This is a genomic window from Pseudomonas lini (assembly GCF_030812475.1).
GTDB classification, from domain to species: domain Bacteria; phylum Pseudomonadota; class Gammaproteobacteria; order Pseudomonadales; family Pseudomonadaceae; genus Aquipseudomonas; species Aquipseudomonas lini_A.
The window spans coordinates 56,566-112,014 of the sequence record NZ_JAUSSR010000017.1 but is presented as its reverse complement, the minus strand read 5'-3'; the positions used below and the strand labels follow the sequence as shown (position 1 = coordinate 112,014).

Genomic DNA, 55,449 nt, shown 5'->3' with positions numbered 1-55,449 from the left:
CCTGACCAACCTGGTGGGCAATGCCGTGGCGACCCTGGTGGTGGCCAAGTGGGTCAAGGAACTGGATGTCGATGTGATGCAAGCCGAACTGGCTTCCGGTGGTCGCGGTATCGCCGACGAGCGTGAAGAAGATGATTTGGGCGTGGCCGAAGGCCCAACTCCGACCAGCGTCAAGTAACGCTCGCTCCACCACTGTTCAGGCTGCAACGATAAACCCGCTCCGGCGGGTTTTTCGTGGGCGCGATTTGAGCGCAACGGTCAGCGCAACTGATACAAAAGGTGATTGCCGCAATGCCAATGGCTGCCTAGTCTGGGGGTATGGCTTACGGAGAAGACCCATGATCGGTCCGCTGGCATCACTCAAGATTCTGGATTTCTCTACATTGTTGCCGGGGCCCTTTGCCTCGTTGTTGCTGGCGGACATGGGCGCCGAGGTGTTGCGTATCGAATCGCCGAGCCGCATGGACCTGTTGCGGGTGCTGCCGCCCCATGACCAGGGTGTCTCGGCCAGCCACGCCTACCTCAATCGCAACAAGCGCAGCCTGGCGCTGGACCTCAAGCAGCCTGAAGCGCTGGAGGTGATCAAGCAGCTGCTGCAGGACTACGACATCGTGCTGGAGCAGTTCCGCCCCGGCGTGATGGAGCGTCTGGGCCTGGGTTATGAAGCCCTCAAGGCGATCAATCCGAAACTGATCTACGTCTCGATCACCGGTTACGGCCAGACCGGTCCGTACAAGGACCGCGCCGGCCATGACATCAATTACCTGGCGCTGGCGGGGCTGGCCAGTTACACCGGTCGCACCGACAGCGGCCCCTTGCCGTTGGGCATGCAAGTGGCGGATGTCGCCGGCGGTTCTTTGCACGGGGTGATTGGCCTGTTGGCTGCGGTGATCGCCCGTCAACACAGTGGGTCAGGGCAATATCTTGATGTGAGCATGACCGATTGCGTGTTCAGTCTGAACGCCTTGGCCGGCGCCGGCTACCTGGCCTGTGGCGCGGAGCCGCACCCGGAAAACCAGATGCTCAACGGCGGCAGCTTCTACGACTATTACCGCACGCGTGATGGCCGCTGGTTATCAGTGGGCAGCCTGGAGCCGGCGTTCATGAAACAAATGTGTACGGCGCTGGGGCTGGAGGAGCTGGCGACCTTGGGCTTGTCGCCGGAACCGGCGCAGCAGAAGAAACTCAAGGAAGCGTTGAAGACTGAATTCGAGAAACACGACTTTGGTGAGTTGTGCGCGCTGTTTGCCGAACTCGATGCCTGTGTCGAACCGGTATTGACGCTGGGCGAAGCGGTTCGCCACCCTCAATTGCGATCGCGGCAGTTGGTCACTGAAGTGCCGCGCAGCGATGGTTCCACCCAGGCGCAAATGGCCTGTCCGTTAAAATTTTCGGACGGGTTGCCCGAGCCGCGACATATCGGCGCGGTGCTGGGTGAGCATACCGACGAGGTGTTGGGGGAGTTGGGGTATAGCGTTGAGCGGATCGAAGAGTTGCGGCGGGCCAGGGTAATTATCTAGAGCCTGTACCGGCCTCTCTTCGCGGGCAAGCCCGCTCCCACAGGGGCAGTGCCGTTTGCAGATTTTGTGTACGACACAGATCCTGTGGGAGCGGGCTTGCCCGCGAAGAGGCCAGTACAGGCACCACAAGTCTCACTACTCGACCCGCATCTCCCCACTGAACACCAGGGTGCTCCGACAGCGCCGGCACAAATACCGCCGGCCTTGCCGCACCAGCCCATGGCGCTGCGCCGAAAAGGGGAAATCGCTGTCGGCGCATGGGCATTTGTAGATGTAGCGGGTCACCCTGCGGCGTTTGACGTCGTAGGTATGACAGCGATTGGGCGGCAGTTCGTACACGCCACGCATGATCAGTTGCCACTCTTCGCCATGGGGCTGGATGCGGTCGCCGAACAACTGATGAGCGATCAGGTGCGCAACTTCGTGAGCCACGGTCTGTTTAAGAAAATCTTCGGTGTTTTCCCTGTACAGCTGCGGATTGAAACGCAGCATGTTCTCGTGCAAGTGCGCGACACCGGCTTTTTGCCCGCGCAGCTTGAGACTCACCACAGGGCGTTTGAAAGGTCGTTTGAAAAAGGATTCAGCTTGTTGGAAACAGTCTTCGACGCGGGTATTGAGTTGCTCGGGCATGCTTGATGGATCTCCAGAGACGTCGAGTATGCCGCAACCCTCAGGACTTGCGAATCGTCCAGGCGCCGAATGGTCACCACCGCTCAATGTCCTGAACACGTTAAAAGGCCGCCTGGTGGCGGCCTGTGTTGGCAGATCTGGTTTTTAGATAGCAGTCTTGTCAGTTGGTATAGACCGGCCCCACGCCGAGTCCCCAGACAATCACGGTGAACGCCATGATGGCTACCAGCACCACCAGACCCACGGCGAGCACCGAACTCGAAAACAGGAATCCTTCGTCCGACGGAATGTTCATGAACGTCGGCAGCCCGACATATAGCAGGTACACCGTGTAGCAGATGGCCGCGGTGCCGACGATCATCCCCAGCCACATGTGCGGGTAAAGCGCCGCCAGGCCGCCAATGAACAGCGGAGTCGCAGTATAAGTCGCAAACGCGACGCAGCGGGCCAGGCTTGGATTGGCATCATAGGTACGGGCCATCCAGTGGATGAACGCGCCCATCACCGCTACGCCGCCAAGCATCGCCAGGTACGACATGATCGTCATCCATAGCGCACTCTCCGTCGTCAACATCACCGGCGTACGATTGCCGATGACCCAGCCGACCTGTGTGGTACCGATAAACGCCGACACCGCCGGGATGGCCGCCAGGATGAGCGTGTGCGTCAGGTACATGTGGCTGATGCTTTCCTCCTGGTCGCCACGAATTTCTTTCCATTCTTGGTCAGGGTGGGTGAATAGCCCCACTACGTGATGGATCATGCCAGTCACTCCTCTTGTTTTACCTTCGCCCCCCAGTGGAGCGCCTACGGGCCAAGGTGGCCGAGTAAGGAAAGGTCTGGATATGTATGCGACCTTATGTCGCAGTATAGAAAGGTCTTATCCGCGCAGGTACGGGGGGCTTAGAGCAAATCGCGCTGTAAAGGGTGGCGCTAATCGCCGTAAGGATTGTGCCGGGTCTTACCTGTGGCGAGTGAGCTTGCTCCCGCTGGTCACGAAGCGGCCCAAAAACCATATGGCACCGATCCCATGGTGAGTGCTTCGCACTCAAGCGGGAGCAAGCTTCCTCGCCACAGGGATAGCCTCAACTCAGAAAAAAGTGCATGCCCCGAGCACTTCGCCCCGGAAGGGTTTTTGCGTAAAATGCCGGGCTTTCGACACACCTCACGGATTTCGCGTCATGGGCACTCTCACGGTCAACCAGAACAAACTGCAAAAGCGCCTTCGCCGCCAGGCCGGTGAGGCTGTCGCCGACTTCAATATGATTGAAGACGGCGACAAGGTCATGGTCTGCCTGTCCGGCGGCAAGGACAGCTACACCATGCTCGACGTGCTGATGCATTTGCAGAAGGTTGCACCGATCCGCTTCGAGATCGTGGCCGTGAACATGGACCAGAAGCAGCCGGGCTTCCCGGAGCACGTACTGCCGGCTTACCTCAAGACGCTGGGTATCGAGTACCACATCGTCGAGAAAGACACTTACTCGGTGGTCAAGGAGTTGATTCCGGAAGGCAAGACCACCTGTTCGCTGTGCTCACGTCTGCGTCGTGGCACGCTCTATACCTTCGCCGACGAAATCGGCGCGACCAAGATGGCGCTCGGTCACCACCGCGACGACATCGTCGAGACCTTCTTCCTGAACATGTTCTTCAATGGATCGCTCAAGGCCATGCCGCCGAAGCTGCGGGCCGACGACGGTCGTAACGTGGTGATCCGCCCGCTGGCCTACTGCAACGAAAAAGACATCCAGGCCTACTCCGACTTCAAGCAATTCCCGATCATCCCGTGCAACCTCTGTGGTTCCCAGGAAAACCTGCAGCGTCAGGTGGTCAAGGACATGCTCCAGGAGTGGGAACGCAAGACCCCGGGCCGCACTGAAAGCATTTTCCGCAGCCTGCAGAACGTGATTCCCTCGCAACTGGCGGACCGCAACCTGTTCGACTTCGCCAGCCTCAAGATCGACGAATCTGCCGCTTCGCGGTTCGTCAACGTGGTTAACCTCTAAGCGCTATTACTGTGGGAGCCAGCCTGCTGGCGATGGCGGAGTGTCAGGCACATCATTGTTGTCTGACACCCCTTCATCGCCAGCAGGCTGGCTCCCACAAGTTTTGTCACAAGTTGGCAGTTCATTTTTCAATCCTCAGGAGAGGGCATGCGCGATTACAAGTGGCTGCACGAATACTGTCTGAACCGCTTCGGTTCAGCAGCTGAACTGGAAGCCCATCTGCCCGTTCCCAAGACCCCGGCACAATTGCGCAAGATCAGTGATGACCGTTACCTGTCGACCATGGCGCTGCGGGTGTTCCGTGCCGGGCTCAAGCACAGCCTGGTGGACGCCAAATGGCCGTCGTTCGAAGAGGTGTTCTTCAGATTCGACCCGGAAAAAGTGGTGCTGATGAGCGCCGAACACCTGGAGCGGTTGATGCAGGATGCGCGGATTATCCGGCACCTGGGCAAGCTCAAGAGCGTGCCGCGCAATGCACAGTTCATCCTTGATGTGGCCCATGAGAAGGGCAGCTTCGGCGCCTTGATCGCAGAGTGGCCGGTGACCGATATCGTCGGCCTGTGGACTTACCTGAAAAAGCACGGGCATCAGTTGGGCGGGTTATCGGCGCCGCGATTCCTGCGCATGGTCGGCAAGGATACCTTTGTGCCGAGCTATGATGTGGTGGCGGCGTTGAACGCGCAGAAGATTGTCGACAAGGTGCCGACCAGTCTGCGGGACCTGGCCACGGTGCAGAACGTGTTCAACCAGTGGCATGAAGAGAGTGGCGGGCGGGCGATGAGCCAGATTTCGATGATGCTGGCTTACACCGTGAATCATTAAACCGAGTCGCGGCCTTCGTCGGAACGCCGCCCGGACCAAGCCCGCTCCCACAGTGACCGATGTTGTTCACAAATCTTGTGTTCAAAACCAATACTTGTGGGAGCCGGCTTGCCGGCGATGGCGTCAGATCAGGCGACCGAGATCTCACCTTCCCCCGCCAACCTGCGATTCAACTGAAAGCGCCACCGCACATACAACAGCGCCGAGCAGAACACCGCCAGGCTCGCCCCCATCTCCAGCAAACCGAACAGCTGCCGGTTCGGATCGAACGCGGCCAATGCGCCCTTGATGAAGTACAGGTTCACCACAAAGCACATCCACGAATGCCCGCGCGGGCTGCCAATGATCATGCCCGGCGCCAGCAACAGCAGCGGCACCAGTTCGATCAGCAGAATGACCCAGGGCCGTGCGCCGTGCAGGTCGGCGACGACCAGGTAGTAGGCGCACAGCAGCCCCAGCAGGCCGAAAAAACACAGCAGGCTGATGACTCGCATCGCTCGTACGCGAGGTTCCAGCCATTGGATGGAGGGCAGAATCTTCGGCTTTTTGGCCACCTCAGCTCTCCAGTTTCTGTGCAGTGCGGGCCAGGCGCAGACCCAAGGCTCGGCACAGCGCTACTTCATGTTCATTCAAGCCGCTTTTGCCGTCGGCTCCGGCGTGGTGACTGGCGCCATAAGGCGTGCCGCCGCCGCGGGTTTCCAGCAGGGCCGATTCGCTGTAAGGCAGGCCGGTGATCAGCATGCCGTGGTGCAGCAGTGGCAACATCATCGACAGCAATGTGGTTTCCTGGCCGCCATGCAGGCTCGCGGTGGAGGTGAACACCCCGGCCGGTTTGCCCACCAGTGCGCCGGTCAGCCACAGGTTGCTCGTGCCGTCGAGAAAGTATTTGAGTGGCGCTGCCATATTGCCGAACCGGGTCGGACTGCCCATGGCCAGGCCCGCGCAGTTTTTCAGGTCGTCGAGGCTGGCGTACAGCGCACCTTCGTCGGGGATGTCCGGCGACACGGCTTCGCATTCGGTCGAAATCGGCGGTACCGTGCGCAACCGGGCTTCAAGACCGGCCTTCTCGACGCCCCGGGCGATCTGCCGGGCCATTTCATTGGTCGAACCGCTGCGGCTGTAATACAGGACCAGGATATAGGGTGCGCTCACGGCAGCAGCTCCAGCACATTCTCCGGCGGACGGCCGATGATGGCTTTTTCGCCGGCTTCGAGAATCGGTCGCTCCATGAGTTTGGGGTGCGCGGCGATGGCGGCGATCAATTGCGCCTCGCTCAGGTTGCTGTCGGCCAGGTTGAGGGTCTTGTACTCGTCCTCGCCGGTGCGCAGCAGTTGCCGGGCGCTGAGGCCAAGCTTGGTCAGCAGGCGCTGGATTTGCCCGGCGTCCAGCGGGGTTTCCAGGTAGCGGACCACGGTAGGGGTCAGACCCCGGGCTTCCAGCAGTTCGAGCGCACCGCGGGATTTCGAGCAGCGCGGGTTGTGATAAAGCGTCAGATCGGTCATGTGCGGGTCGCATCTTGCGTAAGGTGGCGGCTATTCTAACTGGGCAGCGCGTAATCCAGAACCTTGGGAGGCAATGGGTCGCGGCAGTATTCTTTTTTCGACAAGGATCACGACATGACAAGACGACTGGCAGCGGCGTTGGCGATCATCGGGGCGTTAGTGCTAGGGGGCTGTGGCAACGACTATGGCATCGACCAGAACGGTCGGAAGATCGCTGCCGAGCGTCTGGACAAGCAATGGCTGGTGCTCAACTATTGGGCCGAATGGTGCGGGCCATGCCGTACCGAAATCCCCGAATTGAACGTGCTGGCCGAACAGCTCAAGGACAAGCAAATCGGGGTGTTCGGCGTCAATTTCGACAATGTGCAGGGTGAAGAGCTCAGGAGCGCCAGCGAGAAACTGGGGATCAGGTTCACCGTGCTGGCTCAAGACCCGGCCGACCTGTTCGAACTGCCGCGCAGTGAGGCATTGCCGGTGACCTACATCATCGATGACAAGGGCAAGGTGCGGGAGCAGTTGATGGGCGAGCAGACGGCGGCGGGGGTGATGGCGAAGCTGGAGTCGTTGCAGGCTGACAACTGATCGTCCGTGCGCAGCTGAAATCCCCTGTAGGAGCCGGCTTGCTGGCGAAGGCGGCGGAATGGCCAACATACATGTCGCCTGGTACACCGCTATCGCCAGCAAGCCGGCTCCTACAGGGTTGCGGCGCAACAGCCAACATTTATGTTGCCTGACACACTGCCTTCGCCAGCAAGCCGGCTCCTACAGGGGGGCGTCGGATCAACCCTCTTCCAGCCACCAGCGCAACGGCTTGCCTTCTGCCGGCCAGAAACGCATCTGGTCGATCGGCGAAACGTCCCAGCGCTGTACGTTTTCCAGCGCCTGGAGGAACCGCTTCTCCTGCTCCATCAACGCCGGCGCACACATTTTGCGGGTGCTGCCGACCTTGCCGAAGCTCAGCTTGTCGCCGTCCAGGGTGTACGGCGCGAACCAATGGTTGCAGCCGCCGTTGCCGTAGGCCCGACCGTCTTCACCGAGGGTGATGGTCAGGTGGCTGTAATCCATCAACGGACGTTCGCCAATCCACTCCAGTATGTAGCTGCGGTTCTGTTGCAACTTCACCGGTTCCGCGGCGCAGCCCAGCAGGCTGGCGCCAACCATGGCGCTCAGAACAAGGCGTTTCATCACGCAGGCTCCTGGCACGTCGGGCACAGGTGCTTCTCGCCGGCAGTGGTCCAGCCCAACTCGGCAATCCGCGCGGTGGCAGCCGGTTTTTCGGCCTTGTTGCCCAGCTTGGCGTCGACTGCGAATTCGAAGCTCAGCGCTTTGGCGCAGCTGTCGCAGTTGACGTTCCAGGTGTGGATCGCCAGTTCGCCGAACACCGGGCCACTGGCCACCGCGACCCATTGGCCCGGCGGGTTGATCAGGTGGCGTACCGTTTCGACGGTCAGGCGCATGGACAAGTCCTTGCTGCCTTTGAGGGTCACGACCAACACGTCGTTATTGCGAATCGAGCCGCCGTTGCCGGTGACTTGATAACGCCCCGGGACCAGGGCGCGGCATTCGGTGAGGGTGTGTTGCGGGTTCATCAGGCTATAGCGGAAATCGTGTTCGACCATGGGTCCTCCAAATATGCGCGGCATGCTAGCACGGACATCAACGCAGCACTGCGCGGGCGAATGACCTTCGATCTGGTTCAGCCGCCATCAACCTGATTCCGGGTATTGCCGACAGCCCAGGCCGCGATGTTCTGCAGGGTGGTCGCGGCAATGGCGGCCAGGGCTTCGCGGGTCAGGAAGGCCTGGTGTGCGGTAATGATCACGTTGGGAAACGTCAGCAGGCGCGCCAGCACATCGTCCTGCAACGGCAGATCGGAGCGGTCCTCGAAGAACAGCTGCGCCTCCTCTTCATATACGTCCAGTCCCAGATATCCCAATTGCCCGTCTTTCAACGCGTCGATCAGCGCGGGGGTATCCACCAGGCCGCCGCGACCGGTATTGATCAGCATCGCGCCGGTTTGCATCTGTGCCAGTGACTCGCGGTTGATCAAGTGTTTGCTCTGTTCGTTGAGCGGGCAATGCAGGCTGATGATCTGCGATTCGTCCAACAATTGCGGCAAACTCAAGTAGCGGGCGCCGAGGGCCTCGACCTGAGGGTTGGGGAAGGGATCGTACGCCACCAGCCGACAGCCAAAGCCATTCATGATCTTGGCGAAGGTCGCACCGATCTGTCCGGTGCCGACCACGCCGACGGTCTTGTCTACCAGGTCGAAGCCGGTCAGGCCATGCAGGGTGAAATCGCCTTCGCGGGTGCGGTTGTAGGCGCGATGAAGACGGCGGTTGAGCGCCAGGATCAGCGCTACCGCGTGTTCGGCCACCGCATGGGGCGAGTAGGCCGGGACCCGCACGATGGTCAGTCCCAGCCGCTTGGCCACGGCCAGGTCGACATGGTTGTAGCCGGCCGAACGCAGGGCAATCAGTCGAGTGCCGCCGGCGGCCAGGCGTTCGAGCACCGGGGCGCTGAGGTCGTCATTGATGAACGCGCAGACCACCTCATGGTGCGCCGCCAGCGCCGCCGTATCGAGGCTCAATCGCGCCGATTGAAAGTGCAACTCGATGCCGGCGGGCAGGGTGGCGGCGAGAAAGCTGTCGCGGTCGTAGGTCTGACTGCTGAAAAGAATCGTGCGCATGATTTCCTCCTTGTTCCGGTCCCCTGTAGGAGCTGGCTCGCCAGCGAAGTGGCCCTCAAATTCAGCGTTGTTCTTGAGGCCGCCTCCTGTAGGAGCTGGCTTGTCGGATCGCCGCACCGCAGCGAAAGGGTCCTGAAATTCAGCGTTGTTCTTGAGGGCGCCTTCGCTGGCAAGCCAGCTCCTACAGGGGGGGCGCGGTAACGGGTCGGTTCAGGCATTGATACGGGCATGGGCAGCCAGGCGGTTGATCGCCCGGTCGAGCTCTTCCAGGGCGCCGGGTGCTTTCGGGTCTTGTTGCTTGAGCAGGGTTTCGCTGCGCTGGCAGGCGGCGCGCAGTTGCGGCACGCCGCAATAGCGGGTCGCGCCATGCAGACGATGAACGCGCTCGATCAGGGCGTTCTGATCGTTGGTTTCCCGAGCGCTGCGGATGGCTTCGCGGTCGGCTTCCAACGACGCCAACAGCATCGCCAGCATGTCCGCCGCCAGATCAGCCTTGCCGGCGGCCAGGCGTAAACCTTCTTCATGATCGAGCACCTGCAACTCAAGGTCGCCGCCATGGCGGTCGCTGGAACGCTCCGGCCCATGATTGCGCAGCGCCAGGCCGGTCCACTTCAACACCACCTGCGCCAGTTGCCGTTCGCTGATCGGTTTGGTCAGGTAATCGTCCATGCCGCTTTGCAGCAATGCGCGTTTTTCGTTGGCCATGGCGTGGGCGGTGAGGGCCACGATCGGCAACGGCGTGCGATGCCGATCGCCTTCCCACTGGCGAATCGACTCGGTGCTCTGGCGCCCGTCCATGCCGGGCATTTGCACGTCCATCAACACCAGATCGAATGTCTCGCTCTGCACCGCCTTGACCGCGGCGTAACCGCTTTCCACGGCAAGCACCTTGGCACCCATGTCTTCGAGCAGGGTCTGCACCAGCAACAGGTTGGCAGGGTTGTCGTCCACGCACAGTACCTTCGGCGCACGGCTGGACAGCGGTTCGCCCGGCTCGCTACGCAACTGGCGCGGGTTGACCAGATCGGACAGGGCCCGTCGCAGCTTGCGGGTACAGGCCGGTTTGGCCTGGAGCTGGCTGTGGGGGTTGGGGACCGAAAGGTGGAACAGCGTCTGTTCGGTGGTCGGGCACAGCACCAGCACTTTGCAGCCCAGGTGTTCGAGGTCCCAGATGTGCTGGTTGAGGCGCTCCGGCGGCATGTCGTTGCTGGTGATGCCCAGCACCGCCAGGTCAATCGCCTGATCGGTCTGATGGGCGCCGGTCACGCCATTGGTCAGGCTTTCCAGGGTGTTGAACGGGGTGACTTCGAGGCCGCAATCTTCCAGTTGATGCTGTAGCGCCTGACGGGCCAGCTCGTGGTTTTCCAGCACCGCCACCCGGCGTCCAAGCAGGGGTGGGCCGGGCAGGTCTTCGGCGTCGTCGCGGGTTTTGGGCAGGCTCAGGCTGATCCAGAACTCCGAACCTTCGCCCGGTGTGCTGTCGACCCCTATCTCGCCGCCCATCTGTTCGATCAGGCGCTTGGAAATCACCAGCCCGAGACCGGTGCCGCCAGGCTGCCGGGACAGCGAGTTGTCGGCCTGGCTGAACGCCTGGAACAGCGCGCGCACGTCCTGGTTCGACAGGCCGATGCCGGTGTCCTGGATGCTGATACGCAACTGCACGCTGTCCTCATGCTCTTCTTCGAGCATGGCCCGGGCGACAATGGTGCCTTCGCGGGTGAATTTGATCGCGTTGCTGACCAGGTTGGTGAGGATCTGCTTGAGCCGCAGCGGATCGCCCACCAGCGACAGCGGCGTGTCGCGATACACCAGGCTCACCAGCTCCAGCTGTTTGGCGTGGGCGGCCGGGGCGAGGATGGTCAGGGTGTCCTGCAACAGGTCGCGCAGATTGAACGGAATATGATCGAGTACCAGTTTGCCGGCCTCGATCTTGGAAAAGTCGAGGATCTCGTTGATGATCCCCAGCAGGCTGTCGGCCGACTTTTCGATAGTACCCAGATAGTCGAGCTGGCGCGGGGTCAGCTCGCTTTTTTGCAGCAGGTGGGTGAAGCCGAGTATGCCGTTGAGCGGCGTGCGGATTTCATGGCTCATGTTGGCCAGGAATTCGGATTTGATCCGGCTGGCCTCCAGGGCTTCCTTGCGTGCCAGGTCGAGCTCGATGTTCTGGATTTCGATGGTTTCCAGATTCTGGCGCACGTCTTCTGTGGCCTGGTCGATGCTGTGTTGCAATTCTTCCTGGGCATTTTGCAGGGTGCCGGCCATGCGGTTGATGCCGGATGCCAGTTCATCCAGCTCCTGACTGCCCAGGGGCGGCAGGCGGGTTTCCAGGTGCCCGTCCTTGAGTTGCGTCACGGCTTGCTTGATCTGGCTCAGCGGCCGGTTGATGGTGCGGCCCATGCGCAACGCCAGCAGTGCCGCACCGCCCAGGCCCGCGGCGATCAGCAGCAGGCTGGCGAACAGGCTGCGGTAGCCGCGCAGCAGCATGCCGTTGTGGGACAGTTCGAGTTCCACCCAGCCGAGCAGGCGGTCGGCTTCATCGGGGATCAGGTCGCCGGCCATATTACGATGCTTGCCGAAGACCGGCAGCAGGTAGCGAGTCGCATCGTTGCCGCTGCGGTGCAGCATCTGCGAACCATCGCCCAGAGGGGCGGGGTTGAGCATGATCGGGCCAGCATGGGCCAGTAGCGTGCGGTCGGGCGCGAGGAAGGTCACTGCGCGAACGTCCGGCTGCTCCAGTGACTGGGTGGCGATGCGCTCCAGCAGGTCGCTGTTCTGGTGACCCATGGCCGGTGCCACCAGGGGCGCCAGTTGTTCGGCGATCATTTCGCCACGCTGCATGAGTTGGGCTTGCAGGTCGGACTGCTGCATCCAGGTAAAGTAGCCACCCAGTACCAACGCCATCAGGCTGGTCGGTAGCAGAGTCAGCAACAGCACGCGGCCTTTGATTCCCAGTTTCTTGAGCACGCCTCTCTCCTGCATCCCGCTATTCAAATGACCTGCACTACGTGCGGCACGCACCACCTGCGCAGTGTAGCGATTTGATCGCGGGCCATCCTGGTAAAATTTGAAGCAGTCATTCGTCGGCTGCACCCCTGCTTTTGCGTCGCGGGCAAACCTTGGGTTGCCCCTGGCGAGGCAATCTTGAATAATCGCCAACTGAGAATTATTTGCAGATACTCATGAATCCCATCTCTGTTGGCCATCCGCGCATCCTTTCCATCGAAGACGACCTCGTGCTCGGTGCCTATGTCCATGAGCACCTGGGACGTTGCGGGTTTCAGGTGACCTGGTGTCAGAACGGCCAGGAAGGCCTGGCCATTGCCCGCCAGCAAGCCTTCGACGTGGTGCTGATGGACATTCTGTTGCCGGGCATGGACGGGTTGAACGTGCTGACGCAGTTGCGCCGGAGCCATTCGACTCCGGTGGTGCTGATGTCCGCCCTCGGGGCCGAGGCGGATCGCATCAGCGGCTTTCGCCTGGGCGCCGATGATTATTTGCCCAAGCCCTTCAGCATGGCGGAGTTGCGGGTGCGCATCGAAGCGATCCTGCGGCGGGTGGCGCTCGACCGGCGGCCGGCGCCCGCATCGATCGCCCCTTCGGCCGATAGCTTGCGCTTCGATGAGGAGCTGTTTGACGTCTTTTACTGCGCACAGGCTGCCGGCCTGACCCGCAGCGAGTATCGGTTGCTGGAAACGCTGAACCGCAATGGCGATGAGGTGCTGAGCAAGGCCTTCCTTTATCAGCATGTGCTGCAACGCGGTTACGCGGCCCACGACCGCAGCCTCGACATGCACATCAGCCAGATCCGTCGCAAGCTCAAGGTTATCGGCTACACCGAGCGGGAGGTGCGCACGGTGTGGGGCAAGGGCTATGTATTGAGTGCTGTCGATGAAATGGTCTGATCTGCCGGGCCGGCATTCGCTGTTCTGGAAGCTGGCGTGTCTGTTGGTGGCGTTCTGTCTGTTGATGATCTGGTTGAGCTGGTCCTGGGGCCGCTACATGGAAAAGCGAAACCAGTTCATGTCGGATGACGCCCGAGGCACTTTGACGCGCTATGCCGCCGAGGCCGAGCAGGCGTGGCAGCAGGGGCAGCACGCTGGCGTCGACGCATGGCTGCAGGGCATGCAACAACGCGAAGCGAGCTGGGTGGGGGTCATTGGCAGCGATTTGCAGTCGTTGAGCAGCCTGCCACTATCGGACAAGGATCTCCAGCGCCTGACCTTTCTGCGCGGCCTGGACTGGCCCATCCATAAAAAAGGCCGGCCGTGGCTACGGGTGCCGTTTCCCGGCGATTCGTCCGCCGGCAGCCTGGTGATCGAGTTGCCACAGCGATTTGTGCCCGGACGTTACAGGGTGTTCTGGCGGGTGATCACCAACGGCGTCATCCCCGGCCTGTTCACCTTGCTGTTGTGCGTCGGGCTGTATCGGTTGCTGGTGGTGCCGTTGAACAGTTTGCGTGAGCAAGCCAATGCCTGGCGCGCCGATCAACTGAGCGTACGTCTGTCGAGTCAGACCACCAACCGTTCGGATGAACTGGGGGAACTGGGCAGGGCTTTCGATCACATGGCCGAGCGCCTGCAGGGCACGGTTGCCCTGCAACAACAATTGCTGCGTGACCTGTCCCACGAACTGCGCACCCCGCTCAGCCGTCTTCGCGTGGCCAGCGAAGGCGAGCAGGGGCTTGAGCAACTGCGCGAGCGCATCGGCCGGGAAGTCGATGGCATGCAGCGCCTGGTCGAAGACACCTTGCAACTGGCCTGGCTCGACACCGAACGCGCGCCATTGCCCGACGAAGCGATCCAGATCCAGGCGCTGTGGGAAATGCTCACGGAAAACGCCTGCTATGAAAGCTGTTGCCCTGTAGGCCAGCTGCAATGTGCAGTGGATTCATCCTGCTGGGTGCGCGGTAATCTCAACACCTTGGCACAGGCGCTGGAAAATATCCTGCGCAATGCCATCCGTCATTCACCCGAAGGCGGCGTCGTGCGTCTGGACGGACGGCGTGATGGCGATTTCTGGCATTTGTGGCTGGAGGATGAGGGGGGCGGGGTGGCGGAGGGAGATCTGGAGCGGATCTTCTCGCCGTTCATTCGACTTGACGGTTCGCGGCCGGGGAACGGGGGATTCGGCTTAGGGTTGAGCATTGCCAGGAATGCGGTGCAGCGCCAGGGTGGGAGTCTTTGGGCGCAGAACACTGGGGCGGGGTTGCGGCTGAATATGCGGTTAGTGGCTGATGTCGGTGGTGTCAGTGATGACGCCTTCGCGAGCAGGCTCGCTCCCACAGTGGATACGGGGAGGCCACAGATTGTGTGAGCAACAGGAATCCTTGTGGGAGCGAGCCGGCTCCGGGCGGCGTTTCGACGAAGAGGCCCTGCCAACCGCTGTTGTGCTGATTTTTGCCGGAACGTTCGCGAATTTTTTTACGACATTTCCTAAAGAGGTTTGCCGGCACCTTGACGCTTTCTTGACGGGTTAAGCTCTCGCTTTTACTCGGCTTCAAGGATTGGACATGAAAGCACCCGATGTTCCCGCCAGCACAGTCGACGACCGCTTCAGTGAAGTGCTTGTGCTTATTCGCAGTGCCAGGCAGCAGGCCATTCAGGCGGTCAACACCAGATTGATCGAACTGTACTGGCAGGTCGGTGCTTACATCAGTCGCAAGCTGGAACGGGCCGAGTGGGGTGATGCGGTGGTCAGCCAGTTGGCCGAGCATCTGGCTCAGACTCAACCAGGGTTGCGTGGTTTACCCGGTCGAATTTGTTCCGGATGCGCCAGTTCTATGAGACCTACCATGCTGAAGAGAAAGTCGCACCACTGGTGCGACAATTATCCTGGTCACACAACGTGATCATCTTCAGCCAGAGCAAGCGCCCGCAAGAGCGGGAGTTCTATGTGCGTATGGCGGTTCAGGAGAAGTGGTCGAAGCGTGAGCTGGAGCGCCAGTTCAAGGAATACCAGGTCCAGCTACCGGACAAACAGTTGTTGCAGGCCAAGTTGCATGAGTTTTATGCCCTGAATATTGCACAGGGGGAGGGAACTGAATAATCCGCTTATTCCCATAAGCCATAAGCACCGCACTTTGCGTGATATGGCCTGCGAACGTTTGCCGGTATGATAGTCGCCCCCGCAGTTTGGATTGCGAATACGCCATGACCTTGCAGTACCCAACTATCGCCGATTGCGTCGGCAACACTCCGCTGGTCCGTTTGCAGCGCCTGCCCGGTGCCACCAGCAACACCCTTTTGCTCAAGCTTGAAGGGAATAACCCGGCGGGTTCGGTCAAGGACCGTCCGGCGTTGTCGATGATCACCCGCGCCGAATTGCGCGGGCAGATCCATGTCGGCGATACGCTGATCGAGGCGACCTCGGGCAATACCGGGATCGCCCTGGCCATGGCCGCCGCGATCAAGGGCTACAAGATGATCCTGATCATGCCGGACAATTCCAGCGCCGAGCGCAAGGCGGCGATGACCGCCTATGGTGCCGAACTGATCCTGGTCACCCAGGAAGAAGGCATGGAAGGCGCGCGCGACCTCGCCCAGCGCATGGAAGCAGAAGGCCGCGGCAAAGTACTGGATCAGTTCGCCAACGGCGACAACCCCGAGGCGCACTACACCACCACCGGTCCGGAAATCTGGCGTCAGACCGAAGGCACCATCACGCATTTTGTCAGTTCGATGGGCACCACTGGCACCATCATGGGCGTTTCGCGCTACTTGAAAGAGCAGAACGACAACGTGCAGATCATTGGTCTGCAACCGATGGAAGGTTCGGCGATTCCAGGTATTCGTCGCTGGCCGCAGGAATACCTGCCGAAGATCTACCAGGCCGATCGCGTGGACCGGATCGTCGACATGGCGCAAAGCGAGGCCGAAGACGTGACCCGTCGTCTGGCCCGCGAAGAAGGCATCTTCTGTGGCGTGTCCTCGGGCGGTGCGGTGGCGGCGATGCTGCGCCTGTCCAAAGAAGTTGAAAACGCGGTGATCGTCGCGATCATCTGCGACCGTGGCGACCGATACCTGTCGACCGGCATTTTCGACGCGCCCCACTGATGGCCAGGCAAGAGAGAGGCCTGCGCTTCCAGCCCACCGGCGGCAGCAAGGCCCCGCAAATCCCGACCGGCAAAAAGCAGCGCCTGAGTATCGAGCGCCTGGCCAACGACGGCCGCGGCATCGCGTTTTTCGAAGGTCGCACCTGGTTCGTCCTCGGTGCATTGGCCGGTGAAGAAGTCGAAGCGCGGGTGCTGGGCGCCCACGGCAAAGTGGTCGAGGCGCGCACCGAGCGCGTGTTCCAGGCCAGCGAATTGCGTCGCCCGGCACCGTGCCCCCATGCCGGTCGCTGCGGCGGTTGCAGCGTGCAACATCTGCCGCACGATGAACAACTCGCCCTGAAACAACGCATGCTCGCCGAGCAATTATCGAAGGTCGCCGGTGTCGAACCCCAAGAGTGGGCAGCGCCGTTGAGCGGTCCGGAATTCGGTTACCGCCGTCGCGCCCGAGTGGCGGTGCGCTGGGACATGAAGGCGAAAAAACTCGAAGTCGGTTTTCGCGCGGCGGGCAGTCAGGACATCGTTGCAATCAACGAATGCCCGGTGCTGGTACAGCCATTGCAGCCAATCATGACCCGCTTGCCGGACATGCTCCGGCGCTTGAGCAAGCCTCAGGCGTTGGGTCATGTGGAATTGTTCAGCGGCTCGTCCCTGGCCGTCCTGTTGCGGCACATGGCGCCGCTGTCCGACGCCGACCTGACGATCCTCAAGGATTTCTGCGCCTTCCATGAAGCTCAATTGTGGTTGCACGGTGACGGCGAACCGCATCCGGTCGAGCCCGGTCAGTCCCTGGGCTATCGTTTGGAAACCTGGGATTTGAACCTGGCGTACCGGCCCGGAGATTTCATTCAGGTCAACGCCGGGGTCAACGAAGCGATGGTCGTCCAGGCGCTGGAATGGCTGCAGCCAAAGGCCGATGAGCGGGTGCTCGATCTGTTCTGCGGCCTGGGCAATTTTGCCTTGCCGCTGGCCAGGGCCGTTCGCGAAGTGGTGGCGGTCGAAGGTGTGCAGGCAATGGTCGAGCGGGCAGCCGCTAACGCCGCTAGCAACAATCTGCATAATACGAAGTTTTTTCAGGCCGATTTATCCCAGCCTTTGAACGATGCCGAATGGGCGCGCGAAGGCTTTTGTGCGGTACTCTTGGACCCACCCCGTGACGGCGCTTTCGAGGTCGTGCGCAAGCTCAAGTCGTTGGGCGCCGAACGGTTGGTGTATGTGTCATGCAACCCTGCAACCCTGGCGCGTGACACGGTCGAATTGATCAAGCAGGGCTACCGGTTAAAACGTGCCGGGATTCTCGATATGTTTCCTCAAACGGCACATGTCGAGGCCATGGCGTTATTTGAAGCGAGCTAGGAAGGCTCGTCTGGTCCGACTGACCCGCCCGTGCAGCCGCGCACCAGCCCGACGTGGGCTCATGGGCAGCGAAGGTCAGCGATTTTGACGCATTGAATCTGCGTCGTAGGGAAGGTAAGCAAGATGGTACAGGTGAGAGCACACCAGCCGATCAACACCGACGGCAGTATCAATCTCGAGGCTTGGCTCGATCATGCGGTCAGTGTCGATCTGGCACTGGATCGCGAAGCCTTGAAGGAAGCGTGCGAGTTCGCTCGCGCCTCTGAACAACAGGCCAATGCGGCGAAGAATCTCTGGTCCGAAGGGACCTCGAGTTTCCGCACGGGCCTTGAGATCGCCGAGATCCTCGCCGACCTCAAACTCGATCAGGATTCGTTGGTTGCCGCGGTCTTGTACCGCGGCGTGCGCGAAGGCCAGATCGAACTGCCGGCGGTCAGCCAGCGCTTCGGTCCGGTGGTCGCCAAACTCATCGACGGTGTGTTGCGCATGGCGGCCATCAGCGCCAGCCTCAGCCCCCGTCAATCCCTGGTGCTGGGGACCCAGGGCCAGGTGGAAAACCTGCGCAAGATGCTGGTGGCCATGGTCGACGACGTTCGCGTCGCGCTGATCAAGCTCGCCGAGCGCACCTGCGCGATCCGTGCGGTGAAAACCGCCGACGACGAGAAACGCAACCGTGTGGCCCGTGAAGTCTTCGACATCTATGCGCCCCTGGCTCACCGTCTCGGCATCGGTCACATCAAGTGGGAGCTGGAGGACTTGTCCTTCCGTTACCTCGAGCCCGATCAGTACAAGCAGATTGCCAAGCTGCTCCACGAGCGGCGCCTGGATCGCGAGCGCTTCATCGCCGATGTGATGAACCAGCTGAAAGTCGAATTGCAGGCCACCGGGGTCGATGCCGATATCAGCGGCCGGGCCAAGCACATCTATTCGATCTGGCGCAAAATGCAGCGCAAGGGTCTGGAATTCAGCCAGATCTACGACGTGCGCGCCGTTCGTGTCCTGGTGCCGGAAATGCGCGACTGCTACACCGCGCTCGGCATCGTCCACACATTGTGGCGGCACATCCCGAAGGAATTCGACGACTACATCGCCAACCCCAAGGAGAACGGCTACCGCTCGCTGCACACCGCGGTGATCGGGCCCGAGGGCAAGGTGCTGGAAGTGCAGATCCGCACCCACGCGATGCACGAAGAGGCGGAACTGGGCGTTTGCGCCCATTGGCGCTACAAGGGCACCGACGTCAAGTCCGGCTCCAACCACTACGAAGAGAAAATCTCCTGGCTGCGCCAGGTCCTCGAGTGGCATGAAGAACTGGGCGACATTGGCGGCCTGGCAGACCAGCTGCGGGTCGATATCGAACCGGACCGGGTCTACATCTTCACCCCGGACGGTCACGCCATCGATTTGCCGAAGGGCGCGACGCCACTGGACTTCGCCTACCGGGTGCACACCGAGATCGGTCACAACTGTCGCGGCGCGAAGATCAACGGACGGATCGTGCCACTCAACTACAGCCTGCAAACCGGTGAACAGGTCGAGATCATCACCAGCAAGCACGGCACGCCGAGTCGCGACTGGCTGAACCCGAACCTGGGCTACATCACCACCTCGCGGGCTCGGGCGAAGATCGTTCACTGGTTCAAATTGCAGGCGCGGGATCAGAACGTCGCAGCCGGCAAGACCTTGCTCGAGCGTGAGCTCAGCCGCCTGGGCCTGCCCGCGGTGGACTTCGACAAGCTGGCCGACAAGGCCAACATGAAGACGGCCGAGGACATGTACGCCGCGTTGGGGGCGGGGGATTTGCGCCTGGCGCAACTGGTCAACCTGGCCCAGCAGCTGGTGGAGCCGGAGCGCGGCAACGAACAGCTCGAACTCATCCCGCGCAAGGCCACCGGCTACAAACCGGGCAAGCGCGGCGATATCCAGATCCAGGGCGTCGGCAACCTGATGACGCAGATGGCCGGCTGCTGCCAGCCGCTGCCGGGGGATGCGATCGTCGGTTACATCACCGTGGGCCGCGGTGTGAGCATTCACCGTCAGGACTGCGCCTCGGTATTGCAATTGGCCGGGCGCGAGCCGGAGCGGATCATCCAGGTCAGCTGGGGCCCGGTGCCGGTGCTCACCTACCCGGTGGACATCATCATCCGCGCCTACGACCGGTCCGGGCTACTGCGTGACGTTTCGCAGGTGCTGCTCAACGAGCGGATCAACGTGCTGGCGGTCAACACCCGTTCGAACAAGGAAGACAACACTGCGTTGATGTCCCTGACCATCGAGATTCCGGGGCTGGATGCACTGGGGCGGTTACTGGGACGGATTTCCCAGTTGCCGAACATCATCGAGACCCGGCGTAACCGCACGCCGTGATTCAGCCGGTACCTGTAGGAGCGAGCTTGCTCGCGAAGAACCAGAAGGCGACGCGTTCATCCAGGCAACACGCGTCATCGTTAACGTCCATCGCGAGCAAGCTCGCTCCTACAGTGAGCGGAAAGAGACTGATTGATGTATTCACTTGAAGACTTGCTGCACCTGATGAACCGCCTGCGCGACCCGCAGTTCGGCTGCCCGTGGGACATCAGGCAAACCTACGCCACCATCGTCCCGCACACCCTCGAAGAAGCTTATGAAGTCGCCGACGCCATCGAGCGCGGTGATTTCGATCACTTGCAGGGCGAGTTGGGGGATTTGCTGTTCCAGGTGGTTTATTACAGCCAGCTGGCCCGGGAAGAAGGGCGCTTCGAATTCGCGGGTGTGGTCGACAGCATCACCCGCAAGTTGATCCGCCGCCATCCTCACGTGTTTCCCACCGGCGATCTGTACGCGCCGCTGGATGTTCCGCGCCTGAGTGAAGAACAGGTCAAGCAGCGCTGGGAAGAGATCAAGGCTGAAGAACGGGCGGAGAAATCCTCGGCACCGGAACAACTGTCCTTGCTCGACGACGTACCCGCAGCATTGCCGGCATTGTCCCGCTCGGCGAAATTGCAAAAGCGTGCAGGGCAGGTCGGTTTCGACTGGCCTGACGCCTTGCCGGTGCTCGACAAAGTGCGCGAAGAGCTGGATGAAGTGCTTGAAGCCATGGCCGACAATGACCCGGTAGCGGTTGCCGATGAGGTCGGGGATCTGCTGTTTTCCGTGGTCAATCTGGCGCGTCATCTCAAGGTCGACCCGGAAACTGCCTTGCGCGGTGCCAACAGCAAGTTCGAAAGGCGCTTCCGATTTATCGAACAGGCATTGCGCGACACCCACCGTCCCATGGAAGATTGCACCCTCGAAGAGTTGGACGCCTTGTGGGGCGAAGCCAAACGTCTGGAAAAGAATATGCCCAGCTGCGGTTGAGCAGTTGCCTAAGTGAGAAATAAGCACCATGAGCATTTCCCTTCGCGACCAGTTGCTTAAAGCAGGGCTGGTCAACCAGAAGCAGGCCAAGCAGGTCGGCAAAGATAAACAGAAGCAGCAACGCCTGGCCCACAAAGGCCAGATCGAACTGGATGATTCGCAGCAGCGGGCCGCCCAGGAAGCCATGGCCGAGAAGGTCAAGCGCGACCAGGAGCTGAACCGTCAGCAGCAGGAAAAGGCCGAAGCAAAAGCCCGCGCCGCCCAGGTCAAGCAATTGATCGAGGTCTCGCGCCTGCCGAAGCTGACCACCGAGGATTACTACAACTTCGTCGACGACAAGAAGGTCAAGCGCCTTTGCGTCAACACGCTGATGCGCAACAAGCTCAGCAACGGTTCGCTGGCGATCGTGCACCATGCCGGCGGCTACGAAGTGATCCCGCGAGAGGCGGCCCTGAAGATTCAGGAGCGCGATCCGCAGCGTATCGTGCAGTTGAACGTTCATACCGAAGAAGTCGTTGCCGAGGACGATCCGTACGCGGCCTATCAGATCCCGGATGATCTGATGTGGTAAGCCGTTAAAGGCTGCAACAACGGTAAACCCCGCTGATGAGGTAATGCCGTTCTGTAGGAGCAAGCTTGCTCGCGATGGACTCGAGATCGCCGCGTTTAACCAGTAAGTACGCGTTATCGTTAACGACCATCGCGAGCAGGCTTGCTCCTACAGTTGCTTATGCTCCGCGCCTAGGCGGAAAGCAGTTCGCGCTGCTGCTCCTGTTTTTCCAGTTCGGCCTTGTAGCTGTGGGCGTCGGTCTCGGAATGAAACATCCCCACCAGCATGTCTTGTTGATGTACATCCCAGATCCGGATACCGGCGGCTATGCCTTCATGGGATTTATGTGAATCGTCGCGTTCAGTTACTTTTACAGTCATCTGCTAGCTCCAATCTCTGTTATCTGCAGCAAGGCGTGTGCAGGCCTTTGTTATATATTTTGGTAGCTTGCTAAGTAAACGACATAAATCGGCAAGGTATTTTTGTCAGATTTGCAAAAGTCCTGCAGCCCGCCAAACACGCGGCATTCGGTCGCAGGGCATTAAGTTTCATGACAAAAGCTTCATGTTGGCGACCCTGATAACCAAGGGCCACACACAGTCCTTGTGGGAGCGGGCTTGCTCGCGAAGAGGGCATCACATCCAACATGATTATCGACTGTGATGCCGCCTTCGCGAGCAAGCCCGCTCCCACAAGGACTGCGGTGTTGCCCATTTTTCAGACAAAAAAACGCCCCGAACCAGTCGGGGCGTTTTTGTGTGCGGCGCAGCGGTGGGGTATTACTTACCCGACCAGCGCTTCAGTACCAGCGTGGCATTGGTGCCACCGAAACCGAAGCTGTTGCTCATCACGGTGTCGATGGTGGCGTCTTCGCGAGTCTTGGTCAGGATCGGCATGTCTGCCACTTCCGGGTCCAGTTCGTCGATGTTGGCCGAACCTGCCATGAAGTTGCCTTCCATCATCAACATGCAGTAGATCGCTTCGTGAACGCCGGCGGCGCCCAGGGAGTGACCCGACAGGCTCTTGGTGGAGCTGATGGCTGGAGCCTTGTCGCCGAACACTTCACGCACACCTTTCATTTCCATGACGTCGCCGACCGGAGTCGAGGTGCCGTGGGTGTTCAGGTAGTCGATCGGAGCGTCAACGGTGGACATGGCCATCTGCATGCAGCGGATGGCGCCTTCGCCGCTTGGGGCGACCATGTCGTAGCCGTCGGAGGTCGCACCGTAGCCAACGATTTCGGCGTAGATCTTCGCGCCGCGGGCCAGAGCGTGTTCCAGCTCCTCGACCACGACCATGCCGCCACCGCCGGCGATGACGAAACCGTCACGCTTGGCGTCGTAGGCACGGGACGCTTTTTCCGGGGTTTCGTTGTACTGGCTGGACAGGGCGCCCATGGCGTCGAACAGGAACGATTGGCTCCAGTGTTCTTCTTCACCGCCGCCAGCGAACACGATGTCCTGCTTGCCCATCTGGATCTGTTCCATGGCGGTACCGATGCAGTGAGCACTGGTGGCACAGGCAGACGCGATGGAATAGTTCAGGCCCTTGATCTTGAACGGCGTGGCCAGGCAAGCGGAAACGGTGCTGCTCATGGTCCGCGTCACGCGGTATGGGCCGACGCGCTTCACGCCTTTCTCGCGCAGGATGTCCAGCGCTTCCATCTGGTTCAGCGTGGAAGCACCGCCGGAACCGGCAATCAGGCCGGTACGCGGGTTGGAGACTTGTTCATCGCTCAGACCGGAATCGGCGATGGCGTCTTTCATGGCCAGGTAGGCGTAAGCCGCCGCGTGGCCGACGAAGCGAAAGATCTTGCGATCGATCAGCTCTTCGAGGGGAAGGTCAATGGAGCCGGAAACCTGGCTACGCAGACCCATTTCGGCATATTCCGGGTTGAACCGGATGCCAGGGCGGCTTGCACGCAGGTTAGCGGAGACGGTCTCTTTGTCATTGCCCAGGCACGAAACGATGCCCAGACCAGTGATAACGACGCGGCGCATGCGGATAACCCTTAGAAGTTGTCAGTGGAGGTGAAAACGCCGACCCGGAGGCCTTCGGCGGTATAGATCTCGCGACCGTCGACAGTCACCGAACCATCGGCAATGGCCAGGTTCAGCTTGCCTTTGAGGACGCGCTTGATATGAATGTTATAGGTCACTTTCTTCGCGGTCGGCAGAACCTGACCAAAGAACTTCACTTCGCCCGAACCCAGGGCGCGGCCGCGGCCCGGCAGACCTTGCCAGCCAAGGAAGAAACCGACCAATTGCCACATGGCGTCGAGGCCCAGGCAGCCTGGCATCACCGGGTCGCCTTCAAAGTGACAGGCGAAAAACCACAGATCCGGAGTGATATCCAGCTCGGCGACCAATTCACCTTTGCCGTACTTGCCGCCTTCTTCGCTGATCAGGGTGATGCGATCGACCATCAGCATGTTCGGGGCGGGCAGTTGCGCGTTACCTGGGCCGAACAGCTCACCGCGACTGCAGCGCAGCAGGTCTTCCCGGGTAAAGGCGTTTTGTTTGGTCATGCGAGCTCCTCAATAGTCCCGTGCGGCAGGTGGGGCAAATCTTCCCGGCCGGTCGAAGCGTTCATGCCTCGAGTCGGCAGCCTACTCATAGACTATTGCGTTGTGGTGAAAGTCACAGCACCAAGGACACGAATGTACACTTGTGCACTGAAATTTTTATTCAAGCCCCTTTTCGGGCCCGTTCGGGTGCCTAAGACTGCCGCACTTTCGCCTTTCACGCCAGTCGCAGATAGCCGAAAGGCCTGCACTACCGCACCCATCGCTGCAGAATCTGCTGCAAATCGGTACGTTTGAAGGGCTTGGCCAGGTAATCGTTCATTCCCGCTGATAAACAGGCTTCCCGGTCACCCTGCAAGGCATTGGCGGTCAGGGCGATGATGGGCAAGCCCGCACAGCCGGGCAATTGGCGAATCTGTCGGGTCGCCTCGTAGCCATCGATGATCGGCAATCGGCAATCCATCAGGATCGCTTCGAAAATCAGACTCTCGGCACAGCGCACCGCTTGCGCGCCATCCGTCGCGACGCTGACAGTAAAGCCCAGGCTGCGCAACATTGCCTCGATAACGGTCTGATTGACCGGATTGTCCTCGACCAGCAGCACGTTGCGCCCGCCGCCATCACCCGTGCCGGCTGACGTCCGTGGGGTCAGTATCGGCAGCGTCTGTTTATAAAGCGCTAGCGGGATTTCCAGCGTGAACACCGAGCCGCGCCCTTCTTCGCTCTGGGCACGCAAGGTGCCGCCCATGCGCTCGGCCAAAGTGCGGGCGATGGGAAGGCCCAGCCCGGTGCCGCCATAGCGCCTTGAAATGGAACTGTCGGCCTGCTGAAAGGCATTGAACATCGATTCCAGGATTTCGTTGGAAATACCGATCCCGCTGTCCCGCACCGTACAGGTAAACCAGAGCAGTTCGTGATCCAGCGATTGCCATTGCGGCTCGATGGTGACGCGACCGCGCTCGGTGAACTTCAGGGCGTTACCGACCAGGTTGACCAGGATCTGTCGGATCCGCGTAGGGTCGCCCTGAACCTGCAGCACGCGCATGTTCTCGGGCGTCAGCAGTGCCAGCTCCAGCCCGCGTTGCGCCGCGCTGTGCGAGAACGCCTGGGCGCAACTGCCGATCAGGTCCGCGAGGTTGAACGGAATGTGCTCCAGCTCCAACTCCGAGCGCTCGATGCGCGAGAAGTCGAGAATATCGTTGATGACCTTGAGCAGGTGTTCGGTGGACTCCGACGCCAGTGCCGCATATTCGAGCTGTTCCTCGGTCAGCTCGGTGGTTTCCAGCAGTTGCAACATGCCCATTACGCCATTCATCGGGGTGCGCAGTTCATGGCTCATCATCGCGAGAAAGTCGGATTTGGCGTTGTTGGCCTTTTCCGCCTCTTCGCGGGTCTGGATCAACTGGGCCATCGCCTGGTGCTGTTCGCGGCTGGCTTGTTCGAGTCCGCTGGCGAGGTTGTTGATGTGTTGCGACAGTGCCCCGAGTTCAGTGTCGTCGACGATGGGCAGCGGGGTTTTGTAGTCGCCGTCCTGGATCGCCTTGACCGCATTGCCAATGTCGCGCAGCGGCTGCGACAGGCTACCCGCCAGGCGTCGGGCGATCAGAAAAGTAAACAGCAGGGCGAACAATGCCAGAATCCCGGCCTTGAACAGGATTTCCTGTTGGCGCTGGCTGAAGGCATCGTTGGACAGGCCGACAATGACCCGGCCCAGATAATCCTCGGTGGACAAGGTGCCAAGGGCTTTGCTGCCCTGGAAAAAGTCGTTGTGCAGCGCAATGCGTTGCAGTCGCACCGGGGCCTGGAAGACTTCGACCTGATGCGACCGGGTGTGGGTTTCGGACGGTTGTTCGACGTACACCAGAATCCGGTTGGCGCTGTCCTGAACTTCCAGGAAGCGCACATTGGGCGTGGCCAGCGTGGCCTTGAGCAAACTGTCGAGCACCTCGTTGTTGCCTGAAATCACCCCGTATTCAGTGGCCGGCGCCAGCTGGTTGGCAATCAACTGACCGGTGTGGTTGAGCTCCTGGCGCAGGTCCTGGATTCGCACGAAGGTGAAGAAACTGATCAACAGCAACGTCAGCAACAGAGCAGGGCCGAGGCTGATGATTTGCGTGCGGGTGCTGATGTCCCAGCGACGATGGAAAGTCATGGGGGGCTTTCTCCTGCGGCCAATTGCGCTGCGACAGAGGCTTCATCTATCTGTTCAATACCTAATGAACGAGCCACTTGCGGATTACACAAGACCTGGAAGCGTTGCGGGTAGTGCGCGCGTGGCCAGTCGGCCGGTGGCTGGTCGAGCAGCGTGTCAAGCGTCGACAGCCAGTCGCCCTGGTCGCTGTAGGTGCTGGCCAGGCTCCCGGCCTTGACGAACCCGGCATTGGGGCCGATCAGCGCCAGCTGTCGTGCGTAGCTGCTGAGCAACAGGTTTTTCGCGGTTTTGGCGTTGAACACATCGGGATCGTCGAGTCCCAGCAGCATGTCGCTGTTGTTCAACAAAGACTGCAGCGGGCGGCTGTCACTGGTGTTGTCCCAGCGCTTGGTGACGATTTCAAGGCCGAGCGGCGAGGCTGCCTGGCGCAGCTCCTCCAAGAGAAACTCACTCTGACTGTCGTAGAGCACGCCGATGCGTCGGGCCTGGGGTAGAAGAATACCGGTCAGGCGCAATTGCCGATCCAGCGGCGGGTCGCTCCACAGCAGGCTCAAGCGGGCGGGCAAGGTGGCACCCAGGCGTTGGCGCGCTTGCAGGCGGCTGATGCGCAATACCAGTGTCGCCGGGCCTTGGGCCTCTTGCAGGCGCCAGTCGAGACTCGGCAGGTCAAGCAGGATCAAACGGGTGCCGGCAGGCAGTTTGCCCGGTGCCGGCAGCCTGGGCAGTGCCTGGAAGCGCACATTGTCCGCAGGTCGCAACCCGCCCAGGGCCTGGGTGAAGGATTGCACCGCCGGGCTATCATGGGCGGCGGTCAACAGAATATCGGCGGCCCGGCTCGGCAGGCTGCACAGTAAACCACTGAGTGCCAGGCATAGTCCGGCCAGCAGGTGGCCAAGGGGTGATGGAGAGCCAGGCGACACGACACGTCCTTGATAGCGAACAGTTGGCGCGCATGTTAACCGAGCCGCTCGACTTTTCCAGTCACGATGGCGGCATTTTCCGTGGATTTATTGGTCTTCTTCAGACAAGTGCCGGTAATTGAGCCAGGGACTGGCCGCCACTGGACGGCTCCGTATAATGCCGACATCGCCACTGCTATGGATTAACGGATTGCATATGACTGAACAGCGCCCGATTGCGGTCCTGGGAGGCGGAAGTTTTGGTACCGCCGTGGCTAATTTGCTGGCCGAGAACGGGCATCAGGTGCGGCTGTGGATGCGTGACCCCGAGCAGGCCGAGGCCATTCGGGTCAACCGCGAAAACCCGCGCTACCTCAAAGGCATCAAGATTCTGCCAGCCGTGGAAGCGGTCACCGACCTGCAAGCCACCCTGGAAGCCTGCGACCTGAGTTTCGTGGCGCTGCCGTCCAGCGCGTTGCGCTCGGTGCTGGCACCCCATGCCGAACGTTTGCGCGGCAAATTGCTGGTGAGCCTGACCAAAGGCATAGAGGCTCACACCTTCAAGCTGATGAGCGAAATCCTCGAGGAGATCGCCCCGCAAGCGCGCATCGGTGTATTGTCGGGGCCGAACCTGGCCCGTGAAATCGCCGAACACGCCTTGACCGCCACGGTGGTCGCCAGCGAAGACGAAGACCTTTGCCAACAGGTCCAGGCCGCGCTGCACGGGCGCACCTTTCGTGTCTACGCCAGCGCCGACCGCTTCGGCGTGGAGTTGGGCGGGGCGCTGAAAAACGTCTACGCGATCATCGCCGGCATGGCGGTGGCGCTGGGCATGGGGGAAAACACCAAGAGCATGTTGATTACCCGGGCGCTGGCGGAAATGACCCGCTTCGCGGTGAATCAGGGCGCAAACCCCATGACGTTCCTCGGGCTGGCGGGCGTGGGTGATTTGATCGTCACCTGTTCCTCGCCGAAAAGCCGCAACTACCAGGTCGGGTTCGCTCTGGGCCAGGGGTTGAGCCTGGAAGATGCGGTGACCCGTCTGGGCGAGGTGGCCGAAGGCGTCAACACTCTGAAAGTGCTCAAGGCCAAGGCCCAGGAAGTTGGCGTGTATATGCCGCTGGTCGCCGGACTTCATGCCATCCTGTTCGAAGGGCGCACGCTGGAGCAGGTGATCGGTCTACTGATGCGTGCCGAGCCGAAAACCGACGTCGACTTTATTTCCACCAGTGGTTTCAACTGAGCACTCAATTGACAAGGGCAGGGAGCAAGACATGAACGATCCGAAATCGGAAGCCAGGTACGAATCCATCCTGCTGCGCGTGTTGTGGATGATCGTCTTTTTGCTGGTGTGGCAAGTGGCGCAATTCATCCTCGGCGCGGTGGTGCTGGTCCAACTGATCTATCGTTTGATCTATGGCGCCCCGAGCGCCAGCCTGATGAACTTCGGCGACAGCCTGAGCCAGTTCCTGGCGCAGATCGGTCGTTTCGGCACTTTTCACAGCGACCAGAAGCCTTGGCCGTTCGCGGACTGGCCGACGCCGCGTACGCCGGAAGGTGAAGCGCCACACGTTGTGGCGCCCGCACCGCATCCGGTTCGAGATGAGGAACCGAAATTATGAAACTCTGGGTATTGCGTCATGGTGAAGCCGAGCCACACGGTACGCGTCCGGACTCCGAGCGGGCCTTGACCGTCAAGGGACGTGAAGAGGTATTGCGCACTGCCGCCGAATTGATCGGCCAGCCGCTCACCGCCATTTATGCCAGTCCTTTCCTGCGAGCGCAGGAAACCGCCATGCTGGTCCGTGAAGCGCTGGGCTTTCTACCTGAAATCCGCACCGTCGAATGGCTGACACCCGACTACCGCCCGCAAACGGTGGCGGAGCAATTGGTGTCCGTCGATCATGCGCTGCTGGTCAGTCACAACCCGCTGGTGGGCAACCTTTTGGGCTACCTTCAGAATGGCCATGTGCAGGACCCGGAGAGGGTCCCTACCGCCGGCCTTGCCGAGCTTGAAGGCGAAGGACCGCTGGCTGGCGCGATGAAGCTCAACGGCATCAAACACCCTGGATGAATGACCCTGCCCCTGGGGGAGCGAGGCTTGCCCGCGATGCAGCCACCGCGGCGTCATGGTAAACCGCGTTGATGCCATCGCGGGCAAGCCACGCTCCCACAGGATAGGGTTGGCGGTGCTGCAAGCGCAGCGAGACGGTGCTGTGGCAGGATCGGTGATGAATAAAAACCAGCAAAGGATGTCAGCATGAGTTTGTGGCGTACCACTCCCAACATCGAGCAGTTGAACGCACTCCAGAAAAATACCATCGGCGAAGTGCTGGATATCCGCTTCGAAGACTTCGATGAAGCGTCCCTGACCGCCAGCATGGTCGTCGACCACCGCACCCACCAGCCTTACGGCCTGCTGCACGGCGGCGCCTCGGTGGTACTGGCCGAAACCGTCGGTTCCATGGCCAGTTACCTGTGCATCGATACCAGCAGGTTTTATTGCGTGGGCCTGGAGATCAACGCCAATCATTTGCGTGGCTTGCGCACGGGGCGAGTGACAGCGGTAGCCAGGGCGATTCACATTGGACGTACGACCCATGTCTGGGACATCCGGCTGACCAGCGATGAGGGCAAGTCCAGTTGCATCTCACGATTGACCATGGCAGTGGTGCCATTGGGTGAGAATCCGCCAGCGCGTTGAATGGTGAAAGATCAAAAGAACGCAGCCTGTGGCAGTTCCTACATCGCGCACCCTTGCGGTCTTTTGATATTGGCGACATTTCCTACCACCATTGCTGACAGTTTCGGTCATTGCTGTAGGACCTCGTCTTACGGACAATCATCGCCTGGTCTCGCTCATGGATTTGCCTGTATGTCGCAACAGATATTCTTCGCCCACGCCAATGGTTTTCCTTCGGGCACCTACGGCAAATTGTTTGCGGCGCTGGCGCCCGAGTATCGGGTGACGCATCTGGAGCAGCATGCCCACGATCCGCGTTTCCCGGCGGACGACAATTGGCACAACCTGGTCGACGAGTTGATTCATCACCTCCAGCAGCAACCAGAGCCGGTGTGGGGTGTCGGACATTCCTTCGGCGGAGTGTTGCATTTGCATGCGGCCCTGCGTTGCCCCGAGCTGTATCGCGGGGTGGTCATGCTCGATTCACCCGTGCTGACCCGTGCCGATCAATGGGTCATCCGCGCCGCCAAGCGCTTCGGTTTCATCGATCGCCTGACGCCGGCGGGCCGTACCCTCGGCCGTCGCGAAGAGTTCGCCGATCTCGAGGCTGCGCGAGCGTATTTCGCCGGAAAGACCTTGTTCCGAAGTTTCGACCCGGAATGCTTCGATGCTTATCTGCAACACGGTTTGCACAAGGTTGGCGACAAGCTGCGGCTGCGCTTCGACCCGGCCACGGAGATCAGCATCTATCGCGGCGTGCCCCACACCAGCCCTGGCCGGGCGTGGCAGCTGAAAGTGCCGTTGGCGGTTGTTCGTGGGCACAAGAGTCGGGTGGTCATGCGTCATCACGCCAGTTCCGTCGGGCGCATGCCCCTGGGCGAGTCACTGACGATGCCCGGCGGTCACATGTTTCCTCTCGAGCGGCCCCAGGATACGGCCATGCTGCTGAAGAATCTGTTCAGTCGCTGGGAAGGTCGCCGCCAGCAGGATTGTGCATGAGTCCGGTCGTCGAAGAAGTACGCCTGAGCCTGCCGCATATTGAATTGGCGGCGCATCTGTTCGGACCGCAGGACGGGATGCCGGTGATTGCCTTGCACGGCTGGCTGGACAACGCCAACAGCTTTGCCCGGCTGGCACCGAAGCTCAAGGGGCTGCGCATCGTCGCCTTGGACATGGCCGGTCACGGTCACTCCGGACATCGCCCCCCGGGCGCCGGTTACGCACTCTGGGATTACGTCCATGACGTGCTGCAAGTGGCCGAACAACTGGGCTGGAAACGCTTCGGGTTACTGGGGCACTCGATGGGCGCGATTGTTTCCCTGGTGCTGGCCGGATCATTGCCGGAGCGGGTGACCCATCTGGCCTTGATCGACGGCATCATCCCTCCTACGGACAAAGGCGAAAATGCCGCCGAGCGCATGGGCATGGCCCTGCAAGCCCAGCTGGATCTGCGGGAGAAACGCAAACCGGTCTACAACACCCTCGATCGCGCCATCGAAGCGCGCATGAAAGGGATGGTGGCGGTCAGTCGCGAAGCCGCCGAGCTGTTGGCGCAACGGGGGCTGATGCCGGTACCGGGTGGTTACACCTGGCGCACCGATAACCGTCTGACATTGCCATCGCCCCTGCGTCTGACCACCGAACAAGCGATGGCCTTCGTCCAGCGGGTCGGCTGTCCTGCAAAACTGGTGGTCGCCGCCGACGGCATGCTCGCCAGACATTCCGAGCTGCTGGACCGTCTACCCTTTAGCCGTGAACAGCTGCCTGGCGGCCATCATTTGCACCTGAACGACGCAACCGGCGCCGACCTTGTAGCAGACTGTTTCAATCGGTTCTTCGCCGTTCCTTGACTTGCGCCGGGCAACTGTCGAGGCTGGGCGGGTTGAAATGGGAGACAACCATGATAGATCTCTACACCGCTGCGACCCCGAATGGCCACAAGGTCTCTATCGTGCTCGAGGAACTCGGCTTGCCCTACAGGGTGCACGCCTTGAGTTTCGACAAGAAGGAACAGAAATCCGAGGTCTTCCTCAAGATCAATCCCAATGGCCGCATTCCGGCGATTGTCGACCGTGCCAATGGCGATTTTGCCGTATTCGAATCCGGTGCCATCCTTGTTTATCTCGCTGAACTGAGCGGCAAGCTGCTGCCCACTGACCCGAAAGGGCGTTCGGTGGTGCTGCAGTGGCTGATGTTCCAGATGGGCGGAATCGGCCCGATGCAGGGGCAGGCCAACGTGTTCTTCCGCTATTTCCCGGAGAAACTGCAGGGTGCCATCGACCGTTACCAGCATGAAACCCGTCGTCTCTATGAAGTGCTCGACACGCGCCTGCAAGCGGTAGAGTTCCTGGCGGACGAGTATAGCATCGCCGATATTGCGACCTTTCCATGGGTCCGTGGCCACGAGTGGTCCGGCGTCGACGTGGAAGGTTTGCCAGCCCTGCAACGCTGGATGGCGACCATGGAGGCGCGCCCGGCAGTACAGCGTGGTTTGCTGGTGCCCGAACGCACCGACGATGCCAGCGTCGTCAAAGGCGCCCAGGCCATGCTGATCCGATGAGCCTGACCATGCGTTCATTCAGTCTGCTGGCACTGTGCTGTTTCAGTCCTTTATCGTTTGCCGCCGATGTCCCGGGCAGTCAGGACCTGCCGATCGTGCCGCGCATGGCCGATGCGCAGATCGTCGACTATCGCCCGGTCGCCGAGCTCGAGCGGATCTACCCGCTGGGATCGATCCGCAAGATCAGCGGTCAGTTGCGCTTCGATGGTCAGGTCAGCGCCCGTGGCACTGCGACTTCGGTCACCTACGAGCTGCCTGCGGAGCACTCGTCAATCGATGCGTTCACTGCCGCCCGCGAATCCCTGCAGAAGCAGGATGCCCAGTTGCTGTTCTGGTGCCAGGCCCGGGATTGCGGGGAAAGCAGCCTGTGGGCCAATGATGTCTTCGGCAACGCCAAGCTCTATGGTGCCGACGATCGGCAAGCGTATCTGCTATTGCGTCTGGCGGCGCCCCGGGACAACACACTGGTGGCGCTTTACAGCATCACCCGCGGCAATCGTAAAGCCTATCTGCATGTCGAACAATTCGAGGCCGCGGCGCCGCTGGGCGATTTGCTGCCAACGTCCGCGACATTGCTGCGCGAGCTCAAGAGCACCGGTGAACTCGATTTTCCGCAATTGACCGGTGAGCCTGACGAGACCTGGCTGCGCTTGATCTCCCGTGGATTGAATCTTGATACCACCTTGCGGGTCAGTGTTTCCGGGCCCAAGGCCGAAGCCTGGCGCCAGGCCCTGATCGGGCGGGGCGTGCGTACGGCCAGAATGGAAGCCGGCAGTGTCGAGGGCTCTGGCCTGCACCTCGAACTGTTGCGATAAGCTGTATCGGGTGAATGTGCTCGCATGTTCACCTGCTTTTTTGGCTGACTGACTTTTTTCGAGACTGGGATGATCAATAACGATCGGCTGTTGGTGCAGATCCTGCTCCTGGTGCTGTTTGGCGCGAGCTTCTGGGTGATGGCGCCGTTCTGGTCCGCGTTGTTCTGGGGCGCGGTGCTGGCCTTCGCCAGCTGGCCGCTGATGCGCTTGCTGACCCGCTGGCTCAACGGGCGCGAATCCCTGGCGGCGGCGCTGTTGACCATGGGCTGGATGGTGCTGGTGGCGGCGCCGCTGGTATGGCTGGGGTTCAACCTGGCGGACCATGTGCGCGATGCCACGGCGTTCATCAAGGATGTGCAGGTCGATGGCCTGCCTGAAGCACCGGTCTGGCTGGGCAGTATTCCCTTGGTGGGCGAGCGCCTGGTGGGGATCTGGAACAGCATCGACCAGCAGGGCGCGGCGATGATGCTGGCGATCAAGCCCTATCTGGGCCAGGTCGGTAACTGGTTGCTGGCGCGCAGTGCGCAGATCGGTGGCGGGATTCTCGAGCTGACGTTGAGCATTGTCTTTGTGTTCTTTTTCTACCGCGACGGGCCGCGGCTGGCGGCTTTTGTTCATGGGTTGCTGCAGCGGCTGATCGGTGATCGAGCCGGCTATTACATCGAACTGGTGGCAGGAACGGTGCAGCGCGTGGTGAACGGGGTGATCGGGACGGCGGCGGCCCAGGCGGTACTGGCGTTGATCGGGTTCCTGATTGCGGGGGTGCCCGGGGCGCTGGTGCTGGGGATCGTCACTTTTTTGCTGAGTCTGATTCCGATGGGGCCGCCGCTGGTGTGGATTCCGGCCACGGCCTGGCTGGCCTGGAAGGGTGATTACGGGATGGCGGTGTTCCTCGGGTGCTGGGGGATGTTCATCATCAGCGGGGTCGACAATGTGCTCAAGCCTTACCTGATCAGTCGGGGCGGCAATTTGCCCCTGGTGATCGTGTTGCTCGGGGTGTTTGGCGGGCTGATCGCGTTCGGGTTCATCGGGTTGTTCATCGGGCCGACCTTGTTGGCCGTGGCTTACAGCTTGCTGACCGACTGGAGCAAGAGTCAGGCCCGGGTCGAGGATCGCCGGCCTTGAGAGGCCTGGTGGGTGCGCGGTTCGTCCCGGCAGATGATGGCGCGGGCGTGTTGAATCGAATTCGACACAATGGGGCTCAAGAGCCAGGCTTGCTGGAGCCGCCCCGACGATTTACCTATCATCGGGTCCCGCAGCGCCGCTGGTTCCGCTACAATGCGCGCCGATTTCGACCTGCCTGAGAGCCCACTCATGTCCGCCTGCCAGACTCCCATCATCGTCGCCCTGGATTTCCCTACCCGTGACGCCGCACTGAAGCTGGCCGATCAGTTGGACCCGAAGCTGTGCCGGGTCAAAGTCGGTAAGGAACTGTTTACCAGCTGCGCCTCGGAAATCGTCGGCACCCTGCGTGACAAGGGTTTCGAAGTCTTCCTGGACCTCAAGTTCCACGATATCCCGAATACCACCGCGATGGCCGTCAAGGCCGCTGCGGAAATGGGCGTGTGGATGGTCAACGTGCACTGTTCCGGTGGTCTGCGCATGATGGCCGCCTGCCGCGAAGTGCTCGACCAGCGCACCGGCCCGAAGCCGCTGTTGATCGGCGTGACTGTGCTGACCAGCATGGAACGTGAGGACCTGGCGGGAATCGGCCTGGACATCGAGCCGCAGGAGCAGGTGCTGCGTCTGGCCGCACTGGCGGAAAAAGCCGGGATGGACGGTCTGGTCTGCTCGGCCCTGGAAGCCCAGGCCCTGAAATCGGCTCACCCGTCGTTGCAACTGGTGACCCCGGGGATCCGTCCGGCGGGCAGCGCCCAGGACGATCAGCGCCGTATCCTGACCCCGCGTCAAGCGCTGGATGCCGGTTCCGATTACCTGGTGATCGGCCGTCCGATCAGCCAGGCGGCGGATCCGGCCAAGGCCCTCGCCGCTGTGGTGGCAGAGCTCGCTTAACCAAACGCCTAAGATTCAACTGTGGGAGCGAGCCTGCTCGCGAAAGCGGTGTATCAGTCAACATTAATGTCGACTGACACTCCGTCTTCGCGAGCAGGCTCGCTCCCACAGTTGTTTTGCGGTGTCTCCAGATGTCGGGTTAAACCTTCAACACCAACTTCCCGAAATTCTCCCCGCTGAACAATTTCATCAGCGTCTCCGGGAACGTCTCGAGCCCTTCGACGATGTCTTCCTTGCTCTTGAGCTGCCCCTTGGCCATCCAGCCCGCCATTTCCTGCGCGGCAGCGGCGTACTGTGCGGCGTAATCCATCACCACGAAACCTTCCATTCGCGCGCGGTTGACCAGCAGCGACAGGTAGTTGGCCGGACCCTTGACCGCTTCCTTGTTGTTGTACTGGCTGATGGCGCCGCAAATCACCACCCGTGCCTTAAAGTTCAGGCGGCTCAGCACGGCGTCGAGGATATCGCCGCCGACGTTATCAAAATAAACATCCACACCTTTCGGGCACTCGCGCTTGAGCCCGGCGTGGACGTCTTCGTTCTTGTAATCAATGGCACCGTCAAAACCCAGTTCGTCGATCAGGAACTGGCACTTGTCGGCACCGCCAGCGATGCCGACGACGCGGCAACCCTTGAGCTTGGCAATCTGCCCGGCAATGCTGCCCACCGCACCGGCCGCTCCCGAGAGCACCACGGTGTCACCGGCCTTGGGCGCACCGACGTCGAGCAGGGCGAAGTAGGCGGTCATCCCGGTCATGCCCAGTGCGGAAAGATAGCGCGGCAGCGGCGCCAGTTTCGGATCGACCTTGTAGAAACCCCGTGGCTCGCCGAGGAAATAATCCTGCACGCCCAAGGCTCCGTTGACGTAGTCCCCGACCGCAAAACCCGGAGAGTTCGACGCAATGACCTGGCCTACACCCAATGCACGCATGACCTCGCCAATACCGACTGGCGGAATATAGGACTTGCCCTCGTTCATCCAGCCGCGCATGGCCGGGTCCAGGGACAGGTATTCGTTTTTGACCAGAATCTGACCCGCGGCCGGTTCGCCGACCGGAACTTGCTGATAGGTAAAGGTCTCGCGGGTCGCCGCACCCACCGGACGTTTGGCGAGCAGGAACTGGCGATTGGTCTGGGTAGTCATGACAGGCACTCAAGATGAATGAAGTCTTGTTGATAGCCCTTGATGATCTTTGCTGCAAGTCGCGCCGATGCCGCGAATGCAGTCTGATCCAGAACAGTGATGGCTGGCCCGGCGGTTGTATCACTGTCACCCATGGGCGCTCAACCGGCCTTCTGATAGTGCTGCCGCGCCACGGATGCCTGTGGCTAGACTGCGCCAGCGAACCCCCGCATCTTCTCTACGAGGACATAACAATGAGCATGACGTTTTCCGGCCAGGTGGCAGTGGTGACAGGGGCGGCCGCCGGTATTGGCCGCGCGATGGCCCAGGCATTTGCCGCAGAGGGCTTGAAAGTAGTGGTGGCCGACCTCGATACGGCGGGTGGCGAGGGCACGGTAGCGTTGATTCGTACGGCGGGCGGTGAGGCAACCTTCGTACGTTGCAACGTCACCCTGGAAAGCGATGTAAAAAATCTGATGGACGAAGTCGTGAATACCTACGGCCGTCTCGACTACGCCTTCAACAACGCCGGCATCGAGATCGAGAAAGGCAAACTGGTCGAGGGTACGATCGACGAATTCGACGCGATCATGGGCGTCAATGTCAAAGGTGTCTGGCTGTGCATGAAGTACCAATTGCCCTTGCTGCTGGCCCAGGGCGGTGGTGCGATCGTTAACACCGCGTCGGTGGCCGGCCTGGGAGCGGCGCCGAAGATGAGTATCTACGCCGCCTCCAAACATGCGGTGATCGGCCTGACCAAATCGGCGGCCATCGAATACGCCAGGAAAAAGATTCGCGTGAATGCGGTGTGTCCGGCAGTGATCGATACCGACATGTTCCGTCGCGCCTATGAAGCGGATCCGAAGAAGGGCGAGTTCGCCAATGCCATGCACCCGGTGGGTCGCATCGGCAAGGTCGAGGAGATAGCCAGCGCGGTGTTATACCTGTGCAGCGATGGTGCAGCGTTCACCACCGGCCACTCGTTGGCGGTGGACGGGGGTGTCACGGCATTCTGAAGCCAGGCACTGCGGTGCAAAACCCCACAGTGGTGTAAAGCCCCTGATGTAGGAGCAAGCTTGCTCGCGATGGTCTCAAGGACGATGCGTTTATTCAGAAGAAACGCGTTATCGTTGACGTCTATCGTCGGAACGCCGCCCGGAGCAAGCTCGCTCCTACATCGGGCGCCGGACAATGTGTTTCCAATGGTTAGGGCCGAAGATTCTGGCGGCGTTGTCGCACATCCCATCGCGTATTCCTGTGATTAACTGTTCCAGCAAAACGAACAGGAGTTTGCTTGCTCATGGAATTGAGAATCGATCGACAGGCCTTGGTGCCGCTCGTCCAGCAAATAGTCGATGCGCTGGCGGGCTGGCTCCGGCAAAGCGAAGTATTGCCGGGAACCCGTTTACCTTCTGCGCGGCAAATCGCGCGGGATAATCTGCTCAGTCAGTCCAGTGTCGTTGAAGCGTGTGAGCGTCTGGTTGCTGAAGGGGTGCTGGCGGCGCGTCAGGGTAGCGGATTTTTTGTCGCCGACCCGGCATTGGCTGCGCGCAGGCTACGGGATTACCCCTGGTTCGAAGGGGCGGCGGTAAAGCACGATGACGTCTTTGGTGAACTGAAATTGGGCTGCGGTGGACTGCCCGTAAGCTGGCGCGAGACTGACGACCTGGGTTACGCGATCCGTGAGATCAGTCGCACCGACATGGCGGGTCTGTTCAACTACGGTACCCCGTTGGGCCTGCCAGCCCTGCGCCAACACATTCTCAAGCGCCTGCTGCAACTGGATATCGCCGTACAGGAACACCAGATACTGACAACGGCGGGCGCCAGCCAGGGGCTTGATCTGATTGTGCGCACCTTGCTCAAGCCGGGGGAGTGCGTGGTGGTGGAAAGTCCCGGGTACTCGATGCTGTTCGAGCTGCTCCGGCTGCACGGCGTTCACATGATCGAGGTGCCGCGAACGCCGAGCGGGCCCGATATCGAAGTGCTCGAGGCGCTGCTCCTGCAGCACCGGCCCCGAGCAGTGTTCATCAACAGTTTCTACCACAATCCAACCGGCAGCAGCCTGACGCCGAAAGTGGCCCAGCGGGTTTTGCAACTGGCGAAAACTCACAGGGCGCTGGTCGTCGAAGATGACGTCTATGCCGATTTATCCGGCGGGCCAGGTACTCGGCTCGCCGCGCTGGACTGCGCGGATAACGTGATTTACGTCGGCAGTTTCTCCAAAACCCTCAGCAGCTCGTTGCGGGTTGGTTTTGTGGTCGCCGGCACGGGGGTTGTTTCGCGACTGGCCAAAGTCAAGATGGTGAGTAGCATGGGCGCGTCACTGTTCTGCGAATCGGTGCTGGCTTGCCTGCTGGCCAGTGGTGCCTACCGCAAGCTGGTCCAGCGACAGCGCCAGCGTTTGAACCGCGACCGGGAGGCCGCCTTGCAAGTGCTCGAAGATGCTGAGTGGGAGGTCTTCGGCAAGCCCGCCGGGGGCTTGTTCATCTGGGCGCGATCACGGATGGCCGACTATGCTCAGGTGCGGACGCAGGCACTGCGCTTCGGCGTCCTGCTGTCTTCAGCGACGGCCTTCAGTCCCACTGGACAGCCCGGTGACTGGCAGCGTATCAACGTGGCCTATGCCAGTGATCCGCGCGCCTTGGCGTTTTTCCAGGCCACCACTGCGGATCGACCTCAAGCGTTCTGAAAACGACGGGGACGTAGCTTTTTGCCATTATTCCGATGCCAGAGACTTGTGTTGATACAGGCCCGTTGCGACTCTGCGTCAATAGACTCTATCAGGGGATCAGGTGCAATGATTTCGGCCGTGCAAGGACGTTTTGCCAACCTCGGTATGGCGAAAAAACTGGCTATCGGGTTTGTACTCGTACTGCTGTTGACCGCTGTGGTGGCAGCCATCGGCGTAGGGTCCCTGCAGACCATCAGCCAGCGCTTCGACGGGCTCAAGCAAATGTCGTCGCTCAACAGCGGTCTGCTCAAGGTGCGACTGCTTGAGCAGGAGTACGCGTTGGGCGGCAATGCGAAGACCGCCGAAGCCCTGCACAAGGGCGTGGAAGACCTGATCGCCCTGGCGACCGAACTCAAGGCCCGGTCCGCGGCAAACGTGCCGGTGATGGAGGATGTCGAGCAATCCCTGAACGCCTATCGCAAGGCCTTTGACGAGTTCGTCTCGCTCAGCCAGTCCAAGGACCTGGCGCTGGAAATGGCCAGTTGGTCGGTGTCCAGCGTGGCCAATAACCTCGATGTGCTGCAGGCCGGGCTGGCCGATGACGGCGCCTACACCTTGAAAGAATCCGCAGGCAAGGATGGCGCGCAGTTTATCGAGCAAGCCAGTCAGGTCAGCCAGGTGTCGCGGCTGATGTTGCAGGCCATGAACGAAGCGCGCGTGCGCCTGGACCAGAGCCGCAAGGGTGACGACAGCGCGGCGCAGGGCAAGATCGAGCAGGCCGACCTGGCGCTGACCCAGGCTGAGCAACTGAAAACCACGATCAAGGATGAGGGCTACCAGACGGTGCTCAATGAAGTGGCCGGTCACATCGGCGGTTTCAGCGAGAAACTCGCCGAATACACGGGCCTGCTGGCCCAGGAAAAAATCGTCTATGAGCAACTGCATCAGCGCGCCACGCATGTGGTGGAACGAGTGGACAAAGCCTATGTTACCGAAGACCAATTGATGCAGGCCGAATTGAAAAAGAATTCGTTGCTGATCATCGGCTCGTCGGCGCTGGCCTTGCTGGTCGGGGTGATTGCAGCCTGGGTGATTACCCGGTTGATCGTGGCACCGTTGCGCAGCGTGATCCGTGTTGCGCAACAGATTGCCGCTGGTGATTTGAGTACAACGGTTGAAGTGGCCCGTCGTGACGAAATCGGTCAATTGATGCAGGCCATGCAACAGATGGGGGCCGGGCTCAGCAGTATTGTCAGCGGCTTGCAGGCCGGCATCGAGCAACTGGCCAGTTCGGCACAATCGCTGTCTGCGGTGACGGAACAGACCAATTTGGAAGTCAGCAGTCAAAAGGAAGAAACCGATCAGGTCGCTACAGCGATGAATCAGATGACCGCGACCGTGCACGACGTTGCGCGTAACGCGGAAGAGGCCGCTCAGGCGGCGCAGACGGCGGACGACAAGGTTGAAAGTGGCCAGCAGGTAGTGCGTCAGAGCATGGCCCGGATCGAGCAACTGGCAGACTCCGCGACCTCGGCCAGTTCGAGTATCGAAAGCTTGAGTGCGCAAATCCAGAACATCGGTACGGTGCTCAGTGTCATCAAGAGCGTGGCCGAGCAAACCAATCTGTTGGCGCTCAACGCCGCTATCGAGGCGGCGCGGGCCGGCGAGCAAGGCCGGGGCTTTGCGGTGGTGGCCGATGAAGTGCGCGCATTGGCCAAACGGACCCAGCAATCGACGGAGGAGATCGAACGACTGGTCAGCGCCTTGCGTTCGGCGGCGCACTCGTCGGTACAGCAGATTCAGAACAGTGGTGAGTTGGTGAAGCTGGCCGTCAGCGATGCGTTGCAGACTGAGAGTGCGCTGGGCAGTATTGCTGCGGCGGTATCGTTGATTCAGCAAATGAACCAGCAGATCGCGGCGGCTGCCGAGGAGCAGAGTTCGGTGGCCGAGGAGATCAATCGCAGTGTGACGAGTATTCGCGCCAGTGCGGACCAGTCTTCGTTGGCGATGCAGGGGAATGCGGCGTCCAGTGTTGAGCTGGCGCAGTTGGGGGTTGAGTTGAAGGGGATGGTTGGGCACTTTCGGCTTTGATGTGCGCTTGGACTTGGCGGCCTGGTAGCCGACCAGGTTCTTGGTGGTTGAGTACATATCCGTTGCTGCGGTAATGGCCGCTTATGGTTTCGCCCTTACGGCGACTCACTTTTTTTTCAAACGCCAAAAAAAAGTAAGCAAAAAAAGGCTCGCCCCAAGCGTCCGGCCCCTCGCTAGGGCTCGGCGTTCCTTCGCTCCGGTGTCCATCCGGGGACACTGCCCTCCGGTCTGCTTCGCGACGACCTACATGCAGCGTGTTCGACTGCGTCGAACGGCGCTGCGCGCCACTCCCCGGATGAACACCTCCACTCAGCCTCCCGAAGGGGCGGGTGGATCAAGATCAAGCGCTGCAGGCGAGCTAACGCTCGGCCTGATGAGTGGTGAGAAGCGCCGGTGTACCCGAATCCCTGTAGGAGCGAGCTTGCTCGCGATGGTCGTGAACGATAATGCGTGTTTACTGGTTAAACGCGGCGCTCTTGAGTCCATCGCGAGCAGGCTCGCTCATACATTTCCTTTGTTGACCGGCATTGAGGCTTGCCCGCGACGGCGGCGTGCCATCCAATCAGTCGTAAATAACTTTCTTCTTCCAATCCGCATCAGCCTCGGCGTCCTTCAGGCCTTCAGTCAGCTGATTCACTTCTCCATCAGCCGGCGCGTTGTTATCCATGACCTGGGCGTTGACCCGGCCCAGGAGTTTTTCCAGGTGTTCCAGTTGTCCGGAGTAGACCTTGGGGTCCTGCTGTTTGCGCAGGTACTGCACGCCGCGTTCGAATGCCAGGCGGGCTTGGCCCGGCTGGTTCTGTTGCAGGAAGTGCTGGCCGAGGTTGTTGAAGAATTCGATGTGCAGCAGCACCAGGAGATGGCGGACTTCGCGGATCCAGCGCTTGGCTTCGTTGGTTGGCAGGAAGCCATCATGTGCGGCGCGGGTGATCTGGCCGTGCAGGGCTTCGAGCAGGAAGCGTACGTCCTTGGCCTTGGCTTCGGTCACGACCGGTGCCGGCGGGTTATTGACCGGGATCGATTCGCCCTGGGCAACCAGAGCATTCAATTCGGCAATCCGTTCTTTCATTGCAGCGTCGGATTTTTCCAGGTTGAGCAGGCGCTGGCAGACGTTCAGCTCCAAACGGGTCAACAGCAATTTGAGTTCCGGTGTCATCAACTGACCGGGAAAAGTCTCGGTGATTTCGCCGCATCGACGCAGGCGATCGTTCAGTTCGATCCGGGTGCGGGCCTTTTCCAGCTTGTTGTTTTCCACCACATGGTTCATGTAGCCAATTGCAATCAATAGTGCGATCCCGGCTACGACGAGCAGGGTGATCATGAGTGGCGTCACCGGTAAGACCTCTTTATGGGGTTCGCGTGCGAGTGTAGTGGCTTGGCAGGGGAGCGCCTACGACCGCTCGACGGGGTGAATTGATTATCCTTATGCTGTATCGGCCGCTACCCGGCTTATTTAAGTAATAGTCGGGTAAGAGGCATATCGCCATCATCCAGGGCGTTAATGGACTATAGCGCTTTGCCGTCTGACTGTGCGTCAGAATTCAGACGCCAGACGCCGGTCACTGGAAAACCTGGATCGGTGTCTAAAAGCAGGGCGAAGTCATTGATTTAAATAAATTTATATCTGGGGGTTGACGACCTCTCAATCCATCCATAGAATGCGCGCCACTTACAGCGTAAAGCACACAGCGAAACGCGGTAGGGAGTGAATGTTGTACGTGTGTCCCCTTCGTCTAGTGGCCTAGGACACCGCCCTTTCACGGCGGTAACAGGGGTTCGAGTCCCCTAGGGGACGCCATTGCGGGAATAGCTCAGTTGGTAGAGCACGACCTTGCCAAGGTCGGGGTCGCGAGTTCGAGTCTCGTTTCCCGCTCCATTTTTAAACAGCGTTGCTTTCGGGCAAAGCTGAGTGAAACCAGAACCAAGTCTTCGGATGCGGGTCTGGGCACCGAAACACACACCATGTGTTCCGGGCAGCGTGTCCCCTTCGTCTAGTGGCCTAGGACACCGCCCTTTCACGGCGGTAACAGGGGTTCGAGTCCCCTAGGGGACGCCATTTGCGGGAATAGCTCAGTTGGTAGAGCACGACCTTGCCAAGGTCGGGGTCGCGAGTTCGAGTCTCGTTTCCCGCTCCAAATTCACAAAAACGCCGCTCATTGAGCGGCGTTTTTGTTTGTGCGCGATTTGTGTCCGTTGCAGCAACGAAGGCCTTCCAGTCAGACTGAGCGGGACATATACGTTGGGGCGCCGCACGATAGCGGCACTGCGCTCGAGCGTATCAGTCAGACAGCTGACGAAGAACGTCTCCAGCGCTTGAGGCTGACTTCATCTCGAATCTCGCAGCAGGCCCCGATGAGACGGTCGAGTTCCTCATCAGTGAGCCCGCAGTTCATGGAGAGTCGCATTAACGACCGGTTGAGCCCGGTCGCCGGGGCGCAGAAAACCGAGCCAAATATGCCTCTTGTCTGTAAGGCGTCCCGCAAGTGAAGGGTCAGTAATTCGGCTCCAGGTTCCAGCGCAATAATCTGTTCGGTTCCAGCGCTGACGTCATACCCCAACTGCGTGAATGCCGCTCTGGCGCGATGGGTAATCGCATGCAGCCGCCTGCGACGTTCATCGGCGTGTTGTAGAAAATCGGCAGCCTGTTCAAACCATGTCAATTCGTGATCCAGCAGGCTGGAGCTGAAAATGGCGGGGTAGGACTCCATGGCAAAGTAATCCTTGAAACTGTCGGGACAGGTAATCAGGCCCGCACGTCCGGCGAAAGCCTTGGCGAGGCTGACGGTTTGGAAATGGACCTTGTCGAATAATTGATTCTGCGCAACCAATCCCGCTCCATATGGCCCGTGGGTTCCGAGTGAATGGGATTCATCGACCACCAGCACGCATTGGTGTCGTTGAGCAACATCGGCGAAATCTGTGAGAGGACAAAGACTGCCATTGGTGCTGTAGATGGCATCGACTGCAATAACCCCTTGGCCATGTTTCTTTATCTGCCGCTCCGCATGAGCGGCATCGTTATGGGCAAATGCGATTGAGCGCGCATGAGCGGCGTGTGCTCCTTGCCAGAAGGACATGTGCGCGTGGATATCCAGATAGACGGGGGTATGCGGACCGGCGATCGCCTGCATCAGCCCCACATTCGCGGCCCAACCCGATTGACAGAGAATACTGTCTTGCGCACCGATAAATTGCGCCAGGCGTTGCTCTAACCTGGCGATGGGCGTGTCGCCCTGGAGAAAAACGGCAGACATCAGAAGTTGGTGCCTGGCCTGGAGGATCGCGCGGGCCTGGGCTTCGATCATCTGTCGCTCGTTTGCCAGGCACAGGTAGTCATTGCTCGACAGATGCAGCGCATCGGCGCCAGGCGATGCACCACGTAGCAGGTGCTGACCTGCCCATCGCTGCTGGACTCGTCCGATGGTATGGCTTTCGATGCGCGACTGAACAAAGTCAGGTAAGGGAGCGTTGACGATTTTTTGTGGGCGGCGGAGGTGCGGGCCAGGCATGGATTAACCCTTTTCAAGAGCGACCGGTTTGCAAACATCCTCTTGGTTGCACTAAACGCCAGGTAGATCTCATTGGCTACTGTCACAGTTGACAGTTTTTTGGAAAATTCGACAGATCACTGGTTATTTTGGGTCCGCCACTCGTTAAGCGGCGTTTTCCTGCAGGTTTTCTATTCGCAAGCGTCTTGTCTGTTCGCTCGAACGGTCTTCGCCTCACTTTTGCGATTTTCTGCAGCGAAAAGTGGCACGCTTGCACGGTGCAGGCAAGGTCCATGAAATCGCGCCGGTTTTTCGCCAGGCGCTTTGGCTGGCGCTGTTCATGGGGTTGTTGATGTTTGCTTTCTTGAGCGTGGTGCCGACTCTGCTCGCGCCCGCCGGCATCGCCGAAGAAATCATTCCAGGGGCCCAGGCGTTTTTGCGGGCGGTTCGTTGGGGAGTTCCGGCGCTGACGCTGTATTTTTGCATGCGCTATTTATGTGAAGGCATGCACTGGATGCGGCCGACCATGGTGTTGGGTCTTGGTGGTCTTCTGATCCTGGCGCCAACAGGTTATGTACTGGCCAATGGCAAGCTGGGATTCCCTGAGCTGGGCGCACAAGGATTGGGCATCGCATCCGCGGTGATGATGTGGTGTCAGGCGCTGTTTTTCGCAATTTACCTGTGGCGTGGGTCGCGATTGGCGCATCTGTGTCTGTTCGATCGCTTTGAGCTTCCGCGTCGAGCGGGTATCGGTGATCTGCTCAAAACCGGGATGCCGATCGGCATTGCCATTCTGATGCAAGGCAGTCTGTTCATTGTCACCTCGCTGTTGATCGGGCGGCTGGGCTCGACTTATCTGGCTGCGCATCAGATTGCAGTCAACCTGGCGCAGTTGTGTTTCATGATTCCGGTCGCCGTGGCAGAGGCTACAACCGTTCGGGTGGGTCATGCCTTGGGATGCGGGGATCAGGCAGGCGTCCGGCGTGCTGCCTGGGCGGGGTGCGTGATTGTTGTGTTCGCTCAGAGCATCATGGTGCTGATATTACTGATCGGGCGCGACGCGATCGCGAGTATTTATAGCCGCGATATCGCCGTTACAGTGCTGGCTTCGACACTGCTGCTGTATAGCGCGGCGTTACAACTGCCTGATGGCTTGCAGATGCTTTCAGCAGGCGCGCTGCGAGGGTTGCAGGACACTCGAGTGCCGATGTGGCTGGCTATTTTCTGTTATTGGGGAGTCGGTGTACCGCTGGGGGCAGGTTTGGCGTTTGGGTTGGGCTGGGGCCCTCAAGGCATCTGGGTAGGGCTGATCACGGCCTTGACGCTGGCGACCCTGTTGATGGGTTGGCGTTTCATGTTCAGTAGCCGGATCAGGTCGCCGGTCACTTGCTGAAGCGAGAAGGCTCGCGATAGCGAGCCTCCTCCTGTTCCTGCAAGGGTTACCAGGACAACATCAAACGTCCGGCGAACAGGATCAGGACCACCCCCATCGTCCGCTCGAACCAGTGTCCCATGCGCAGAAACAGCAACCGCACCCGGGCGCTGGAAAAAAACAGCGCGACGATGACAAACCATAAGGCATTGACGAAACACATCCAGACCCCATACAACGCCTGAACCTCGAGCGGTGTCGTGGCGCTGATGAGGCTGGTGAAGATCGCCAGGAAAAACAGCGTGGCCTTGGGGTTGGTGGCGTTGGTCAGGAAGCCTGTGGTGAACGCCTTGAGCAGTGTTTGCTCCGTCATCGGTGGGTCCGTGCCTTTGTCGCCTTCCAGTACGGTCTTGGGTTTGCTGCGCACCAGGCTGACGCCCAGGTACAGAATGTAGACACCGCCCACCACCTTGGCCACCGTCAACAGCCAGGGCGTGGTGTTCATCAATGCGCCGACGCCGAGCAGGGTGTAGAGCACGTGCACGGAAATACCCGCGCCGATGCCCAGCGCTGTGCAAATCCCGACCAGGCGGCCGAAACGCACGCTTTGACGGATGGTGACCGCGAAGTCCGGTCCGGGTGCGACCACGGCGAGGAAGTGGATGATCGCCAGCGCCAGAAACTCGCCCATGTAATTGGAAAACATCTCAACTCCAGAAAGTTAGGGGTGAAGCATTGCCGCGATAGCCGACAAAGAACGAAAGGCTCAAGCGCGGGTCTGCCACACCTGGTGTCACCGAGTGCATGCGGCGCGAGTTGAACATGATGAAGTCGCCGGGTTCGGGGCGAATCTCCAGAGCTGCAGGCCCAAGCAGGGCCGGGTCGATGCCGTAGCTGTCGCCGCGCATTTCGTCGAATTGGTCCGGGGAAATGTCGTCGTCCCACATCTGCAATGCGCCACCTTCGGTGGGCATGTTCAGGTAAACGTTGCAGGCGAATTGCGCTTCCAGGCTTCGGGCCTGGTAACTGTCCGGGGCATCCTTGGCGAAAATGTCGTGGTGGGCGAGGAAGCAGACGCCAGGCTTCACCACGCGGGACAGCCCGACATACATTTTGCGCCCGTAAAGATTTTCCAGGTGCGCCCCCGCTGGCCAGGATTCGTCGAGCATGCAGCGCAGGGTGTCGACCGGGGAAGAGTAGGGCGCACAGCGGTTGCGCAATTCCGCGATGTTGCAGGTGGCGCGGGCGAAATAATCCTCGATCAACAACGGCTGGTTTTCCGCTTCATAAAACGCCATGCCGATGCGACCGATGCTGGACGCGTTGATGTAACCCTCGAAGCCGGGGGCGAGGATCTTGTCGCCAAGCTGAATCGCCAGCGATCGGGGCAGCAAGCCTTTGACGCGAATGGCGAGGACCTCTTCGTTGGCCAGTTTTTTTATGCACGTCTCATCGAGACGCTCGACGTCAAGCATCATGGTTTCAGGTCCATCTATCAGAGAGGCAACGGAGCCTGCGAATGCAAGCTGCCTCGGCGTCACGCGATGCCGGGTTAGGCATCGTCAACTTGCTCAGTTCACATCGTAGTGAACCGAAAGCGTTCCTTTCTTGTGCGAAACGGCAGTGATCGAGACCACGCCCAGATCCTTCAGGCTACGTACATGGGTGCCGCCGCAACCGTAGGCGGGCAGTTCACCGAACCCGATTTCCCTGGCGCCTTCGCGCAATGATGTCAGGCGTGGCAGGTCGTGGGCGATCCATTGCTCGGTGCCGTTCTGAACAGTTTGGGCATCAACATCCTGTGCCGAATCTTCCGGTTTGAACTGCACTCGACCTTCGCCTGGCCAGTGATGCGCCTTGATCGGTATCCAGCCCATGGCCTGAACAACGTGTCCGATCAGATGGCCGGCGGAGTGCATGCGCGTATTGAACTGGCGACGCTGTTCGTCGACCCGGATCTGGGTCATGCCGGGTTTTACCTGGCGATCGACGAAATGGATGATTCGGTCCGGATCCTGAACCACTCGCAACACCTGGCTTTCGCCAATCCAGCCGGTGTCGAAGGGTTGCCCGCCACCCTGAGGATGAAACAGCGTGGCGCGCAGTACCACCGCAAATTCGTTCTCGCAGGGCGTGCAATCCAGCACTTCCACGTCGGCCTTGAGATCATCACTATGGAAAAACAGGCGAAGCGTCATAGTCCATGACCTTATCAAAGTTTCTGTTTTTCATTATATGGAGAGCGGATTTGCGTGATAATCCGTTCAAACATCAAAGGACTGTTGTGCTGTGAGCATAAATCTTCCACTGCCGCTGCTGGGTGAAATGGCGATTTTCGTCAAGGTCGTCGAGACCGGCAGTTTCTCCGAGGCGGCTCGCCAGCTGGGTTCTTCACCCTCGGCAATCAGTCGCAGCATTTCGCGACTGGAGAAGGCCCTCGCCACCCGCTTGCTGCAACGCACCACCCGTAAACTGCGGCTGAGCGACGGTGGCGAGGAAGTGTTCAAGCGTTGCCAGGACATGGTCAGCGCAGCCAAGTCGGTGATGGAAATCAGCGGCCAGTTCACCCACGAAGCGGAAGGGCTGGTGCGCGTCAGTGTGCCGAAAGCGGTGGGGCGGTTCGTGATTCATCCGCATATGCCGGAATTTTTGCGGCGTTATCCCAAAGTCGATGTGGAGTTGTTGCTCGAGGACCGTCAGGTAGACTTGATCGACGACAACGTCGACCTGGCGATTCGCATTACCGACCGGCCACCCGCCGGCCTGGTGGGACGGCAACTGCTGACCATCGACCATTTGCTCTGCGCGACGCCGCAGTACCTGGCCGAACATGGCACGCCGTCCCATCCCCACGACTTGCTCGATCACAGTTGCATCTACCTGGGCGAAACCCCGAGCGATGCACGGTGGAAATTCAAGAAGGGCACCAAGGCGGTGACCGTCGGTGTACGAGGGCGGTATGCGGCCAATCACACCGGTGTGCGATTGGGGGCGGTGTTGCAGCACATCGGGATTGGTAGCCTGCCGTATTTCACTGCGCGTCATGCGCTGGAGCAGGGACTCATCGTGCAGGTGTTGCCGGACTGGACCTTCCTCGCGTCCTACCATGGCGGCGCCTGGCTGCTGCATTCGCCGACCCGTTATCTGCCGCCCAAGCTTCGGGTGTTGATCGACTATCTGGTGGAGTGCCTGGGGAAGGAGCCGACCTTGAGCAAGCCGGTCAAGCCCGGGAAAGTCGCGGCGGAGTATGAGCTACCTGAAAGTGATGGGTTGCTTTGACGGACCTCTTCGCGGGCAAGCCCGCTCCCACAGTGATTTGTGTGAGGCCAGAGATCGTAGCTTCACCACAAAAACCTGTGGGAGCGGGCTTGCCCGCGAAGGCGTCCGCCCAGACACCGCAGTCGGTAATGACAAAAAAGGCCCGCATGTTCAACCATGCGGGCCTTCTGCATTTCTGATCAGCAATCAGTGCTTGCTCGCGTCGTTCGACATCGCCAGCAGCTGTTTTTCCTGGTTCCAGTCGAAGGGTTCGTCATTCTGTTCGGCTTCGAAACGACGCTCTTCCAGTGCCTGGTACAGGTCGATCTCATCGTCGGGCATGTAGTGCAGGCAGTCACCGGCGAAGTACCACAGCAGGTCGCGCGGGACCAGGTGGGCGATTTGCGGATAGCGGGTGATCACTTGGCACAGAATGTCCTGGCCCAGGTATTGGCTTTCGATCGGATCGACCGGCAGCAACGCGCGCAGTTCGTCGAAGCGCTCCAGGAACAAGGCATGGCTTTCTTCGGGCACCTGTTCGGCCTCACCTACGGCGACCAGGATGCTGCGCAGGTGGTCGAGCAAGACAAGATGATCGGCAACGACATTGGACACGAGATAAGTCCTCAAGAGCAAAACGGGCGCGGGAGTATAAAGCGCCCGCGCTCTTTTTTACATGGTGTACGGGATCAGCGGACCTTTCCTTTGGCCAGCGCCAGTTCCTCTTTGTCGAAATCATCGACATCGATCACCTTGCGTCGCGCGGCTTCGGCATCACGCAGGGATTGCGCCTCCCCGGGCTGCAGTACGCCAGCTTCCAGCGCCGCATCGATGACGGGTTCGCCGACCGCTGGTTTGACCTGGCCGCTTTTGAGGCCGGCATGCAGTTTTTTCTGCGAGGGCTGTGCCGCGTTCAACAGATTGCAGGCGTGTTGCAGGGCGCCGACGGCGTCATCGGCCGATTGTGGACGATAGCAACCGCCGAGCAACTCTTCGAGGGTCGGATCGCCCTTGACCCGGCCAATCACCGCCGCGACTTCTGCGCCGAGCTTGTCCGAGGGACCCTTGTGACGACGACCCAGCGGGAACACGATTACCCGCAGCAGGCAACCCAATACCCTGTTGGGGAAGTTGCTCAGCAGTTCATCGAGTGCACGCTCCGACTGACCCAGGCTTTCTTCCATGGCCCAGGTGAACAGCGGTGCCATATGGTCCGGTGAGTCGAGGTCGTGGTAACGCTTGAGCGCGGCGGAAGCGAGGTACATGTTGCTGAGTACGTCCCCCAGGCGCGCCGACAAGCGTTCGCGGCGTTTCAGCTCACCGCCCAGCAACATCATGCTCAGGTCGGCGAGCATGGCAAACGCCGCGGCCTGGCGATTGAGAGCGCGGAAGTAGCCTTGGCTGAGCCTGTTGCCCGGCGCATGTTCGAAATGCCCGAGGCCGAGGTTCAGCACCAGAGTGCTGGCGGCGTTGCCCACGGCAAAACCGATGTGCTTGAGCAGCAGGCCATCGAACTCGGTAAGTGCCTGGTCCTTGTCTTCGCGACCGGCGAGGGCCATTTCCTTGAGTACGAAAGGGTGGCAGCGAATCGCGCCCTGGCCGAAGATCATCAGGTTGCGCGAGAGAATGTTCGCGCCCTCCACGGTGATGAAGATCGGCGCGCCATTCCAGCTGCGACCCAGATAGTTGTTCGGCCCCATGATGATCGCCTTGCCGCCGTGCACGTCCATGGCGTGGCTGATGCACTCGCGACCGCGTTCGGTGAGGTGATACTTGAGAATCGCCGACAGCACCGACGGTTTCTCGCCCAGGTCTACCGCGTTGGCGGTCAGCATCCGCGCCGCGTCCATCATCCAGGCATTGCCGCCGATGCGTGCCATGGCTTCCTGAATACCCTCGAAAGCCGACAGCGGAACGTTGAACTGCTCGCGAATCTGCGCATATTGGCCCGTCACCAGGCTGGTGAACTTGGCCGCGCCGGTACCGACCGCAGGCAGGGAAATCGAACGCCCGACCGACAGGCAGTTCATCAGCATCATCCAGCCTTTGCCAAGCATTTCCTGGCCGCCGATGAGGAAGTCCAGCGGAATGAACACGTCCTTGCCCGAGTTCGGGCCGTTCATGAACGAAGCACCCAGCGGCAAGTGACGGCGGCCGATTTCGACACCGGCTGTATCGGTGGGTACCAGCGCCAGGCTGATGCCCAGGTCTTCCTCGTCCCCCAACAGGTGGTCCGGGTCGTAGGCTTTGAACGCCAGGCCGAGCAGAGTGGCTACCGGCCCCAGCGTGATGTAGCGCTTTTCCCAGTTCAGGCGCAGGCCGAGGGTTTCCTGGCCTTCCCATTGTCCTTTGCAGATCACCCCGGTGTCGGGCATCGCGCCAGCGTCGGAGCCGGCCAGGGGACCGGTCAAGGCGAAACAGGGGATGTCGTCACCCCGTGCCAGTCGTGGCAGGTAGTGGTTGCGTTGTTCATCGGTGCCAAAATGCAGCAACAGTTCGGCCGGGCCCAGGGAATTGGGGACCATCACCGTGGAGGCGAGGTCGCCGCTGTGGGTTGCCAGCTTCATCGCCACTTGCGAGTGGGCATAGGCGGAAAACCCTTTGCCCCCGAACTCCTTGGGGATGATCAGGGCGAAGAAGCCGTTTTCCTTGATGTGGGCCCAGGCTTCTGGCGGCAGGTCCATGTCTTGCCCGATCTGCCAGTCGCTGACCATGGCGCACAGCTCTTCGGTGGGGCCGTCGATGAAGGCCTGTTCTTCTTCGCTCAGTTGCGCTTTGGGGTAGGACAACAACTTGTCCCAGTCCGGACGACCGCTGAACAGCTCACCGTCCCACCACACCGTGCCGGCGTCGATGGCATCGCGTTCGGTTGGCGACATAGGCGGCAGGGTTTTCTGGAACCAGTTGAACATCGGCGCACTGAAATATTTGCGGCGCAGGTCGGGCAGCAATAGCGGGGCCGCGGCGGCAGCGAGCAACACCCAGAAAATCAGCAGCAACCAACCCGGGGCGCGGCTGAAAAGGCCCATCGCCAACAGGTAGACCGCAACGATGCCCATGGCCGGCAGCGGGGCGACGCGGCGGTGAGCCAGATAAGCTATCCCGACAACCAGAACCAGTATCCACAACAGCAGCATATTTAATCCTCCGTGAAACCAAGGCAAAACCAGCCTTCAGAGCTTAGACGGCATCCGTAAAACAGGATGGTCAGAGCGATGTGATTGAAATCGTGGGAAACGGTGTTGAATTTTGTAGGACCGATGGTTGGCAGGCCCTGAAAAATCATTCATGGAGCAAGCGACAAAGCGCTCAAGTTTGGCCGAAACGTCGTTATCTCTGTGCTGAACCTGTCGCTAGACTCGTGGCTTCATCAGGAGAATGTCCTCATGCACGAGTATCTGAGTCCCGGCCGCTTCATCGATAGTGACCATCCGTCGGTGGTGGAGTTCGCCGAAAAACATCGGGGCAGCAGTCGAGACCCGCTCGAGCAGGCGATCAAACTCAGCAACTGCCGGTGCTGTTGGGTGAGATGCAGCGCGATTTGAGCCGCGCCTGATCCGGCGTATGCTGCCTGCGCATTCATCCATAAAGAGGCGGTCATGCTGAAGATCTGGGGTCGGAAAAATTCATCGAATGTCAGAAAACCGTTGTGGGCCGCCGAGGAGCTGGGCCTGGCCTATGAAGCCATCGATGCCGGCGGCGCCTTTGGCGTAGTCGATACGCCACAATACCGCGCGATGAATCCCAATGGGCGCGTGCCGGTGATCGAAGACGACGGTTTTGTGTTGTGGGAATCCAACACCATCGTGCGCTACCTGCTGGCCCGCCATGCCAACGGTACGACCTGGTACCCGGAGAATCCGCAGTCCCGCGCTGCCGCCGAAAAGTGGATGGACTGGACCACTTCGAGTTTTGCCGGTCCGTTCCGCACGGTATTCTGGGGCGTTTTGCGCACGCCGGCGGACAAGCAGGACTGGCCCGCCATCAAGGCTGCGATCAAGGAATGTGACGATCTGCTGTCGATGGCCGATCAAGCGCTGGCGGCCCAGGCTTATCTGTCGGGCGATGAAATCGGGATGGGCGACATTCCCCTCGGCAGTTTCATTTATGCCTGGTTCGAGATGCCGATCGAGCGTGCGCCGCAGCCTCATGTAGAAGCCTGGTACGCACGACTGAAGCAGCGTCCGGCCTATCGGAAAGCCGTCATGACCGCGTTGACTTAATACTCACTATCGACACGCTTGACTGTACTTGTGTGGCGGCGACAAGCACCATTGCGTCCATGTGCTGCGGTTGCAATGCTCGCCGCCCACCCTTATTTATTCCTTTCTTCCCTTCCTGGTGCGTAAATCCGATATGAGTTCCGCTCTGTCCATCCGGCAGCTAACCAAAACCTACGGCAACGGTTTCCAGGCCTTGAGTGGTATCGATCTGGACGTTGCCGAAGGTGATTTCTTCGCATTGCTTGGCCCTAACGGGGCCGGCAAATCCACGACCATCGGCATTCTCTCGACCCTGGTGAACAAGACCAGCGGCACGGTGAATATCTTCGGCAACGATCTGGACAAGAATCCTGCGCAGCTCAAGCGCTCCATCGGCGTCGTGCCGCAGGAATTCAACTTCAACCAGTTCGAAAAGACGTTCGATATCGTCGTGACCCAGGCCGGTTACTACGGCATCCCGCCGAAAATCGCCAAGGAGCGGGCCGAGCAATATCTGACCCAGCTCGGCCTGTGGGACAAGCGCGATGTGCCATCCCGCTCGCTGTCTGGCGGCATGAAGCGCCGGCTGATGATCGCCCGCGCGCTGGTGCATGAACCGCGCCTGCTGATCCTCGATGAACCGACGGCGGGAGTGGATATCGAACTGCGTCGCTCGATGTGGACCTTCCTCACCGAGCTGAACAAGAAAGGCATCACCATCATCCTCACCACCCACTACCTGGAAGAGGCTGAGCAGTTGTGCCGCAACATCGGCATCATCGATCACGGCACCATCGTCGAGAACACCAGCATGAAGCAGTTGCTCGGCCAACTGCATGTTGAAACCTTCTTGCTCGACATCAAAAACGATCTGAAAGTGGCGCCGCAGTTGCTCGGCTACGCCACCAGGTTGCTCGACAGTCACACCCTGGAAGTCCAGGTGGACAAGACCATGGGCATTACGGCGCTGTTTACCCAATTAGCGCTGCAGAACATCGAAGTGCTGAGCCTGCGTAACAAAACCAATCGCCTCGAGGAGTTGTTCGTGTCCTTGGTGGAGAAAAATCTGTCGAAGGTGGCGGTATGAATTCCGAGCTGCAACCCAATCTCGTTGCCCTCAATACCATCGTTTATCGTGAGATCAAACGCTTCACCCGGATCTGGCCGCAGACCTTGCTGCCGCCGGCCATTACCATGGTTCTGTACTTCGTGATCTTCGGCAACCTGATCGGTCGGCAGATAGGTGACATGGGTGGCTTCACTTATATGGAGTACATCGTGCCGGGGCTGATCATGATGTCGGTGATCACCAACTCCTACGGCAATGTGGTCTCGAGTTTCTTCGGCAGCAAATTCCAGCGTTCCATCGAGGAATTGATGGTGTCGCCGGTGTCGCCGCACACGATTCTGATCGGCTACACCCTGGGTGGCGTGCTGCGCGGGTTGATGGTCGGGCTCATCGTGACGCTGCTGTCGTTGTTCTTCACCCAGTTGCAGGTGCATCACCTGGGGGTGACCATTCTGGTGGTGGTGCTGACGGCGACCATCTTTTCGCTGCTGGGCTTCATCAACGCGGTGTTCGCGCGCAACTTCGATGATATCTCGATCATCCCGACCTTCGTGCTGACACCGCTGACGTACCTGGGCGGGGTGTTTTACTCGATCAGTTTGCTGCCGCCGTTCTGGCAAACCGTGTCCCTGGCCAACCCGGTGCTGCACATGGTCAACGCCTTCCGTTACGGGATTCTGGGCGTTTCGGATATCCGCATCAGCGTGGCGGTTACCTTCATGCTGGTGGCGACCGTGGTGTTGTATATCGGCTGTGCGCGGTTGCTGGTGAGTGGGCGCGGGATGCGCACGTAAGGGATACCGAGTCGACTGCTTCGCGAGCAGGCTCGCTCCCACAGGGATCTGTGTCGATCACAAATAATGTGGGCAACTCCAATCCACTGTGGGAGCGAGACCGGCTTGCCGGCGAAGGCGTCACCCCAGACACCATAAAAAAACGGCCTCCCCAAAAAGGAGGCCGTTTTGCATTCACCGCATCCGCTTTTTCTTGCGCCGCGCCCATTGCCGACTCACCCACCAGCGCCAATACATCATCACCAGGCAATAAGCCAAGGCCCCGAGTACCAG

The 55,449-nt window shown here is 60.2% G+C and carries 54 protein-coding genes, 4 tRNA genes and 3 pseudogenes (2 of these 61 cut by a window edge); 37 read left to right on the top strand and 24 right to left on the bottom strand.

The features are described from left to right. Window positions 1-178 carry the end of a dicarboxylate/amino acid:cation symporter gene (locus J2W17_RS27210; RefSeq protein ID WP_307342090.1) on the top strand. The gene continues 1,157 nt to the left of window position 1, outside the view, so only the last 178 of its 1,335 coding nucleotides appear in the window; its start codon lies off the left edge, out of view; the stop codon is at window positions 176-178. Window positions 179-338: 160 nt separating this feature from the next. Then, a complete protein-coding gene (locus J2W17_RS27205) occupies window positions 339-1,520 on the top strand; it encodes a CaiB/BaiF CoA transferase family protein (RefSeq protein ID WP_307342087.1) in 1,182 nt (393 codons plus the stop codon). A 135-nt stretch (window positions 1,521-1,655) separates the two neighbouring features. Here the strand turns inward: J2W17_RS27205 and J2W17_RS27200 are convergent, their stop codons facing one another. Continuing rightward, window positions 1,656-2,150, bottom strand: a complete 495-nt coding sequence (locus J2W17_RS27200) for a SprT family zinc-dependent metalloprotease (protein WP_307342084.1) — start codon at window positions 2,148-2,150, stop codon at window positions 1,656-1,658. Window positions 2,151-2,310: 160 nt separating this feature from the next. Continuing rightward, entirely contained in the window at window positions 2,311-2,913 is a 603-nt protein-coding gene (locus J2W17_RS27195) for a Yip1 family protein (protein ID WP_307342081.1), read from the bottom strand. 418 nt (window positions 2,914-3,331) lie between these two features. Here J2W17_RS27195 and ttcA point away from each other — a divergent pair, with 418 nt between their 5' ends. Continuing rightward, window positions 3,332-4,156 carry a tRNA 2-thiocytidine(32) synthetase TtcA gene (gene ttcA / locus J2W17_RS27190; RefSeq protein WP_307342078.1) on the top strand — a complete coding sequence of 275 codons (825 nt, stop codon included), beginning with the start codon at window positions 3,332-3,334 and terminating at the stop codon, window positions 4,154-4,156. Between the two features lie 147 nt (window positions 4,157-4,303). Further along, window positions 4,304-4,978 (top strand): DNA-3-methyladenine glycosylase I, encoded by a 675-nt coding sequence (locus J2W17_RS27185; protein WP_307342075.1) that lies wholly within the window; start codon window positions 4,304-4,306, stop codon window positions 4,976-4,978. A 128-nt stretch (window positions 4,979-5,106) separates the two neighbouring features. On the opposite strand, the gene J2W17_RS27180 is transcribed toward J2W17_RS27185, so the two are convergent. The 3 genes from J2W17_RS27180 to arsC are packed head-to-tail and all read right to left on the bottom strand — an operon-like array spanning window position 5,107 to window position 6,480. Continuing rightward, the gene (locus J2W17_RS27180) at window positions 5,107-5,532 is read right to left on the bottom strand and encodes a DUF2069 domain-containing protein (protein ID WP_154995878.1); all 426 of its coding nucleotides are present in this window, start codon (window positions 5,530-5,532) and stop codon (window positions 5,107-5,109) included. Between the two features lies 1 nt (window position 5,533). Continuing rightward, on the bottom strand, window positions 5,534-6,130 hold the full coding sequence (gene wrbA, locus J2W17_RS27175; RefSeq protein WP_307342072.1) for an NAD(P)H:quinone oxidoreductase: 597 nt from the start codon (window positions 6,128-6,130) through the stop codon (window positions 5,534-5,536). Continuing rightward, complete coding sequence (gene arsC, locus J2W17_RS27170) at window positions 6,127-6,480, bottom strand: arsenate reductase (glutaredoxin) (RefSeq protein ID WP_307342069.1); 354 nt, start codon at window positions 6,478-6,480, stop codon at window positions 6,127-6,129. The genes wrbA and arsC overlap by 4 nt, the downstream gene beginning before the upstream one ends. Window positions 6,481-6,594: 114 nt before the next feature. Here arsC and J2W17_RS27165 point away from each other — a divergent pair, with 114 nt between their 5' ends. After that, on the top strand, window positions 6,595-7,062 hold the full coding sequence (locus tag J2W17_RS27165) for a TlpA family protein disulfide reductase (protein WP_307342066.1): 468 nt from the start codon (window positions 6,595-6,597) through the stop codon (window positions 7,060-7,062). Between the two features lie 198 nt (window positions 7,063-7,260). Here J2W17_RS27165 and J2W17_RS27160 read toward each other — a convergent pair whose 3' ends face one another. The 4 genes from J2W17_RS27160 to J2W17_RS27145 all read right to left on the bottom strand — a co-directional run bounded on the left by J2W17_RS27160 (window position 7,261) and on the right by J2W17_RS27145 (window position 12,133). Further along, a complete protein-coding gene (locus J2W17_RS27160) occupies window positions 7,261-7,665 on the bottom strand; it encodes an META domain-containing protein (protein WP_307342063.1) in 405 nt (134 codons plus the stop codon). After that, window positions 7,665-8,099 carry a hypothetical protein gene (locus J2W17_RS27155; protein ID WP_307342060.1) on the bottom strand — a complete coding sequence of 145 codons (435 nt, stop codon included), beginning with the start codon at window positions 8,097-8,099 and terminating at the stop codon, window positions 7,665-7,667. The genes J2W17_RS27160 and J2W17_RS27155 overlap by 1 nt, the downstream gene beginning before the upstream one ends. A gap of 77 nt (window positions 8,100-8,176) precedes the next feature. Then, complete coding sequence (locus J2W17_RS27150; protein WP_307342056.1) at window positions 8,177-9,169, bottom strand: 2-hydroxyacid dehydrogenase; 993 nt, start codon at window positions 9,167-9,169, stop codon at window positions 8,177-8,179. Window positions 9,170-9,379: 210 nt separating this feature from the next. Continuing rightward, window positions 9,380-12,133, bottom strand: a complete 2,754-nt coding sequence (locus J2W17_RS27145; protein ID WP_307342053.1) for a response regulator — start codon at window positions 12,131-12,133, stop codon at window positions 9,380-9,382. A gap of 215 nt (window positions 12,134-12,348) precedes the next feature. Between J2W17_RS27145 and J2W17_RS27140 the strand changes: the two genes are divergently transcribed. The 8 genes and pseudogenes from J2W17_RS27140 (at window position 12,349) to J2W17_RS27105 (ending at window position 21,480) form a co-directional block, all read left to right on the top strand. Next, entirely contained in the window at window positions 12,349-13,071 is a 723-nt protein-coding gene (locus J2W17_RS27140) for a response regulator transcription factor (protein ID WP_307342050.1), read from the top strand. Next, window positions 13,058-14,482 (top strand): sensor histidine kinase, encoded by a 1,425-nt coding sequence (locus tag J2W17_RS27135; RefSeq protein WP_307342047.1) that lies wholly within the window; start codon window positions 13,058-13,060, stop codon window positions 14,480-14,482. The genes J2W17_RS27140 and J2W17_RS27135 overlap by 14 nt, the downstream gene beginning before the upstream one ends. Window positions 14,483-14,678: 196 nt before the next feature. Further along, window positions 14,679-15,118, top strand: a pseudogene (locus J2W17_RS27130) (DUF1016 N-terminal domain-containing protein); the annotation flags it as partial. 200 nt (window positions 15,119-15,318) lie between these two features. Then, window positions 15,319-16,221, top strand: a complete 903-nt coding sequence (cysM, locus tag J2W17_RS27125) for a cysteine synthase CysM (protein ID WP_307342044.1) — start codon at window positions 15,319-15,321, stop codon at window positions 16,219-16,221. Next, window positions 16,221-17,573, top strand: a complete 1,353-nt coding sequence (rlmD, locus tag J2W17_RS27120; RefSeq protein WP_307342041.1) for a 23S rRNA (uracil(1939)-C(5))-methyltransferase RlmD — start codon at window positions 16,221-16,223, stop codon at window positions 17,571-17,573. The genes cysM and rlmD overlap by 1 nt, the downstream gene beginning before the upstream one ends. A 123-nt stretch (window positions 17,574-17,696) precedes the next feature. Next, the gene (gene relA, locus J2W17_RS27115) at window positions 17,697-19,940 is read left to right on the top strand and encodes a GTP diphosphokinase (RefSeq protein WP_307342038.1); all 2,244 of its coding nucleotides are present in this window, start codon (window positions 17,697-17,699) and stop codon (window positions 19,938-19,940) included. Between the two features lie 135 nt (window positions 19,941-20,075). Then, entirely contained in the window at window positions 20,076-20,909 is an 834-nt protein-coding gene (gene mazG, locus J2W17_RS27110; protein ID WP_307342035.1) for a nucleoside triphosphate pyrophosphohydrolase, read from the top strand. A gap of 28 nt (window positions 20,910-20,937) precedes the next feature. Further along, on the top strand, window positions 20,938-21,480 hold the full coding sequence (locus J2W17_RS27105) for a DUF2058 domain-containing protein (protein ID WP_307342032.1): 543 nt from the start codon (window positions 20,938-20,940) through the stop codon (window positions 21,478-21,480). A 170-nt stretch (window positions 21,481-21,650) separates the two neighbouring features. On the opposite strand, the gene J2W17_RS27100 is transcribed toward J2W17_RS27105, so the two are convergent. From J2W17_RS27100 to J2W17_RS27080, 5 genes are all read right to left on the bottom strand, one after another. Next, on the bottom strand, window positions 21,651-21,839 hold the full coding sequence (locus tag J2W17_RS27100; protein WP_307342029.1) for a hypothetical protein: 189 nt from the start codon (window positions 21,837-21,839) through the stop codon (window positions 21,651-21,653). A 399-nt stretch (window positions 21,840-22,238) separates the two neighbouring features. Beyond that, a complete protein-coding gene (fabB, locus tag J2W17_RS27095) occupies window positions 22,239-23,459 on the bottom strand; it encodes a beta-ketoacyl-ACP synthase I (RefSeq protein WP_307342026.1) in 1,221 nt (406 codons plus the stop codon). An 11-nt stretch (window positions 23,460-23,470) separates the two neighbouring features. Further along, entirely contained in the window at window positions 23,471-23,986 is a 516-nt protein-coding gene (gene fabA / locus J2W17_RS27090) for a 3-hydroxyacyl-[acyl-carrier-protein] dehydratase FabA (protein WP_003179264.1), read from the bottom strand. 247 nt (window positions 23,987-24,233) lie between these two features. Continuing rightward, window positions 24,234-26,135, bottom strand: coding sequence for an ATP-binding protein (locus tag J2W17_RS27085; protein WP_307342023.1), 1,902 nt, complete (start codon window positions 26,133-26,135; stop codon window positions 24,234-24,236). After that, complete coding sequence (locus J2W17_RS27080) at window positions 26,132-27,055, bottom strand: ABC transporter substrate-binding protein (RefSeq protein ID WP_307342020.1); 924 nt, start codon at window positions 27,053-27,055, stop codon at window positions 26,132-26,134. The genes J2W17_RS27085 and J2W17_RS27080 overlap by 4 nt, the downstream gene beginning before the upstream one ends. A 196-nt stretch (window positions 27,056-27,251) precedes the next feature. Here J2W17_RS27080 and J2W17_RS27075 point away from each other — a divergent pair, with 196 nt between their 5' ends. The 10 genes from J2W17_RS27075 to pyrF all read left to right on the top strand — a co-directional run bounded on the left by J2W17_RS27075 (window position 27,252) and on the right by pyrF (window position 35,105). Further along, on the top strand, window positions 27,252-28,277 hold the full coding sequence (locus J2W17_RS27075; protein ID WP_307342017.1) for an NAD(P)H-dependent glycerol-3-phosphate dehydrogenase: 1,026 nt from the start codon (window positions 27,252-27,254) through the stop codon (window positions 28,275-28,277). A 31-nt stretch (window positions 28,278-28,308) separates the two neighbouring features. Beyond that, on the top strand, window positions 28,309-28,656 hold the full coding sequence (locus tag J2W17_RS27070) for a DUF4389 domain-containing protein (RefSeq protein WP_307342015.1): 348 nt from the start codon (window positions 28,309-28,311) through the stop codon (window positions 28,654-28,656). After that, window positions 28,653-29,108, top strand: coding sequence for a phosphohistidine phosphatase SixA (gene sixA, locus J2W17_RS27065; RefSeq protein ID WP_307342013.1), 456 nt, complete (start codon window positions 28,653-28,655; stop codon window positions 29,106-29,108). Before J2W17_RS27070 ends, sixA begins: the two co-directional genes overlap by 4 nt. A 186-nt stretch (window positions 29,109-29,294) precedes the next feature. After that, window positions 29,295-29,738 carry a hotdog fold thioesterase gene (locus J2W17_RS27060; RefSeq protein ID WP_307342010.1) on the top strand — a complete coding sequence of 148 codons (444 nt, stop codon included), beginning with the start codon at window positions 29,295-29,297 and terminating at the stop codon, window positions 29,736-29,738. 171 nt (window positions 29,739-29,909) lie between these two features. Continuing rightward, complete coding sequence (locus J2W17_RS27055) at window positions 29,910-30,716, top strand: alpha/beta fold hydrolase (RefSeq protein WP_307342007.1); 807 nt, start codon at window positions 29,910-29,912, stop codon at window positions 30,714-30,716. Continuing rightward, on the top strand, window positions 30,713-31,567 hold the full coding sequence (locus J2W17_RS27050; RefSeq protein WP_307342004.1) for an alpha/beta hydrolase: 855 nt from the start codon (window positions 30,713-30,715) through the stop codon (window positions 31,565-31,567). The genes J2W17_RS27055 and J2W17_RS27050 overlap by 4 nt, the downstream gene beginning before the upstream one ends. Window positions 31,568-31,617: 50 nt before the next feature. After that, entirely contained in the window at window positions 31,618-32,277 is a 660-nt protein-coding gene (locus J2W17_RS27045; protein WP_307342001.1) for a glutathione S-transferase family protein, read from the top strand. 8 nt (window positions 32,278-32,285) lie between these two features. After that, the gene (locus J2W17_RS27040; protein WP_307341998.1) at window positions 32,286-33,092 is read left to right on the top strand and encodes a DUF4892 domain-containing protein; all 807 of its coding nucleotides are present in this window, start codon (window positions 32,286-32,288) and stop codon (window positions 33,090-33,092) included. A 69-nt stretch (window positions 33,093-33,161) separates the two neighbouring features. Continuing rightward, complete coding sequence (locus J2W17_RS27035; RefSeq protein ID WP_150799828.1) at window positions 33,162-34,217, top strand: AI-2E family transporter; 1,056 nt, start codon at window positions 33,162-33,164, stop codon at window positions 34,215-34,217. A 189-nt stretch (window positions 34,218-34,406) separates the two neighbouring features. Continuing rightward, window positions 34,407-35,105, top strand: coding sequence for an orotidine-5'-phosphate decarboxylase (gene pyrF / locus J2W17_RS27030; RefSeq protein ID WP_008148060.1), 699 nt, complete (start codon window positions 34,407-34,409; stop codon window positions 35,103-35,105). Between the two features lie 139 nt (window positions 35,106-35,244). Here pyrF and J2W17_RS27025 read toward each other — a convergent pair whose 3' ends face one another. After that, entirely contained in the window at window positions 35,245-36,249 is a 1,005-nt protein-coding gene (locus tag J2W17_RS27025; RefSeq protein WP_307341995.1) for an NADP-dependent oxidoreductase, read from the bottom strand. Next, complete coding sequence (locus tag J2W17_RS27020) at window positions 36,246-36,383, bottom strand: hypothetical protein (protein ID WP_307341992.1); 138 nt, start codon at window positions 36,381-36,383, stop codon at window positions 36,246-36,248. Before J2W17_RS27020 ends, J2W17_RS27025 begins: the two co-directional genes overlap by 4 nt. Window positions 36,384-36,482: 99 nt before the next feature. Here J2W17_RS27020 and J2W17_RS27015 point away from each other — a divergent pair, with 99 nt between their 5' ends. The 4 genes and pseudogenes from J2W17_RS27015 to J2W17_RS31190 all read left to right on the top strand — a co-directional run bounded on the left by J2W17_RS27015 (window position 36,483) and on the right by J2W17_RS31190 (window position 40,993). Further along, complete coding sequence (locus tag J2W17_RS27015; protein WP_307341989.1) at window positions 36,483-37,244, top strand: SDR family oxidoreductase; 762 nt, start codon at window positions 36,483-36,485, stop codon at window positions 37,242-37,244. Window positions 37,245-37,528: 284 nt separating this feature from the next. Next, window positions 37,529-38,920 carry an aminotransferase-like domain-containing protein gene (locus J2W17_RS27010; protein WP_307341987.1) on the top strand — a complete coding sequence of 464 codons (1,392 nt, stop codon included), beginning with the start codon at window positions 37,529-37,531 and terminating at the stop codon, window positions 38,918-38,920. Between the two features lie 108 nt (window positions 38,921-39,028). Then, window positions 39,029-40,132: pseudogene (locus J2W17_RS31195) on the top strand (HAMP domain-containing protein); the annotation flags it as partial. Beyond that, a complete protein-coding gene (locus J2W17_RS31190) occupies window positions 40,112-40,993 on the top strand; it encodes a methyl-accepting chemotaxis protein (RefSeq protein ID WP_373460043.1) in 882 nt (293 codons plus the stop codon). The pseudogene J2W17_RS31195 and the gene J2W17_RS31190, both read left to right, overlap by 21 nt. A 562-nt stretch (window positions 40,994-41,555) precedes the next feature. Here the strand turns inward: J2W17_RS31190 and J2W17_RS27000 are convergent. Continuing rightward, window positions 41,556-42,314: a hypothetical protein gene (locus J2W17_RS27000; RefSeq protein ID WP_307341983.1), complete on the bottom strand. Its 759-nt coding sequence runs from the start codon at window positions 42,312-42,314 to the stop codon at window positions 41,556-41,558. Between the two features lie 401 nt (window positions 42,315-42,715). Here J2W17_RS27000 and J2W17_RS26995 point away from each other — a divergent pair. From J2W17_RS26995 to J2W17_RS26980, 4 genes are all read left to right on the top strand, one after another. Then, window positions 42,716-42,791: transfer RNA gene (locus tag J2W17_RS26995), tRNA-Glu, on the top strand. A gap of 2 nt (window positions 42,792-42,793) precedes the next feature. Then, a tRNA-Gly gene (locus tag J2W17_RS26990) sits at window positions 42,794-42,869 on the top strand. Between the two features lie 104 nt (window positions 42,870-42,973). Next, window positions 42,974-43,049: transfer RNA gene (locus J2W17_RS26985), tRNA-Glu, on the top strand. 3 nt (window positions 43,050-43,052) lie between these two features. Continuing rightward, window positions 43,053-43,128: transfer RNA gene (locus tag J2W17_RS26980), tRNA-Gly, on the top strand. Window positions 43,129-43,275: 147 nt separating this feature from the next. Here J2W17_RS26980 and cqsA read toward each other — a convergent pair. Next, a complete protein-coding gene (gene cqsA / locus J2W17_RS26975) occupies window positions 43,276-44,502 on the bottom strand; it encodes an alpha-hydroxyketone-type quorum-sensing autoinducer synthase (RefSeq protein ID WP_307341980.1) in 1,227 nt (408 codons plus the stop codon). Between the two features lie 241 nt (window positions 44,503-44,743). Between cqsA and J2W17_RS26970 the strand changes: the two genes are divergently transcribed. Continuing rightward, window positions 44,744-45,874: an MATE family efflux transporter gene (locus J2W17_RS26970; protein WP_307341977.1), complete on the top strand. Its 1,131-nt coding sequence runs from the start codon at window positions 44,744-44,746 to the stop codon at window positions 45,872-45,874. Window positions 45,875-45,920: 46 nt separating this feature from the next. Here the strand turns inward: J2W17_RS26970 and J2W17_RS26965 are convergent, their stop codons facing one another. The 3 genes from J2W17_RS26965 to J2W17_RS26955 all read right to left on the bottom strand — a co-directional run bounded on the left by J2W17_RS26965 (window position 45,921) and on the right by J2W17_RS26955 (window position 48,051). Continuing rightward, on the bottom strand, window positions 45,921-46,559 hold the full coding sequence (locus J2W17_RS26965) for a LysE family translocator (RefSeq protein WP_307341974.1): 639 nt from the start codon (window positions 46,557-46,559) through the stop codon (window positions 45,921-45,923). A gap of 1 nt (window position 46,560) precedes the next feature. After that, a complete protein-coding gene (locus J2W17_RS26960; RefSeq protein ID WP_307341971.1) occupies window positions 46,561-47,331 on the bottom strand; it encodes a 2OG-Fe(II) oxygenase in 771 nt (256 codons plus the stop codon). Between the two features lie 93 nt (window positions 47,332-47,424). After that, window positions 47,425-48,051: an alanyl-tRNA editing protein gene (locus J2W17_RS26955; protein ID WP_307341969.1), complete on the bottom strand. Its 627-nt coding sequence runs from the start codon at window positions 48,049-48,051 to the stop codon at window positions 47,425-47,427. 91 nt (window positions 48,052-48,142) lie between these two features. Here J2W17_RS26955 and J2W17_RS26950 point away from each other — a divergent pair, with 91 nt between their 5' ends. After that, on the top strand, window positions 48,143-49,132 hold the full coding sequence (locus tag J2W17_RS26950; protein ID WP_307341967.1) for a LysR family transcriptional regulator: 990 nt from the start codon (window positions 48,143-48,145) through the stop codon (window positions 49,130-49,132). Window positions 49,133-49,318: 186 nt separating this feature from the next. Here J2W17_RS26950 and J2W17_RS26945 read toward each other — a convergent pair whose 3' ends face one another. Together J2W17_RS26945 and J2W17_RS26940 are read right to left on the bottom strand one after the other, a co-directional pair. Further along, complete coding sequence (locus J2W17_RS26945; RefSeq protein ID WP_307341964.1) at window positions 49,319-49,726, bottom strand: PA2817 family protein; 408 nt, start codon at window positions 49,724-49,726, stop codon at window positions 49,319-49,321. Between the two features lie 74 nt (window positions 49,727-49,800). Further along, window positions 49,801-52,248: an acyl-CoA dehydrogenase gene (locus J2W17_RS26940; RefSeq protein ID WP_307341961.1), complete on the bottom strand. Its 2,448-nt coding sequence runs from the start codon at window positions 52,246-52,248 to the stop codon at window positions 49,801-49,803. A gap of 249 nt (window positions 52,249-52,497) precedes the next feature. On the opposite strand from J2W17_RS26940, the pseudogene J2W17_RS26935 reads away from it, so the two are divergent. The 4 genes and pseudogenes from J2W17_RS26935 to J2W17_RS26920 form a co-directional block, all read left to right on the top strand. Then, window positions 52,498-52,614, top strand: a pseudogene (locus J2W17_RS26935) (cysteine protease); the annotation flags it as partial. Between the two features lie 96 nt (window positions 52,615-52,710). Next, window positions 52,711-53,334 (top strand): glutathione S-transferase family protein, encoded by a 624-nt coding sequence (locus J2W17_RS26930; protein ID WP_307341957.1) that lies wholly within the window; start codon window positions 52,711-52,713, stop codon window positions 53,332-53,334. A 133-nt stretch (window positions 53,335-53,467) separates the two neighbouring features. Next, window positions 53,468-54,400: an ABC transporter ATP-binding protein gene (locus tag J2W17_RS26925; protein ID WP_307341955.1), complete on the top strand. Its 933-nt coding sequence runs from the start codon at window positions 53,468-53,470 to the stop codon at window positions 54,398-54,400. Continuing rightward, window positions 54,397-55,176: an ABC transporter permease gene (locus J2W17_RS26920; RefSeq protein WP_307341952.1), complete on the top strand. Its 780-nt coding sequence runs from the start codon at window positions 54,397-54,399 to the stop codon at window positions 55,174-55,176. Before J2W17_RS26925 ends, J2W17_RS26920 begins: the two co-directional genes overlap by 4 nt. A 174-nt stretch (window positions 55,177-55,350) precedes the next feature. Here J2W17_RS26920 and J2W17_RS26915 read toward each other — a convergent pair whose 3' ends face one another. After that, window positions 55,351-55,449, bottom strand: the 3' end of a protein-coding gene (locus J2W17_RS26915; RefSeq protein ID WP_307341949.1) for a DUF2062 domain-containing protein. Its footprint extends 420 nt past the window's final position; 99 of the gene's 519 nt are visible here — the last part of the coding sequence; its start codon lies beyond the right edge, outside the window; its stop codon occupies window positions 55,351-55,353.

Bases quoted from the DNA above. Each gene is read 5' to 3' on its own strand.
- J2W17_RS26930 (WP_307341957.1), top strand. From the start codon at position 52,711: ATGCTGAAGATCTGGGGTCGGAAAAATTCATCGAATGTCAGAAAACCG.
- arsC (WP_307342069.1), bottom strand. From the start codon at position 6,480: ATGACCGATCTGACGCTTTATCACAACCCGCGCTGCTCGAAATCCCGC.
- J2W17_RS27150 (WP_307342056.1), bottom strand. From the start codon at position 9,169: ATGCGCACGATTCTTTTCAGCAGTCAGACCTACGACCGCGACAGCTTT.
- J2W17_RS27155 (WP_307342060.1), bottom strand. From the start codon at position 8,099: ATGGTCGAACACGATTTCCGCTATAGCCTGATGAACCCGCAACACACC.
- J2W17_RS27055 (WP_307342007.1), top strand. From the start codon at position 29,910: ATGTCGCAACAGATATTCTTCGCCCACGCCAATGGTTTTCCTTCGGGC.
- J2W17_RS27105 (WP_307342032.1), top strand. From the start codon at position 20,938: ATGAGCATTTCCCTTCGCGACCAGTTGCTTAAAGCAGGGCTGGTCAAC.
- J2W17_RS27140 (WP_307342050.1), top strand. From the start codon at position 12,349: ATGAATCCCATCTCTGTTGGCCATCCGCGCATCCTTTCCATCGAAGAC.
- ttcA (WP_307342078.1), top strand. From the start codon at position 3,332: ATGGGCACTCTCACGGTCAACCAGAACAAACTGCAAAAGCGCCTTCGC.
- J2W17_RS26920 (WP_307341952.1), top strand. From the start codon at position 54,397: ATGAATTCCGAGCTGCAACCCAATCTCGTTGCCCTCAATACCATCGTT.
- J2W17_RS27160 (WP_307342063.1), bottom strand. From the start codon at position 7,665: ATGAAACGCCTTGTTCTGAGCGCCATGGTTGGCGCCAGCCTGCTGGGC.
- J2W17_RS27010 (WP_307341987.1), top strand. From the start codon at position 37,529: ATGGAATTGAGAATCGATCGACAGGCCTTGGTGCCGCTCGTCCAGCAA.
- J2W17_RS27135 (WP_307342047.1), top strand. From the start codon at position 13,058: ATGAAATGGTCTGATCTGCCGGGCCGGCATTCGCTGTTCTGGAAGCTG.
- J2W17_RS27000 (WP_307341983.1), bottom strand. From the start codon at position 42,314: ATGATCACCCTGCTCGTCGTAGCCGGGATCGCACTATTGATTGCAATT.
- J2W17_RS27015 (WP_307341989.1), top strand. From the start codon at position 36,483: ATGAGCATGACGTTTTCCGGCCAGGTGGCAGTGGTGACAGGGGCGGCC.
- relA (WP_307342038.1), top strand. From the start codon at position 17,697: ATGGTACAGGTGAGAGCACACCAGCCGATCAACACCGACGGCAGTATC.
- J2W17_RS27075 (WP_307342017.1), top strand. From the start codon at position 27,252: ATGACTGAACAGCGCCCGATTGCGGTCCTGGGAGGCGGAAGTTTTGGT.
- J2W17_RS27165 (WP_307342066.1), top strand. From the start codon at position 6,595: ATGACAAGACGACTGGCAGCGGCGTTGGCGATCATCGGGGCGTTAGTG.
- J2W17_RS27070 (WP_307342015.1), top strand. From the start codon at position 28,309: ATGAACGATCCGAAATCGGAAGCCAGGTACGAATCCATCCTGCTGCGC.
- J2W17_RS27060 (WP_307342010.1), top strand. From the start codon at position 29,295: ATGAGTTTGTGGCGTACCACTCCCAACATCGAGCAGTTGAACGCACTC.
- J2W17_RS27200 (WP_307342084.1), bottom strand. From the start codon at position 2,150: ATGCCCGAGCAACTCAATACCCGCGTCGAAGACTGTTTCCAACAAGCT.
- fabA (WP_003179264.1), bottom strand. From the start codon at position 23,986: ATGACCAAACAAAACGCCTTTACCCGGGAAGACCTGCTGCGCTGCAGT.
- J2W17_RS31190 (WP_373460043.1), top strand. From the start codon at position 40,112: ATGCAGGCCATGCAACAGATGGGGGCCGGGCTCAGCAGTATTGTCAGC.
- J2W17_RS27020 (WP_307341992.1), bottom strand. From the start codon at position 36,383: ATGGGTGACAGTGATACAACCGCCGGGCCAGCCATCACTGTTCTGGAT.
- J2W17_RS27035 (WP_150799828.1), top strand. From the start codon at position 33,162: ATGATCAATAACGATCGGCTGTTGGTGCAGATCCTGCTCCTGGTGCTG.
- J2W17_RS26925 (WP_307341955.1), top strand. From the start codon at position 53,468: ATGAGTTCCGCTCTGTCCATCCGGCAGCTAACCAAAACCTACGGCAAC.
- J2W17_RS26955 (WP_307341969.1), bottom strand. From the start codon at position 48,051: ATGACGCTTCGCCTGTTTTTCCATAGTGATGATCTCAAGGCCGACGTG.
- cysM (WP_307342044.1), top strand. From the start codon at position 15,319: ATGACCTTGCAGTACCCAACTATCGCCGATTGCGTCGGCAACACTCCG.
- J2W17_RS27085 (WP_307342023.1), bottom strand. From the start codon at position 26,135: ATGACTTTCCATCGTCGCTGGGACATCAGCACCCGCACGCAAATCATC.
- J2W17_RS27205 (WP_307342087.1), top strand. From the start codon at position 339: ATGATCGGTCCGCTGGCATCACTCAAGATTCTGGATTTCTCTACATTG.
- J2W17_RS26965 (WP_307341974.1), bottom strand. From the start codon at position 46,559: ATGTTTTCCAATTACATGGGCGAGTTTCTGGCGCTGGCGATCATCCAC.
- J2W17_RS27025 (WP_307341995.1), bottom strand. From the start codon at position 36,249: ATGACTACCCAGACCAATCGCCAGTTCCTGCTCGCCAAACGTCCGGTG.
- J2W17_RS27050 (WP_307342004.1), top strand. From the start codon at position 30,713: ATGAGTCCGGTCGTCGAAGAAGTACGCCTGAGCCTGCCGCATATTGAA.
- pyrF (WP_008148060.1), top strand. From the start codon at position 34,407: ATGTCCGCCTGCCAGACTCCCATCATCGTCGCCCTGGATTTCCCTACC.
- J2W17_RS27045 (WP_307342001.1), top strand. From the start codon at position 31,618: ATGATAGATCTCTACACCGCTGCGACCCCGAATGGCCACAAGGTCTCT.
- J2W17_RS27185 (WP_307342075.1), top strand. From the start codon at position 4,304: ATGCGCGATTACAAGTGGCTGCACGAATACTGTCTGAACCGCTTCGGT.
- J2W17_RS26940 (WP_307341961.1), bottom strand. From the start codon at position 52,248: ATGCTGCTGTTGTGGATACTGGTTCTGGTTGTCGGGATAGCTTATCTG.
- fabB (WP_307342026.1), bottom strand. From the start codon at position 23,459: ATGCGCCGCGTCGTTATCACTGGTCTGGGCATCGTTTCGTGCCTGGGC.
- J2W17_RS27040 (WP_307341998.1), top strand. From the start codon at position 32,286: ATGCGTTCATTCAGTCTGCTGGCACTGTGCTGTTTCAGTCCTTTATCG.
- rlmD (WP_307342041.1), top strand. From the start codon at position 16,221: ATGGCCAGGCAAGAGAGAGGCCTGCGCTTCCAGCCCACCGGCGGCAGC.
- sixA (WP_307342013.1), top strand. From the start codon at position 28,653: ATGAAACTCTGGGTATTGCGTCATGGTGAAGCCGAGCCACACGGTACG.
- cqsA (WP_307341980.1), bottom strand. From the start codon at position 44,502: ATGCCTGGCCCGCACCTCCGCCGCCCACAAAAAATCGTCAACGCTCCC.
- J2W17_RS26960 (WP_307341971.1), bottom strand. From the start codon at position 47,331: ATGATGCTTGACGTCGAGCGTCTCGATGAGACGTGCATAAAAAAACTG.
- mazG (WP_307342035.1), top strand. From the start codon at position 20,076: ATGTATTCACTTGAAGACTTGCTGCACCTGATGAACCGCCTGCGCGAC.
- J2W17_RS27195 (WP_307342081.1), bottom strand. From the start codon at position 2,913: ATGATCCATCACGTAGTGGGGCTATTCACCCACCCTGACCAAGAATGG.
- J2W17_RS27100 (WP_307342029.1), bottom strand. From the start codon at position 21,839: ATGACTGTAAAAGTAACTGAACGCGACGATTCACATAAATCCCATGAA.